Raw genomic sequence first — 52980 nt, 5'->3', positions numbered from 1 at the left:
GCAGCACTCAATTCGGCGCCCCTATGCTGTCGTGCGCACGTCCCGGCTTCTCCATCCACACCACCCTGTAAGGAGATTCCCATGACCACTGCAACGCTTCCGGCCCGCGGCACCGAGATCGAGCTGGACGACCTCTTCGACCTGGACGTCCGTATCGAGGAGACCGACACCGACGCCGAGGCCGGCTTCACCAGCTTCGGCTGCAGCCTCTCGTGCCTCGGCGTCAGCCAGTGCGTCTGCTGACGACCGGTCAGGGCTGACCTGGCCCGGACCTGAGGGGTCGGCGGCCGGTGCCGCCGGCCCCTCGCCCGTTCCCCAGCACGCCCCGCCTGCCGACCGGAGGAACACCAGCGGTGACCACCCCCACCAGCCGGACCACGACGAACCAGACCGCAACGAACCCGACCACCACGAACCCGACCACCACGAACCAGAGCGCCACAGACCCGAGCGCCACAGACCCGAGCGCCACCACCCGGATCGGGACCACCGTCGAGCGGGTGGCCGACGCGCTCGCCGCCCCACGGGAGCCGCTGCCCCAGGGGCCGGACCACCGGGTGGCGCCGGCGGTCTCGCTGGAGGGCGCCGCCGGCGCGGCCCTGTTCCTCGCCGAACTCGCCCGGCACGACCCGGATCGGCTCCCCGCCGCCCACGCCCAGCTCACGGTGGCCGCGAAGGGCTTGACGGGCACCGGATCGGTCGGGCTGATCCACGGTCCCGCCGCGGTGCTGGCCGCCGTCCAGGCCGTCGCCCGGCTCGGCGGGCACTATCCACGGCTGCGCCACAACCTGACCGCGCACGTGGCGAGCACCCAACTGGCCCGGAGCCAGGCCCGATCCGAGGCTCCCGGGGTGGGCTGGTCGTCCTACGACCTGATCAACGGGACGGCCGGGACCGCCCGGCTGCTGCTCACGGCCGTGACGGAGGGCGACGAGCAGGAGCGGGCAGCGGCCGAGCCCGCCCTGCGCGCCGCCCTCGGCCAGCTCGTCGCCGTCTGCGCACCGGCCGAGGTGGACGGCCTGCTGCTGCCCGGCTGGTGGGTCCCGCAGGACCGGCAGCCGACCGAGGCGGACCGCAGGCTCTTCCCCCGTGGGGACTTCAACCTCGGTATGGCGCACGGCATGGCGGGACCGCTCGCGCTCTTCGCCCGCTGCACGGAACTGGGCGTCACGGTGGACGGCCAGCTGGAGGCCATGCACCGGGTCGGCGACTGGCTGGCCGACCGGGCCGACCACGACGCCTTCGGTCCCTACTGGGAGCCGCGGCTGCCCTTCGACGACGAGGTCGCCCGGGGACGCGGCGAACGCACCCCACCGTCCCACTTCGCCGCCGCGGCCTCCGGCGGTGCCTGGTGCTACGGGGCCGCGGGCATCGCCAACGCCCTGCTGCGGGCCGCCGAGTTCACCGGCGAGGACGCCTGGCGCCACCTCGCCCTGGACAGCGCGCACGCGCTGCTGAGCCGGCCGGACACCGGGGCCCACCTGAAGGGCCCCACCGTCTGCCACGGCCAGGCGGGCTTCCTGCAGAGCCTGTGGCGGCTCGGCCGGCTGGCCGGCGACCAGCTGCTGCTCGACCACGCCGCCACGCTCGCCGATCAGTTGGCCGGTCAGTGGGACGCGCAGACCCCGTTCGGCTACCAGCACCTGGCCCCCGCCACCCGGGACGGCGGCTGGGACCGGTCCCAGCCGATGGCCGGTCAGGACAACATCGGCGTGCTGGAGGGCGCGGCCGGGGTGGCCGCCGCGCTGCTGTCGGTGCTGCCCCGCCCCGGCCAGGACGGGACAGAGCTGGACGAGCCCTCCTGGGACCGCGTCCTGCTGCTGTCCTGACGCCCCGCCACGTCCCCGCCGCTCACCACATCGCCGCGCCCCACCACGTCCCCACGCTCACCACATCCGCGCCCCCACCGCGTCCCCCGACCGGCCCCATTCCCCGCCCGACCGTGCACTGCCCGGACCACCGAGGAGACCACCCCCATGAGCACGCCCCCGTCCGCCGCGCGGCTCCCACTGGACCTCCCGCGCGGGCAGCTGCTGCTGGTCGGCACCGGAGCCTTCGACGTGGCGAGGATGCCGACCTGGGTGATGTGGCTGCGGGTGAACTGCGGCTGGTCGGTGCGGGTCTGCCTGACCGCCGCCGCCGACACGCTGGTGTCCCGGCGGGCGATCGCCGCGGCCGCCCAGGCCCCGGTGAGCGGGCCCGCCTGGGACACCGAGCTGGGCCGGGTCCCGCACCAGGAGCTCGCCGAATGGGCGGACCTGGTCGTGGTGCTGCCCGCCACCACCAACTTCATCGGCAAGCTGGCCGCCGGCATCGCGGACGACCTCGCGCTGAGCGCGGTGCTGAACACCATGGCCCCCGTGGTGATCGGGCCGTCCATCCCCGCCACCGCGCTGCGCCGCCCGGCGGTCCGGCGCAACCTGCGCACCCTGAAGGAGGACGGCTACCTCCTGGTACCGCGCCAAACCGGCCTCTCCGTCCACGAGGGCCAGGACACCGACGGGTGGGGCAGCGACCTGGGCCCGGCCCTGGAGTACGCGGCGAAGGCCCTGGCCCGGCTGGGTGAGAGCGGCCCCGCCGCCCCATCCGGATGATCCCCCGACGACACCGGCGAATCAGCCGGGCGAACACCGGCCGGGGTGGCAGGGTTCAGGGGCCGGAGCCGCGACGGGCCCCGGCCGGTACCGGCGAAGTGGCGCCGTGACGAGGGCTGAAGGACAGAACCGATGGCAACAGGCAAGGTGAAGTGGTTCAACGCCGAGAAGGGCTTCGGCTTCATCGAGCAGGATGACGGCGGCCCGGACGTGTTCGTCCACTTCTCCGCCATCCAGAGCCAGGGCTTCCGGTCCCTGGAGGAGAACATGAAGGTCGAGTACGAGGTGGTGCAGGGTCCCAAGGGGCCCCAGGCCGAGCGCGTCGTGCCGGTGTAGCCGGCACGGGCTCTGCGGGCGGCCTGCCCGGCAGGCCGCCCTCAACCGGCTTTGCCGGTCAAGGCGGTGGCCGCGGGATCGCCGTCGGGGCCGGCTTCGCCCGCCCCTTCGGCGTTGAGCTCGGCCAGCATCGCCCTGGTGAAGCCGAAGCAGTAGGTGGCCAGGAATCCGGTCAGATAGCCGACGAACAGCCCGCCGGCGTAGACCAGGAGGGTCCGGCCCAGGCCGTGGTTACCCTTCAGCAACGGGAACAGGGCCCACCCCGAGGGGCCGATCGCCGTCGAACCGACCTCCGTGCCCAGCATGCTGCACAGGCCGATGAAGGCACCGCCGGCCGCACCGCCGAGGCAGGCGGTGACGAAGGGCCGGCCGAGCGGCAGCGAGACCCCGTAGATCAACGGCTCGCCGACGCCCAGCAGCCCGGTCGGCAGCGCGGATCTGATGGTGGCCCGGATCGACGCGTTGTGGCGCAGCCGCAGGTACACCGCGAGGGCGCAGCCGACCTGCCCGGCACCCGCCATGGCCAGGATCGGCAACAGCACGGTGTAGCCGTGCTGTTCGATGAGCGTGGTGTGGATCGGGATCAGCGCCTGGTGCAGGCCCAGCATCACCAGCGGCAGGAAGAGCCCGCCGAGCAGCAGCCCGGCGAACGCACCGCCCCGGACCATCAGCCAGGTGGCCGCCGTCCCGACCGCGGTGGCAACGTGTCCGGCCACGAACATCAGGCCGAACAACGTGACCAGGCCGGTGACCAGCAGCGTCAGTGTCGGCGTGACGAGGACGTCCAGCGCGGCGGGCACCCGGGCCCGGCAGCAGCGCTCCACCCAGCTCGCCAGCGCCGCCGCACCCAGCGCGCCCAGCACACCGCCCTGACCGGCGGTCAGCTGCTGGCCGAACGCCGAGACGTGGGAGACGCCGGGGAAGACGATCACCGCGGCCGCGGCACCGCCCAGCACCGGTGTGCCGCCGCACACCCGGGCCGTGTGGTAGCCGACGAACACCGCGATCAGCGCCAGGAAACCGCCGCTGATCGCGTTCAGCGCCGGGACCAGCGCGGGCAGCCAGTGCAGGGTGGTGAGCAGCCCGCCCACGCCCGCGATGACGCCCGCCCCGATCAGGGCCGGGATCAGCGGGACGAAGATGTCGGCGATCCGCCGCAGCAACTCCTTGGCCGGAGTGGCGTTGCGCTGCCGCGCGGCGCCGCGCAGCGCCGCCCCGCGCGCGGCCAGTTGCTCGGCCGTCGCCATGCGCTCGGTGTTCCCCGCCCGCTCGGTACGCCCCGGCCACTCGCTACTGCCCGGCCGCTCGGCACCCGCCGGTCCCGACGCCACCGTGCCGGGCCGCGCGAGCAGTTCCTCCAGCGCCCGGGCGACCCGGGCCACGCCGGGGCCGAGCACGATCTGGTACGTCTCGCCGTCGACCACGCCCAGCACGGCCGGCAGCGCGGTGAGCGCGACCTCGTCCACCGTGGCGCGGTCCAGCAGGCCCAGGCGCAGCCGGGTCATGCAGTGGGCGACGCCGGTGATGTTGCCGGCGCCGCCGAGCAGCGGTAGCAGGGCTGCGGCGACTGCCTGTTCCTGGTCGGCGGACATGGTGCTGGCCTCCGCTGCGGTGCCGGTGGGCGGGGGCGCGGGCCCCTCGTGCTCGGCACCCGGTCGCCCGGGGCGGCGCTGCCACCGCGCGCGCCCCGCGCCGACGGTACCGGCCCGGGCCCGCGGCGGACCGCCGCCACGAGCCGGGTGGGCACGGAACGCGTCGATCGGCGCAGCGCGGGCCGTCCGGACCCGCTCAGGCTTGCGCCCTGACCACCCTGACCACCCTGACCGCCCTGACCACCCAGTGGCCGACCGCCGGCGCTACGGCTTGCGGCCGAGGCCCGCGTAGGCCATCACCTGGTCGTCCGCCAGGGCCGGGCCGTCGTCCAGCTCCGGGTGCCAGCGGTTGATCAGCACCACGCCGGGATCGTCCAGCTCCAGCCCGTCGAAGAAGCGCGCCACGCCCGCCTGGGTGCGCAGGTAGTTCTCGATGCCCGCCTCCCGGTAGCGCCGGGAGGCGACCTCGGCCCGCTGCGGGATGGAGTCCGCGGTGCCGGCGGTCAGCGCGAGGAAGCTGCCGGCGGGCAGCGCCTGCAGCAGCTCCGCGACGAGCGGGAGGGCGACCTCGTCGGAGAGGAAGTGCACGATGTTGATCAGGGTCAGCGCCACCGGCTGGGTCAGGTCCAGGGTGGCACCGAGCAGCGCCGGGTCGGCGAGCAGCTTCTCGGGATCGCGCAGGTCGCAGTCGACGTAGGCGGTGCGGCCCTCGGGCGTGCTGCTGAGCAGGGCGCGCGCGTGGGCGAGCACGATCGGGTCGTTGTCCACGTAGACGACCCGGGCGGCCGGGTCGATGGACTGGGCGACCTCGTGCAGGTTGGGCGCGGTGGGGATGCCGGTGCCGATGTCCAGGAACTGCCGGACGCCGTGCACCGTGGCCAGCCGGTGGGTCATGCGGTGCATGACGGCGCGGGCCGCGCGGGTGGAGACGCGGGAGCCGGGCCACTCGGTGAGGATCGTGTCACCGGCGGCACGGTCGGCGGCGAAGTTGGTCTTGCCGCCCAGGAGGTAGTCGTAGACCCGGGCCGGGTGGGCCCGGTCGGTCTGCAGGTCAACCTCCGGTATCCGGTCCTCCTGAGCCTGCCTCATCCAGGAGACACCCTCGAAACTCTCCACCCGTCATCCCTCCGTGCTCGTTTGTCGAGGGCAACTGAACCACAGCAGGTGAGGGGACGTCAGCCCGGCTCCCTGAAGAACTCGGATGAACTTCCGCGCTCGCCGGGCCGTGGCGGCTCGGCCGGCGAGCTCATGATGCCCGCTCGGATTCTCCGATCCCCGGGCTGGGAATCGGGCAGCCCCGTAGGCTCGGCCCGTGGTGCGAGGGGATCGGGCGGAGCTCGTGGACGCGGTGGAACCGGCGGCGTGGGAGCAGGCCTGGACCGGCGGTCGGCGGTGCGTGCACCTGGGGAACGTGGCCGACTTCAACGCCCAGTTCCTCGATCCCGGCCTCTTCGCCAGCCCACTGCTGCCGGGATCGCCGTTGCCGGGATCGCCGTTGCCGGGATCGCTGCTGTCCGGGCTGCGGACGGCGAGTGGCGCGCTGCGGCGCTGGGCCGGATCGCCGAACGGGCGACAGGTGCTGCTCGACTGGCCGGGTCAGGGCCACCAGTACGCGGCGCTCACGCCGTTCTACAGCCCGCACCCGGCCGTCGTCGTACTCCCCCGGCACCTCGAACCGGCCTGGCTCGACGTGCTGACCCGGCAGTTGGAGTGGGATCCGGTCGAGGTGCACAGCGGGATCGCGGAACAGGCCTGGTTCTGGCCGGCCCTGACCGCCCGTCCGGCACTGCTCGGTCGGCTGCGCGAGCGCGGGCTGCCGCTCGTCCCGTGGGGCAGGTCGCCGGGCGAGGCACTGTCCGAGGGCCAGGGAGGCGCCGAAGTGTCCGCGCTGGTGAGGCGGTTCGAGTCCAAGCGGGCCGCACTCGAACTCTTCCGGGCGACCGCGGCCGACGCCCACCCCGAGGTGCCGGTGCGCCGGGCCCGCTGGCTGGACACCCCGCGCGCGCTCACCCGGGCCATCGGCCGGGCGGCGGCCCGCGGCGAGACCGTGGTCCTCAAGGCGGAGTACGGCGTCGCCGGGCTCGGCACCGCGGTGGTGACCCCCGGGCAGGTGGCAGCGGCCGGGGGCGCACGAGCGCTGCTCGACGCGCTGATGGCCCAGGACCCGCTGATCCGCGACCGCGGCGGCATGCTCCTGGAGCCCTACGTCACGGGCGCCGCCCGGCTGCGGGACCTGACCTTCGACGCCGTGGTGGCCCCGGACGGCCACGTCCACCCCGTCGGCGTGGCGGTGATGCACGTGGCCGGCACCGGCTACCAGGGCGCGACCGTGGGGCCCGGCCTGGTGCCGGCCGAACTCGCCGAGCGGGCCACCAGGTTCGGACTGGACGTCGGACGGAGGCTGGCCGGCCTCGGCTACCGGGGCTGGTACGACATCGACTTCGTCGCGGGCCCGGACGGCACGCTCGCCCCGATGGAGACCAATCTGCGGCTGACCGGCCCGGCCATCGCCTTCATGATCAAGGCCCGGCTGGACCACGTCCGCGGCCCCGGCCACGTCGTGCGGATCCTCGACGAGCTTCCGCTGGGCGCACGACTGGCCCAGGAGCACCTCTTCGACCACCTGGCGCGGCTCGCCCGCCGCTGCGAGCGCCACGGCGCCCTGCTGCTGCCGACGCTGCCCGATACCGCCTTCGACCCGGTCCCCTCGGTCGGGGTGGCCATCGCGGCGCGGTCACGCGCCGTGGTGGACACCGCCGAGGCCCTGGTCCGCGCCGCCAACGCGGACCTCGGCAGGCTCTTCACCGGCCTGAGTCACTGACCTGCCCGCCGGGAACCGATTCTGCCCCTGCGTCAACTCCGCCCCGGAGATCCCGGGCGGCCGGGCGGGCGCAGGAAGCAGAGCACCACCCAGGCCGCGATCATCAGGGTGACGTTGAAGCCGTACGTCAGGCCCACCTGGGCCGGGTAGTCGGAGGCCGAGGTCACCCGGTACAGGTTGTCCTGCGGCCACCAGGCTGCCAGCAGCCAGCTGATCGACAGCCACGCGGCCGTCGTCCGGCCGGGGCCCCGGCCGAACCGGGCCAGCCGTGGGCGGCCCAGCAGCAGGAAGGCCACGCCCAGGCCGAACGCCAGGTCCTCGATGAGGTGGAGCAGGTGGAAGAACGCGGCCCAGGGCTGGGCGATCCCGCTCGTGCTGGTGGAGCCGGGCCACATCACCCGGGCCAGCACGTAGGCGAGCACGGCGAAGACCAGGGTGAGCCTCACCCAGCCGCGCTGTCTCGGCGCCGCGGCCGCGACGGACCCGGCCGCGACGGACCCGGCCGCGGCGGAGCCGGCCACCGCGGAACCGGCGACCGCAGAGCCGGCCGCGACGGCGCGCCAGCCGGCCTTGCCCGCGGCGGACCGGCCCTTGAGCGCGGATGCCCGGGTCTTGCCGAGCGGCACTCCCGCCTTGCGCCCCGGGCCCGCGGCGTCGAGCGGCCGGGCGGTCGGCAGCGGCAGGCCCGCGCGGTCCACCTTGCCGGCCCGGGTGCGGGGCAGCGCCGGCAGCGGCACCACGACGTCCGGTCCACATCCGGCGGGCAGCCGCTCCACGGCATAGGCCCGCACCTGCCCGGCGTCGAACGGCGCGCCGGGTTCGACCGGCACCACGTACCCCACGCGGACCGACGGCCGCCGCGCCGCACCGACCGCCGTCGCCGCAGCCCGGGCCCCTTCGACCGGCACCGGCTCGATGTCGGCCGCCCAGCTCTCGGCCACCAGCGGGTGGGAGCGCAACACGCCGTCGAGTTCCGCCAGTTCGACCACCGCCTCGACCCCGCCGACCGCGTCGAGCCGGCCCAGGTACTCCACCAGGCCGTCCTCGCGCAGCCGCCCCGCGTCCCCGGTCCGGTAGCACAGCGGGCTGCCGGGGCGGGCGTCGACGGGGTGGAACCGCGCCGCGGTGAGCGCCGGCTCGCCGAGGTAGCCGCGGCCGACCACCGCACCGGACAGCTGGATCTCCCCCACCACCCCGGGCCCGAGCGGCCGGCCGGCCGCGTCGACCACCAGGGCCTCCGACCCCGGGTAGGGCCGGCCGATCAGCGACACCCGCTCGGGGTGCGTCACCGGCTCCACCAGGTCACCCGGCTCGAAGTGCAGGTTGTCGATGCCGGCCTCGGCCGTCCCGTAGCTGTTGACCACCCTGACCCGCCCACCCAGGTAACGCTGCACCTCCGCCTGCTGGTCCAGGTACCACTTCTCGGCCCCCACCAGGAGCAGCCGCACCCAGCCCAGCCGCAGCCCGGACCGGCTGATGTGCGCGTAGAGCCGCTGGAACGTCCGGGCGCTGATGCCGACGACGGTGATCTGCTGGGTCATCAGGAGCTGGTAGAGCGCGCCGAGATCGGGCGTGCTGTCCAGGGTGACATTGGGCTCGAACATGATCAGCGAGCCGCCGGAGCAGAGGGCGCGCAGCCAGTCGGCAGTGAAGACGTCGAACTCGAAGGTGGTGCTCTGCAGATGGCGATCGGCCGGAGTCAGGCCCAACTCCCGCTGCCAGCCGTGGAAGGCGCTCAGCAGGTTGCGGTGTTCCAGCAGCGCGCCCTTGGGCAGGCCGGTGGAGCCCGAGGTGAAGAAGACGCAGGCCAGGTCGGCGGGTTCGACGACGGCCTCGGGGGCGGCGGCACGCGGGGCGGGGAGCGGCGCCTCGGTCTCGCGGTCCAGGCAGCGCAGCGGGCGCTCGGTGGCGTCGGCCAGCCGCACCCGGTGGGCCTCCTCGGTCAGGACGACGAACGGCTCGGCCCTGGCCAGCACGTGGCGCAGCAGACGGTCCGGCGCGGTCGGCTCCACCGGGACATAGGCGCCACCGGCCTTGAGCACCCCGAGCATCGCGACCAGGAGCAGCGGCGAGCGCCCCAGCGACACCACCACCAAGCCGCCGCGCGGCAGGCCGAGTTGGCGCAGATCTGCGGCCAATCGGTCGGCCCGGCGGTCGAGTTCGCCGTAGCCGAGCTGTTCCGTGCCGCACCGCACCGCCACGGCGTGCGGCGCCCGGCGCGCCTGCTCCTCGAAGGCGGCGTGCACGGTGGCGGGGCGCGGCGCGTCCGGCCGTCTGTGCTCGGTACCGGTGTCCTCACGCGGTTCGTCCTGCGGCATCCGCCCTGCCCCCAGATCCCTTGGATCACAGACTGCTCGGTGACTTCAACACCCAGTGTAGGGAGGAGCGTTCACCCGGTACCTGGCCTCGGCGAAAGTGAGGTGCCTGGAGGCACGTGCCCGGTCCCGTGGACGGCGCGCGCCCTGCGGTGCGCCGCACCGGCGCCGCCCTGCGGTGTGCCGGCCGGCCCGGCGCTGAGGGCGTGGACCGGGTGGACGGGCCCGGCCCGGCGCGCCGGGTGGTGGCTCGCGGGCGCCGCCACGGTGGCCGGGCTGCTGGTCGCGGCGGTGCTGGTCGCGGCGGTGCCGGCGCTGCTCGCCCCGCCCCCGCGACCACGGGCGCGACCACGGGCGCGACCAGCGCACCACGGCCCGGATCGCCCCCGCCCGGCCCGCAGGCCCCGCGGACGGCCCTCCGGCAACGGGCGGCGGTCGCGGACGGCGGCCCCGCCCGCGACCGCCCCGCCCGCGACCGCCCCACTCGCGACCGCCCTGGCCGACAGCGAGCACGGACGCGCGGCCGGCGGTGGGCTCGCGGGCAGCGGCCGGACCGGCGAGCACCGGACCGGAGAGCACCGGACCGGCGAACGTCGGACCGGCGAACGTCGGACCGGCGAGCGCCGAGCGGGAGGCCGCGCACCCCGGCCGGGCCGCCGCCGAGTGCCGCGCGTCACCTTCGGGCCTGCCGACCCGACCCGGGTTCCCGCCGGCCTCGCGCGGCGCGGCACCCCGTCGGTCGGACCGTCAACGCCCAACAGGGCGGCGCCCAGGCCACGGTGACGATTCGGCGGCGAGACGGTGACGGCTCGATGACGGGCCAGGGCCGGGCCGTCACCCGAACAGCGCCCCGGCTACCGCGCCGGTGCGCCGCTGACAGGGCAGGCTGGCACGTATCATCTCTCCGGATCCCGCCCGCCCACCTGACGAGAAGGCACCGCTTTGGCAACCGACTACGACGCCCCGCGCACCAGCAGCGACGACTCGAACGATGACAGCATCGAGGAGCTGAAGGGCCGCCGCGACAACAAGTCCAGCGGCTCGGTCGACATCGACGAGACCGATGCCGCCGAGGGCATGGAACTTCCTGGCGCCGACCTGTCCGGTGAGGAACTCACCGTCCGGGTCATCCCGCTCCAGCAGGACGAGTTCACCTGCATGACCTGCTTCCTGGTCCACCACCGCACCCAGCTCGCCGGGGAGGACAAGCACGGTCACCCCATCTGCCGTGACTGCGCTTCCGGCTCCTGAGTCACGCCAGGGCTCGCCTGACAGGCCCTAGGGCCTGCCTGATGGATCTTGCCGGGGGGCGTCGGGAGTGCGGCGCCGATTTCAGCGGTCCTGCCCGTCGCCGTCGCTACCAGCGGCGGTGACGGGCGCCAGGGGCGGACCCCGGCCCCGTAACGCCGCCTCAGGACCACCGCCCGCGGCCCGCTCGCTCCGCCGGCGGCCCGCCACCGGTGTGATTCTCATCGCGACGGGCCCGCTTTGACCCGCCGTCAGCCGAAGGCCGGCACGCGAGCAGGTGCCCGCCCCGGGCCCGCCGGATCACCACCCCCTCGGGAGCAGCCGCCGGGCCGCCGTGCGGTCGATGCCCGGATCACCGACACATCCGCCCAGGACAGGCCCTGGCGCGGCAGACGCACCGCCAGGGTGTCGCCCGGCCGCCACAGTTCACGGGGCCTCAGGGGACCTGCTAGCGCCTGCTGTAGGGCTGGGTGATGATCTCCATGTTGTGGCCGTCCGGGTCCGCGAAGTACGCCCCGCGACCGCCGAAGAGCCAATTGATCCGGCCCGGCTCGCTGTGGCCGGGATCGGCGTAGTAGGTGACCCGCAGCGACTCCAGGCGGGCGATCATGGTGTCGAACTGCGACTCGGGCACCAGGAACGCGTAGTGCTGCGGCTGGATCGGCTCATCGCTCTTCTGGTAGAAGTCGAGCGTCACGCCGTTGCCCAGGTCCACGGGCAGGAACGGCCCGAACGGGGCACCGACCGCCAGACCGAGGACGATGGCGAGGAACTCGGCCGACAGCTGCCGGTCCTTGGCGAGGACGACGGTGTGGTTGAGCTGGACGGTGTCGGTGGCTGGAGACAGTTGCTGCGAGTGCTGGTCCTGTGACATCTGTGGTCCCTCTCCGGATCGTGGTTCCACTGGAACGGAGCGCCGCGCGCGGGGCGCCGGGCAGGAATCGCGGAGAGGGTACGGCGGGGCTCTGGCCCGCCCCGGGCTCACGCCGAGGCCGGGCGCCTCACTCGTGCGTGGCCCATGGCCGACCCGGCAGCCACCGACCGACCCTAGCCACCGCCGGCTCGGCGGGGCAACCGCGATTCACCCGGCGAGGCGCACGGGGCGTGCGAGGCGGCGAGGCGGCGGGGCCTGCGAGGCGGCGGCGAGAAATTCCTGCGAAAGTCCTCGCGGAGGACGTCAAGAACCCGGCGGCGGCTCCGACCAAGCGGTAGAAGGCCCCGGACGGGGCTCGCGAACCACGAGGAGTACGAGATGAAGTTCCTGATCAGCCTGCATATCAATCCCGCCGTGCTGGCCGCGCTGACCGATGAGGAGCAGGCCGCGCTCGGCGCCGGCCACGGCAGGTTCATCGAGGCGCTGAAGGAGTCCGGCGAGCTGATCACCACCCAGGCGCTGGTCGACCCGTCGCAGGCCGCCGTGGTGACCGTGCGCAACGGCCAGCCGGTGGTGACCGACGGCCCCTTCCTGGAGGCCAAGGAGTATCTGGGCGGCTTCTACCTGATCGACTGCGAGAACAAGGAGCGGGCGATCGAGCTGGCGACGCAGATCCCGGACACCGCGATCGAGGGGCTGGGGGTCGAGGTGCGACAGGTGATGTTCAGCGACGGAAGCCTGGAGGCATGACGGCTTCGGGCTTCGAGGACCTGCTGCGTGAGCTCACGCCGCAGGTCCTCGGCACGCTGGTACGCCGGCACGGCCAGTTCGAGGGGTGCGAGGACGCCGTGCAGGAGGCCGTGCTCGCCGCGGCCCTCCAGTGGCCGGCCGAGGGGGTGCCCGACAATCCGCGTGGCTGGCTGCTGACCGTCGCCTCCCGGCGGCTGATCGACCAGCTGCGCAGCGACCACGCCCGCCGCGAGCGGGAGTCGGCGACCGCTGCCGAGGTGCTGCCCGAGGACGTACCGGACACCGACGACACCCTCGTCCTGTTGTTCCTGTGCTGCCACCCGACGCTGACCGCGGCCTCCCAGACCGCCCTGACGCTGCGGGCGGTCGGCGGCCTGACCACGGCCGAGATCGCCCGCGCCTTCCTGGTGCCGGAGGGCACCATGGCGGCCAGGATCAGCCGGGCCAAGCAGCGGATCAAGGCCGCCGGCAGCTCCTTCGGCCTGCCGGAGGGCGCGGAGCGGGAGGAGCGGCTGCGGGTCGTGCTGCACGTGCTCTACCTGATCTTCAACGAGGGCTACACCGCCTCCTCGGGCAGTTCGCTGCACCGCGCCGACCTCGCGCGCGAGGCGATCCGGCTGGCCCGGACGGTGCACGCGCAGCTGCCCGAGGACGACGAGGTGACCGGACTGCTCGCGCTGATGCTGCTCACCCACGCCCGCCGGGCGGCACGCACCACGGCGACCGGTGACCTGGTGCCGCTGGACGAGCAGGACCGGACGCGGTGGGACCGCGCACTGATCGAGGAGGGCACCGAGCTGGCCGGCGCCGCGCTGGCCGGACCTTCGCTCGGGCCCTACCAGCTGCAGGCCGCCATCGCCGCCACGCACGCCGACGCGGCCACCGCCGGGGAGACCGACTGGCCGCAGGTGCACGCCCTCTACCTGATCCTGGAACGGATCGCGCCCAACCCGATGGTCACCCTCAACCGGGCGGTCGCACTCGCCGAGACCCAGGGCCCGCCGGCCGGGCTGGCCCTGCTCGCCACCCTGGACGGTGACCAGCGGATGGCCGGGCACCACCGGCTGCTGTCCGTCCGGGCACATCTGCTGGAGAAGACCGGCGACCGGGCCGGGGCGTACGAGCACTACCGGCGCGCCGCGAAATCCACCGCCAGCATCGCCGAACAGCGCTACCTGGAGTCCCGGGCCGCCCGGCTGCGACCGTGACCAGCGGCGGACACGAGGACGCCGTGGGCGGACCGTACTCGAAGTCGGGGAGCTGGGTGCGATCTGGCAGGCGGATAACGGGCCGTCACCGCCCCGGCGCACCACGGCCCGCCGATCGTGCGCGGAACCGTCAGGACCGCGTCAGCACGCGGTCAGCGGGCCGCGGCACAGTGGACGTGTGCCCAGGGAGCGGCGAAAGCCGGCCGAGGGGCACGAGGAGAGGTGCCCGGAGCGGCTTATCGGGGACCTGGGCCGCAAGGTCCGGTCGGGTGCATGCCCACACAGGTTCGAATCCTGTCTTCTCCGCAGCGCAACACCCCCCTCCGCCGGGTCGGCCCTAGCCCAGGGCGGCGCCCGGGTAGCCGATCCCGGCGATGTCCGCGGCCAGGTCCGCGAGGGTTGCCAAGACCGGGAAGGTGGCCAAGCTCAACCGGCTCAACCCCGGCCCGTTCGTCGAACTCCACTCCGAGGACGCCGGTGCGCTCGGCATCGCCGAGGGGGACGAGGTGGAGGTGGCCTCCCGGCGCGGGCGGGCGGTGCTGCCCGCTGTGGTCACCGAGCGGGTCAGACCGGGGAACTGCTTCGCGCCGTTCCACTGGAACGACCTGTTCGGCGCGTACAGAAGCGTCAACGCGGTGACCAACGACGCCGTGGATCCGATCTCCTTCCAGCCGGAGTTCAAGGCCTGCGCGGTGGTGCTCAGCCGGGTCGGCGCGCGGGCGGTGCGGGTGGACGGCCTGCCGGCGGGCCCCTACTCGCGCACGGCGGCGGCGCCGGAGCAGGCGGGGCCCGGCCCTGACACCGGCCCTGACATCGGCCCTGACATCGGTGCGGCGGCGTCGCGGGCCCGCCAGGTCGTGGTCCTGTGGGCCTCCCAGACCGGCAACGCCGAGGAGTTCACCACCACCGTCGGCGGGCGCCTCACCGCGGCCGGGCACCCCACCACCGTCCGCGACATGGCGGACTGCGCGCCGCACACCCTGCCGTCCGGCGCCGACCTGCTGGTGATCAGCAGCACCTTCGGCGACGGCGACGCGCCCGACAACGGCACCGGCTTCTGGCAGGCCCTCAGCGCCGCCGACGCCGCCCGCTTCGCCGACCTGCGCTACGCGGTGCTCGCCTTCGGCGACTCCAGCCATGCGGCCGACCGGGCGCTGCGCGAAATCGCCTGTACGCACGGCGGGTTGAGCGAGGAGGAGGCCGCTGCCCACCTGAAGCAGCTGGCCGCCGAGCGGCGCTACAGCCGGGACGTCTGCTGAGGTCTCCCGGGCGCTATTCCCCGGGTGTGGCGAAGTAGCTGCTCGGGGCGACCCCCAGCGCCCGGCGGAACATGGCCGTGAACGCGCTCGGCGTCGCATAACCGAGCCGGGCGGCCACCGTGGTCACCGGGACCCCGCCGGCCAGCAGCGTCACGGCGTGCAGCAGGCGGGACTGCTGCACCCAGTGCGAGAGCGTCATCCCGGTCGCGGTGCCGAACCTGCGTTGCAGGGTGCGCGGGCTCAGGTGCGCGTGCGCGGCGGCCGTCGTGGTCGTCCAGGACCGGCCCGGCTCGGCGTGGATCGCGGCGCAGAGCCCGGCCAGCTGCTGGTCCCCGGCGGCGGACGGCAGGTGCAGGGCCGGCACCGGGCGCGGCTCCAGTTCGCGCAGCAGCAGGTCCATGACCGCACCGTCGCGCCCGCCGACCTCGTACTCGACGGGGATCCGGGTGGCCGCCTCGATGAGTTCGCGCAGCAGTGGGGAGACGGCCACCACGGTCGGGACCGCCGGCAGGCGCGGCGCCGCCGCGGGGCGGATGTAGAGAGTGCGCATCCGGACCGCGCCGATGCAGCTCATCGCGTGGGTGACGCCGGCCGGCACCCAGACCCCGCGGGTGGCGGGCACCACCCAGGTGCCGTGGGCCGTGTCGACGGTGATCGCCCCGGTGGTGCCGTAGATCAGCTGGGAGCGGCGGTGGTGGTGATCGGGGATGTGGTGCCGGTCGGGCAGGTCGCGGGCCATCGCCGCCAGCGGCCTCGGTACCCGCTGGTAGTCGTCCCGGTTCTCGCTCTTCTCGAACAACGCTCCCCGTCCCTCCGATGGATTGGCGCACTCTCGACAGTGGACGTCACAACCGCGAAAGCATGCCACAGCGCGCGCTCCCTAGCGTGGGACCACGTGACAACACCCTCCTCCGACCATCGCACCCACACCCGCACCACGCTGTTGGCCGCCGCCGGCGCGGTCACCGCCGCCAACGTCTACCTCAACCAGCCGCTGCTGACCGCCGCCGCCCACGACCTCCACCGCGCCCCCGCGCTGCTGGGCGCCGTGCCGACGGCCACCCAGCTCGGTTACGCGCTCGGCATCGCCCTGCTGGTCCCGGCCGGGGACAGCCAGGACCGGCGCCGGCTGATCCTGCTGCTCGGCGCGGCCGCCACCCTCGCGCTCGCCGCCTGCGCGCTGGCCCCGGGCGTGCCGTGGCTGGTCGCGGCGAGCCTGGCGCTCGGCCTGTGCTCCCCCGTCCCCCAGCTGGTGGCGCCGCTGGCCGTCGCGCTGGCGGGCGGGCAGCGGCCCGGCCGGGTGGTGGGCACGATCCAGGGCGGCCTGCTGGTGGGGGTGCTGGGCGCCCGCGCGTACTCCGGTGCGCTGGCGCAGCTGTGCGGCTGGCGCGCCGTCTACGGGTGCTCGGCGGGCCTCACCCTGCTGCTGACCGTCCTCCTGTGGCGCGCCCTCCCCGCCGCCGTGCCCACCGGCAGCACCTCCTACCGGGCCGCGGTCGCCTCGCTGCCGCGCCTGTTCACCGGGCATGCCCTGGTCCGCCGCGTGACACTCTCCGGGGGCCTGGTCGGGGTCTCCTTCGGAGCGTTCTGGACCGCGCTGACCTTCCTGCTCGCCCAGCACTACCGCTACGACTCCACCGGGATCGGCCTGTTCGGCCTGGTGGCCGCCGCCAGCGCCCTCGCCTCCCCACCCATCGGCCGCCTCGCCGACCGCCTCGGCCAACGCGGCGCGCTCACCGCCCTGATCACCGTCGTGCTCGCCGGCTGGGCACTGCTGCTGCCGGGCGCCGGCTCGCTCGGCTGGCTGCTGGCGGGGGTGGTGGTGCTCGACGTCGGGACGTGGGGCAACCAAGTCGTCTGCCAGAGCGCGCTGTTCGCCCACTTCCCGGCCGACCTGCACAGCCGGCTGAACACCTGCTACTTCACCCTGCGCTTCCTCGGCATCGCCCTCGGCTCGCTGGCGGGGTCGCTCGCTTGGCAACACGGCGGCTGGCCGGTGGTGACGGCCCTGGGTGCGGCTGCGGCGGGGGCAGCGCTCGCCGTCGCGGCGGGGCCGGCGGGCGACGTGCGAAGGCCCCGCCGGTGGCGACCGGCGGGGCCCTCAGGAGCCGCTGTGACTATGAGAAGACGACCGACCGGAGCTTGAGTCGGTCGCCGAGCTTCTTACCCGGGTCCATCACGTAGAACGTGTCGCCCTGACAGCCGAAGTCCAGGAAGACCGTGGCGGTGGACCGGGTGTCGTTTTCCGGGGCGAAGGCCGGGTCGAACTCGGTGGCCCCGGGCAGGTTGATGCACTTGCCGCTCTCGGGATCGGCCAGCCCGGTGGGAACGCCCGGCCCGAACTTGTAGCGGAAGTTCCCGGTGGCGGCGTTGGCCGAGCTGGGGACGGCGACGAGGAGCGCGAGGGCGCCGAGTGCGGCGACGGTGGTTTGACGGAATCGCATCAGGGAGTTCCTTGTTCGCATGGGTTTCACGCCCGGGATGATCAGAGCGCAGCGCACGAACGATGCCCTGATCCACTCATGATTAGGCGTCATGTCCCCCATGTGGTTCTGTCGATGGCTCCACTGGAACTGGCGAGCTATCACTGATTTATTGACGGACCACCCTTCCCGAAGGGTGCGATTCTCCCTGAGTGAGCGCCATGTACCTGATCAGGAAGCCCAGTCCAGTACTTCCGGCTCGAACCTCCGCCCCCGGACCGACGGCCGCCTGCCATACTCGGCACGGTGATCATCGGGTACTCATACGAGAAATGAGGGGCGAGAACATGTCACTAACCGAACTCCACCTGCGGCGCGCCGTCACCGGACTCATGGCCGGCGCGATGCTGATATCCCTCGCCGGATGCGGATCGTCGAGCACTGCGAAGAGCGCCGCCGCACCTGGGGCCCGGGCCTCGACGTCCGCAGGCGCGGCGACGACCGACTCGGCACAGTCCGCAGCAGGGGGCACCGTCACCAGCCCACCGGCGAAAGCCGGCAAGGGCAGCGCCGATGTGACCTTCAGCGGCTCGGAGTCCGGCTCCATCAAGGCTGCCGACAGCACCTGCACCGTCATCAAGGGCGAGCTGGAGTCCTTCCAGGCGCCGTCGGACCAGAACGCCGGCGGCCCGAGCGTCGCCGGCGTCCAGTCGGGCACCGGCTGGATGATGCCGGTCAGTACCGCCGCCCACGTCGGCGGCTACGTGAAGAACGACGCAACCGGCGTCAAGGCGACGAAGACCGGCGACACCTGGACGGTCACGCTGACTGACACCGAGATGGTCGCCACCTACGATCCCAGCCAAGCGGTCACGCTCAACGGCACGATCGTCTGCGGGGAGGTCATCAACGCCGGCTGACAGGCACGGCCGCGCTGAGCGGTGCCGTGGAGAAAGGGCCCCGCCGGTAGCGACCGACCGGGCCCTTCGTCACAGCCGGACTGCACTTCGCCCCGACACGGACTTGCGCAGGCTTTGAGAGGCCAGGGGCTCCGACCGATGAAGACCAGCGTCACCGCACATCGGCGGACAGGAAATCGACCTGGGCGTCAAGGGCGGCCAAGTCCTCGTCGTCAACCGTGTAAGCGCGCACGCTGATGGTGAACTTGGCCCTTGGGATCTCCCTGGGAAGGCTCCCGTCGAACGTCAACTCCACCTTGCCGGGCGCGACGGGTGCACCGCCACCCGAGTCGGCCGTCAGGCTCCACGGGGACCCATCTTTCTTCAGCTCCGCGAACAGGTCGTATCGCTTCTGGAGCAGCCTGACCAGGCCCAGCTTGACCGTGACCTCGGCGTAGGCGCCGTCGGTGATCTCGGCCGTGACGGTTGCCTTGATGACGCCCTTCAGGTCGGCGCCCGGCTTCGGGGGGTCGGGGGTAACGGTGATGCTCTCGATCTGGAGCCTATCCGTCTCGCTGCCTGCGTTTACGTAACTCCACTTTGCCATGGACACAGAGTATCGTCGCGACCCCTCTGTGTGAGGGAAATCCGGAACGAAGCCCCCCGCCGATGCGCCCTGGCGACACTGCCCATGGCGGGAACGTACCCGGCCGACGACGACAGCCCGGCGGCAAGTCCGATCGTCACCGCGCTACTACTCCTTGACAGACCGAGGGCAGCTCCTTGGCTGCCGACTGCCCGTCACCATCCTTGGCGTGACGTGACATTGGAACTTCGAGCGGTTCCTGATCTCCCCCGCCGGCACCGCAGTCGGCCGGTTCCGGCCCCGGACCGAGCCGTCGGACGTCGAGCTGGTCGCGGCCATCGAGTCCCGTTGCAGGCTCGCGCTCATGCACTACCGGCCCCTCGTGGGGACCCCCGGAATCACGATCCGCACCCACGGGACGACGCTCTACAACAGGCTGGCGCGGGGGCGCTCTTCGATACCTATGCTGCGAGCTTCGACGCAGTGTGGGACACCGCCCGACCGGTTGAGGAGAACTGCGAATCTCCAGCGAATCCACCGACCTCCAGTTCGTCGCCCCGGCCGAGATCGAAGATCTGCCGATGCACCACACCCAGCGGCTCCGGCTCCAGCACTTCCTGGAGCACCGGGCGACTCCCCACCTGGGATAAGTCCCCGGACGACGAAAGCCCTGCCTGACCCTCAAGGAGCCAGGCAGGGGCATGGAGCCGCTCAGCCGACTGGGCGCCGCCGCCCGGCGCGGTCCAGCAGGAACCGTCGGCCGGTCGGCCAGTCACGCGGCAGGCGTCGCAGGGTGCCGAAGGCCAGGGCGCCGGTGACCGCTGCGATGCCGAATACGGCCCAGTACAGGGAGCAAGTCTGCCGGTGGCCGGCTCCCCGTCCTGGAGAACCGGCCACCGGTGGGCCCGCCTTCACCCGCGTGGGTCACCCGTTGTGCGTCACACGTTGTGCGGCGTCCAGTTCTGGTTGGACCAGCCGTTGCAGCCCCAGAGCTGCACCTTCGCCCCGTTGTTGGGGATGGTGTTGGTGTCGCCGTCGAGACACTGGCCCCGGTCGTTGTTGGTCATCGTCACCTGGTAGATGGCGTTCGGCACGACCTTGGCGTGGTTGCTCACGGTCGGGATCTGCGAGACCGACGCCACCTTGATGATCCGCACCCCGGCCGCGCTGTCCGCGCTGCTGTGGGCACTGGCCTGGGCCACCCCCGCGGCCCCCATGCAGACCGTCACCGAGACCGCGAGCACGGCTGAACGTACACGACTGCGCATTGCTGCTCCCCCCATTTCCCGGGACATCCCGGGAAGGCAATTCGCCGCACAGCACGGCGAGTTGAGAAAACCCTAGGTCGAGCGGCACGGGGCTGTCAGGGTCTCGGGGCAAGTAGTGGGCCACGTTCCGGGGCAGTATCCGCCCGCGCCCGCCCCCGAGCGCGCCCAGGCGTGAGGGCGGTGTTGAACTCGCCTCAATGAAGGAGGGGCACTGCAACGAACGGCTGCTCGATGGCCCTGATAGAAAGGAACCCGTTGTCCGTGGCAGCACCTTCCGGAGGGAACCATCCCATGAGTCTGACCGACATCCCCCTGCAGACCCTGGCCGGCGAGCCGACCAGCCTGGCCGACTTCGCCGGCAAGGCCGTGCTCGTGGTCAACGTGGCCTCGAAGTGCGGCCTCACGCCTCAGTACACGGGGCTGGAGGAGTTGCAGCAGCGGTATGCGGAGCGCGGGTTCACCGTTCTCGGGGTGCCGTGCAACCAGTTCGGTGGGCAGGAGCCGGGGAGCGCGGCGGAGATCCAGAGCTTCTGCCAGATCAACTACAACGTCTCGTTCCCGCTGCTGTCGAAGATCGAGGTGAACGGCGAGGGCCGTCACCCGCTCTACCAGGAGCTGACCGCGCTCGCGGATGCGGCCGGGGACGCCGGGGACATTCAGTGGAACTTCGAGAAGTTTCTGATCTCCCCCGCCGGCACCGCGGTCGGCCGGTTCCGGCCCCGGACCGAGCCGTCGGACGCGGAGCTGGTCGCGGCGATCGAGGCCCAGCTGCCGGGGTGACCAGGGCATAGCCGGACGGCAGTCCGCCCCGGCGCGAACTCCGAGGGGTTCGTGCCGGGGCGGACTGGTTTGCAGAGGGGAGGTATTAGGCGCCGCCCTGGCCGTAAAGGATGGGTCGCTAGGGTGGGCGGACAGTCACCTCTGGAGGCACCGTCCGCATGGCCAAGAAATCCGCCGCAGCACGCACCCCCGCGCGCCCGGCACTGCTGAAACTGACCGGGGTGAGCCGCTCCTACGGCGATCGGGAGGTCCTGCACCCGGTGGACCTCGCGGTGGCCGCCGGCGAGTGCGTCGCACTGCTCGGCCACAACGGTTCCGGTAAGTCCACCCTGCTGCGGGTGGCGGCCGGGCGAGACCTGCCGACCAAGGGGACGGTCCGCTTCGACGGGCTCCCGATGGACGAGAACGACCCGCGGATCCGGGCCCGGGTCGCGGTGGTCGGCGACACCGTCGCGCACTACCCCGACCTCACCGTGCGCGAGCACCTGCTGCTGGTCGCGGTCGCGCACGGGGTGGCCGACGCCCGCGACTGGGTCGAGCAGGTGCTGGCGGACCGGATGCTCACCGAGCGGGCCGACGCGCTGCCCTCCGCGCTCTCCTCGGGCCAGCTCCAGGCGCTGCTGCTGGCCTGCGCACTGGTGCGGCCGCGCGATCTGCTGCTGCTCGACGAGCCGGAGCAGCGACTGGACCCGGAGGCCCGCAAGCGGCTCGCCGAGCTGCTGCGCGGCGAGCTGGCGGACGGCGTGGCCGTCCTGCTGGTCACCCATCACACGGATCTGGCGCGGGAGTTGGCGGACCGGGTGGTGGTGCTGGAGGACGGCCGGATCGTGGCCCAGGGGGCGCCGGGCAAGATCCTGGACAGCGGCGACGCGGTCGGTGCCCGGTGACGGCCGAGACAGAGGAGACGGCAGAGGCAGCGGAGGCAGCGGAGGCGGTCGAGGCGGTCGAGCCCGAGGCCTGGAGCGACGATGACGACTGGACCGACGAGACGCTCGCCCTGCTGCGCGCGCTGCGGGCACCGTACCGGCTGAACCGGGCCAAGCAGATCGGCTTCGCGTTCTACTGCGTGCTGCTCATCCTGATCATCTGGGGCGGGGTGCCGAGTCTGGGGCTCTTCCTGCAGGCCTCGATGGGCGCCGACTACACCGCGCACGGCGGCGACCTGCTCGCCGCCATGCCCAGCGGCATCGCCGCCGTCGGACTGGCCTTCGTGCTGCTCGCGGTCCGCGACGGGCTGTGGCGCGGCCCGGTGGTGCCGCCCCGGGCGGCCACCGACTGGCTGCTCGCCCATCCGGTGCGCCCGCGCCCGGTGCTGCGGCCGTGGTTCTGGCTCTCCTGCGGGCTGGCGGTCTTCCCCGGTCTGGTGACGGCCGTGGGCGCGATGGTCGCGCTCGGGCTGCTGCTGCGGGTCGGGCTGCCGGCGGCGCTCGGCTGGTGCCTGCTCGGCGGGGCCTGCCTGCCGCTGCTGGCCACCTGCGCCGGACTGCTGGTGGAGCGCAGTGACGCCGCCGCCCGCTGGGTGCGCCGGCTCACCCCGGCCGCGACGGTGCTGGTGCTGGTGTTCGCGGCGCAGAGCGCGCTGGCGGTGGCCGGGCACCGGGTGCACTGGCTGGAGCTGGTCGAGCTGTGGTCGGGGCCGTGGGGCTGGGCCGGGATCGCCGCGCTGTCGCCCACCCGCGGCGCGGTGCCCGGCGGCTGGCTCGCCGCGGCGCTGCTGCTCCTCAGCACCGCGGGCGCCCTGGTACTCGCCGACCGGGCCGCCGGGACGGTGCCGCTGGGCCGGCTGCGGGAGCGGGCCCGGACGGCGGCGGGGGTGGTGGCCGCGCTGCGCACGGTGGAGCTGCGGGCCGCGCGGCTGGCGGTGAGCGGCGCGGCCGGGAGCGCGCGGGTGCGCCGGGTGCGGCTGCCGATGCCGCGCCGGGCCTGGCTGGTGGTGCCCTGGCGGGACGCGACCGCGTTGCTGCGCTCCCCCGCCCGGCTCGGCCGCGCGGTGCTGCTGACGGTGCCGGCGCTGCTCTGCGCGATGCTGGCGCACGGGATCGGCAGCAAGCCGTCGGTGCCGACGACGGCGGTCGCGCTGGTCTTCGGCTACCTGGCGGTGGCCCAGCTCCTGGAGCCGGCCCGGATCGAGACGGACGACGTGCGGCGGGCCGCCTGGTCGCCCTATCCGTTCGCCTCGCTGATGCTGCGCCACGCGATCGTGCCCAGCGTGGCCGGGGTGCTGATCGGGCTGATCGGGGCCGGCGCGGCGGCGCTGTCCGGGGCGGGCCCGGCGGTCTGGCTGGCGCCGGCCGTGGTGCCGGCCCTGGTGGCGGCCGGGCTGGTGAACACCTGCCGGGGCGCGACCCGGCGCGACCTGATGTACAAGTCCCCGACCTCCGGGGGCCTTGGCCTGTTCCTCTTCGCCGCCTGGTACGCGGCCGGACCGGCGGCGGCCGTCCTCGCGCTGACCCTGCCGTTCGCGCAGGCGCTGCGCGCGGACACGGCGGCGAGTTGCGGCCAGGCGGCCGCGGTGGGCCTGGTGGCGGCGGCCGTGCTGCTCGGGTGGGCGCGGACCAGGGCGACGGAGCTGACCGGCCTCTCCCGGCCGGCGGCGCGGCGGGACGGGTAGGCCCGGGTCGGACCGGACCGGGTCGGACAGGACAGGACCGCTGGGACGCGGGTGGGGCGGCACGAGGGGCCGCTCCACCCACCAGGGCGCAAGGGAGTCGGATTCCCGGACCGGACACCCGGACCGGACACCCGGCCTGGTTACCCGGACCGGACACCCGGGCACCCGGACACCCCAGCGGACATTCGCAGAGTTTGCTCAACTCAGATGCACGAGTGGCATTTCGTGGCACCATGATTCCCCGCGGCCACCAGCCGTGTTCACGTCCGCACTGCACCGCACTGCACCGCCCGCACTGCACCGCACCGCACCGCACCACGGACCTGAAGGGGGCTCGGCCGCTTGCCTGACACACCGCTCCGCCCGTTGGGGATCGAGGGCATCGAGGATCTGGTCCGCGACTGCTGGGTGCGCGAGAGCGATCCAACCGGGCGGCGGCCCGACCGGGAGCTGCCGATCGTGGTGCTGCTGGGGCGGCACGGCAGCGGGAAGACCGCGGTGCTGCGCTACCTGGGTCGCCGGGCGGCCACCGCTCCGCAGGCCGGGCACGACTTCGCCGCCGGAACACTGCGGCCGCACGAGGTGGTGGCGCGCCTGGCGTTCCGGCTCGCGCTCACCTCGCGCCAGCTGCACTTTCCGCGCCTGACCCACGGGTTGATCGCCGTCGACCCGGACCTGCGGCTGGACGTGACCAGCCCGGACCGGGCCAGACGCCAGCTGGAGAGACGGATGCGCGAGGCGCGGCAGCTCAGTTCGGGGCTGCTCGCCGACGCGCTGTCGGAGGGCGTCGGGCTGCTCAACGACCTGGGGGTCATCCCGCTGCCCGGGGCCGGCCTGATGGCCGCGGTGCTCTTTCGCGGCCTGGGCCCCCGGTTGTTCAACTCGGTCTCCCGCCCCGGCCTCGAGTGGTACGGCAGCCGCAACGGGACGGCGCCGCTGGACGCCCTGATCGCGCTCAACGAGCTCGGCCGCAGCGAGGATCCGGCGCACGAGGAGCAGGTGGACCGGCGGTTGTGCACGGCCTTCCTGGCCGACCTGCGGGCCGCCTACCGACGGCACGGTGCGCTGGGGCGCAACCGCAACTGCCTGGTGGCGCTGGACAACATCGACCACGGCGGCGGCACCCGGTTCCTCGGGATGCTGCTGGAGGCGCGCCAGGAGCAGGACCGGCGGGACGGGGGCGGCGGCGAGCCGCTGCTGGTGGTGGCCAGTGCCTCCACCGCACGCGCCGTGCCGGGCCCGTTCGACCCCGGGCCGGCCGGGCTGCGGATCCGCGCGCCGCACCAGGCCTCGTACGCCGACTGGCGGGCCGGCTCCTCTCCGGTGTCCGACGACTTCTGGCAGTGGTATGCCGTCCAGTTACCGGATCTGACGGCAGGTCAGGTCTCCCGGATGGCCGAGGGGATCGCTCCGCGACTGCCGGAGGCCACGCCGCTGGTGCACCGGCTGACCTACGGGCACCCGTGGAGCGTGCTGCGGATGCAGCGGGCCGCCGCCCGGATGATCGACCACCCGGACGCGGACGTCCAGTTGCGCGGCATCCTCGACTCCGGGCCGCTCCCCCAGGACCTCACCGGCACGCTACCCGAAGCACCACGCCTGACGCTCAGTCAGGAGGCGTTGCACTACCTGCTGCAGGGGATGGAGACCGATCAACTGGCCGGCCTGGTCAGCTGCGCGGCCGCCCGGGACATGGAGTCGGCGGTCAACTCCCCGCTGCTGGGGGACTTCTCGCAGCGGATCCGGGAGACCCTGCTGGCGGAGACGGCGCAACGCCTGTGGCTGGTCGCTCCGTTGACCGAGGACGCCGGCACCCGCGGCGGGCGCGGCTCACGCTACCTGCCCACCATCGGCCGCACCGCCCACCCGCACCAACTGCCCGACTCGCTGGTGCTGCAGCCCTGGCTGCGGCTGCTGCTGCTCCGCGAGCTGGCCGCCCGCCCGGCCGACGGGCCGTACCCCGACTGGGCGGCCGCCCACCAGCGGCTGCACGCCTGGCACGCCGCGCGCCGTCCGGGCCACCTGCTGGACACCCACTACCACCAACTCGCGCTCGGCCAGGTCGAGGAGGTCGTCGAACACCTGGAGATGCGGCTGCACACCCTGCCCACCGAGGCCTGGCTGTACGAGGTGTACGCCATCACCGCCGCCCCGCAGTGCCGGCCGGTGGACGCCTCGGTACCGGCCTCCACCCGGGCCGACCGGCTGGCCCGCGACCTCGCGCCCGACGCCTTCCGGCACCAACGGGCGCTGGCGCTGCTGGTCACCTCGCTCTGGGTGGCCGTCGACCCGCGCAACCGGCTGCCGAACGCGGGCCCGGAGCTCAACTTCACCATCAGCTCCTCCTTCCGGGACCTGGCCTGGCACACCGACGACGCGAACAGCGCCGTCCTGCGCTCCGAGGCCGCCCGTTACGACATCCACTCGCTCTGAGCGGTCTGGAGGTCCACCGCGATGCACCTGTTCTCCTCCGCCGGTAACGCCGACGACGCCGGCCCCTGGGACCCGCCGCGCCCCTGGTGGCGCGGCTGGCGCGGGGTCACCGCCCTGGTGGCCGTGCTCGCCCTGCTCGGCGGCGGCCTGTACGCGCTGCTCAAGCCGCCGGGCACCGGCTGCGCCACCGGGGTGGCCCAGCGCGGCCCCGACCACAGCTGCGCGGGTCTGACCGACGGCGGCTTCGCGTTCACCGCCGACCTGGCGCCGCTGTCCACGCTGATCCGGACCGAGAACCAGCGGGTGCTGGACACGGCGGCGAAGCCGGGCGGCGCGCCCTGGGTCAGCGTGGTCTACCTGCTGCCGATGGTGCCGGGCGAGGACAGCACCAACACCGCCGACTCGATCCGGCACGAGCTGGAAGGCGCCTACACCGCGCAGTGGGAGGCCAACCACACCCACTCCCAAGGCGATTCGCCACAGATCCGGCTGCTGCTCGCCAACCCCGGCGGCTCGGACGAGCAGCGCACCTACGCGCTGACGCAGATCGAGGCGCAGCGCACCGCCCAGCACATCGTGGCGGTCGCGGGCCTGGGCACCAGCACGGCGGCCACCCGGGCCTCGATCCTGCGGCTGACCCAGGAGAACATCGCCGCCTTCGGCTCGGTGATCACCGCCGACGATCTCTCCGACATCCCGGGCCTGGTGCGGGTGGCGCCGCCGAACGCCGACGAGGCCGTGGCCGCCGCCGCCTTCCTGGCCAAGGCCACCCCGGGCGCCAAGGTCCTGCTGGTCGAGGACCGCCGGGCCGGCGACCTGTACAGCAGCACCCTGGCCGACGAGTTCAGCAAGAGCTACCCGGCCGGGCAGCTGATCCCGGAGCCGATGGACTACGACTCGTCCAAGTCGGACGTGTCGACCTACTTCACCAAGCAGATGGCCAACGTCTGCCTGGACCAGCCGGACGTGGTCTTCTTCGCCGGGCGGGGCGTGGACCTGCCACGCTTCCTGGCACCGCTGGCCCAACGGAACTGCGCGGCACAGAAGCCGTTGACCGTGATCAGCGGTGACGACGCCTCGCAGGTGGAGCAGTCGGCGGGCATCGACGAGGTCAAGGACGCGCTGCGGCTGGGCAAGATCAGGCTGCTGTACACCGCGCTGGCCCACCCCGACGCCTGGACCGAGAGCCCGCAGTCCTACTCCCCCACCGCGATCGCGCCCTTCCTCGGTGGCGGCGAGTTCGTCACCGCCTTCCCCCACGAGTCACTGGCCGACGGGCAGGCGATCATGGGCCATGACGCCGTCCTCACCGCGGTCACGGCGATCCGCGCCGCGGCCTCCGGCGGCGACCAGGTCAGCGGGTCGGACGTGATGCAGATGCTCACCGCGCTCAACGGCGCGGGGACGGTCCCCGGGGCCAGCGGACTGATCTCGCTGGACAAGCACGGCAATCCGGTGAACAAGGCGATCCCGATCGTCGAGCTGACCCCGGACGGGCAGGTGAACACGGTCGCGGTCTCCTCGCGGACCGGAACGCCGCCACACGGACAGACGTAGGACCGGCGGTGGGGCGCGGGGACTGCGGTGGGCTCAGAGTCAGGCGCGGACGCTGGAGCTGGAGCTGGAGCTGGAGCCGGCTCGGGCGCGGGGCGCGGCGGCGGGCGCTCAGCCCTGGTCCGCCGTCACCGGGCCGGCCTGGCCGAGCAGCGAGGTCACCGCGCTCACGCAGCCGACCAGCGCCTGCGCCGAGGACCAGCCGCCGGCCCGCCAGAGCAGCAGCCCGGTGCCCTCGCTGCGCCAGCTGAACGGCTCGGGCGCGGCCAGCAGCGCCCGGGCTCCCTCGGCCGACAGCACGGTCAGGGCGGCATGCGGATCGGAGGTGTAGGCCCGGTACCGGTCGTCGAAGTCCGGCACGCCGGTGCGGGACAGGCCCTCGGGCAGCGGCTCGACCACCCGCACCGAGTGGAACACCGGCTCGTGCCGCACCTCGGCCGGGGCCACCGGATAGGGCATGGTCACCAGGACGACCCCGTAGACGTGTGTCGCCCCGTTCTCGCGACAGGTGTAGCCGGCCGCGGTCACCGGCAGGGCACCGAGTGATCCGGTCACCCGGTCGACCAGCCGCCGCGCCGAGCCGTAGTGGAACGGCGCCCCGGACAGCGGCGGTTGGCCGAGGCCGCGGGCGGGGTCGGGGTCGGAGTCGGGGGTCAGGCCGTGGCGGGCGGCCAGCTCCCGGGCGGTCGCCGCCACCCGGCGCCGGTCCTGGAAGGGGCCCAGCCGTGGCGCGCCGAGCACCAGCGCGACCAGGCCGAGGAAGAACACGATCGGAACGATGTCGCCCATGACGCCTCCGAATTGACACAGCATCAGAGGCACGTGCCGGGAGGGCACATGCCACCTACCCGCCGACCAGACTTCCCGGCACACCGGTACTGACGGTACTCGTACTAAAACGAATGACAAGAGGGCCTGGACAGGCCCTCCCCCTGGTCGTGCTGCACGGGCACCGGGTCGGGCCGGCCGGGCCCGACCGGCGGAGGACCGACCGGCGGCAGGTCGAGCCCCGGATCCGACCCCGACCCCGGCTCCGGCTCCGGCTCCGGCTCCGGCTCGGCCAGCCGTGCCGCGTCGTCGAGCAGGCTCTGGAACCGGTGCACGTCCACCCGCTGGGCGTCACCGCGCAGCAGGTAGCCGTCCTCGCGGGCGAGCAGCTCCAGCCCGCCGCCGAGGCGGCTGCCCAGCTCGGCCGCCTCGGTGCGCAGCACCGCCGGCGCGTCGGGCGGCGGCGTTCCGTCCCAGACCAGCTGGGCCAGGCGGCCGAGCGGGACGACCTGGTTGATCTCCAGGGCCAGCGCCGCCAGCAGCGCCCGCTGCCGGTCACCGCCGATCGCCACCGGGCGCCCTTCGTCGGTGCGCAGTTCGATGGGGCCGAGCAGCAGGATCTGCACCGGGACGCTCCTTTCCGTGCGATGTGCGGTGTGCGATGTGCGGTGTGCGACGTGCGGTGTGCGACGTGCGGTGACGCGGCACGCCGTGAATGGGAGCGCCTCGGTCATACCTACCGATAGACGGATGGATCACCCGGTGAAGTTCGACGGGGAACCCTCCTTCAGGGCGCCGGGCCCACCGGGCGTGGGACCGACCGACCTCGCGCCACGCGCCGCCCCCAGGCAGCTCCGCACCCCAACGGTTTGATATAGCTGAGCCCATGAATGGTTCTCTTACCGCGACCACCATCCACTTCGCCGGGCACGAAGGTGATGACGTCGAGGCCTACCTGGCCCGCCCGGAGGGCGACTACCGGCGCGGCGGCGTTGTGGTGATCCACCACATGCCCGGCTACGACCGGTCCACCAAGGAGATCACCCGCCGGTTCGCCGAGCTCGGCTACGACGCGATCTGCCCCAACCTCTACACCCGCGAGGCGCCCGGCGCCTCCCCCGACGACGCCGCCGCGGTGGCCCGGGCGAACGGCGGCGCGCCGGACGCGCGCGTCGTCGGCGACCTCGCCGGGGCGGCCGCCCACCTGCGGTCGCTGCCGCAGTCCAACGGCAAGGTCGGCATCATCGGCTACTGCTCGGGCGGGCGGCAGAGCGTGCTGGCCGCCTGCAAGCTCGACCTGGACGCCGCGGTGGACTGCTACGGCGCCTTCGTCACCGGTACCCCGCCGGAGGGCTTCCCGCTGCGGGTCACCAACCTGGTCGACCAGCTCCCCCAGCTCGGCGCGCCGCTGCTGGGCCTGTTCGGCGCGGAGGACAAGTTCCCCGGCCCCGAGCAGGTCGGCGAGCTGGAGCAGATCCTCACCGCCAACGGCAAGGACTTCGAGTTCCACACCTACCCGCAGGCCGGGCACGGGTTCTTCTCGACCGACCGGCCCGCCTACAACGTGCCTGCCGCCAACGACGGTTGGGAGCGGATCGCCACCTTCTTCGCCAAGCACCTGGGGGCCTGAGCATGTGCACCTACGCGACCGTCAAGGAGAGCATCGACGGCAGCGCCAAGGGCCCGAACGGCTCCTGGTTCCATGTCTCCACCGCCACGGTGTACTTCGACCACCCGGTGCACGCGATGGCCGAGCACACCCTCAACATCGACTTCGCCGACCCGCAGCGGGACCCCGCCGCCCGGGTCGCGGTGGAGCTGACCGCGGAGTCCGCGCGGCGCCTGGTCGCCGCCATCCAGGAGGCCCTGGCGGCGGCTCCGGCCGAACTCACCGTCTGAGCGGCCGCACGCGGCGTGGGCACCGGCGCGCCATCGCACCGGTGCCCACGCCGTGACCTACCCAGCGCCGTGACCTACCCAGCGCCGTCATCTACCCAGCGCCGTTACCTGCCCGGCGCCGTGACCTACCCAGCGCCGTCAGCTACCCGGCAGGCCCTGGAACCGTCATGCCCTAGAAGGCGGACAGACCATTGGGGGTCCCCAGGCCGGTCGGGCCGTCCCAGCCGCGGCCCGCGGTGCACACGACCGTGCATCCGGCGTTCGCGGGGGCGTTCTGACCCATCGTCACATCGTTGAACGCCGAGGACTTGGCGGCGTAGAGGGTGTTGGGGCCCTCGACGTTCGTCACGTGACCGCCGCGGGCGTAGACGCCAGCGATGAACGGGCTGGACTCGCTGGTGCCGCCCACCGCGAGCCAGGACTGCTGCTGGCCGCTGAAGGGGGTGTAGTCGTCGTAGACGGCCGCGCCGGTGGTCGGGTCGGCGTCCGCGGAGATGTCCGAAGCGGCGCGGTGGCCACCGCAGTTGGCCGAGATGCTGGTGGGCTGGCCGAGCGCGGGCGGCAGTTCGGCGGCGCAGCCGCTGCCGGAGCCGTCCCAGGCGACCTCGGAGTAGCCGTTGTGGCCGGCACCGGGGGTGCGGTAGAGCGCGGTGCCGCCGACCGAGGTGACGGTGGGCAGGTTCTGCGGCCAGCCGGAGGGCGTGCCCTCGTAGCCGCCGTCACCCGAGGAGGCGGTGATCGCCATGCCGGGGTGGTAGAAGTCGCGGGCCGCCTGGCCCAGGTCGAGGGTCGCGTCCGGGCTGAACTGGTAGCTGACGCTGGCCGCCGAGGCGCCGAGGGAGGCGGCGGTGTTCATCGCGACGCCGAAGTCCTCGGCCGCCTGGTCCTCGCTGCTGGTCATGTCCCGGTTGACGGTGATCTCCAGGATGTGACAGGTCGGGCAGGCGGCGGTGGCCATGTCGACGTCCAGCGTGGTCTCGACGCCGACCTGCTCGTCGAAGTTCTTCTCGTCGTCGGTCACGCCCGGGGCCAGCGGCGCTCCGCCGTGCTCGTCGACCTGCTTGAAGCAGCCGCCGGCCGAGGTGCAGGCGGCCAGCCCGTACTGTGCGCGGTAGGCGTTGAGGTTGGCTTCCAGGGTCGGGAAGGCGCCCTCGTCCAGGATCGCGATGGTGTTGGCCGGACCGGCGTTGGTGGCCGGCAGGTGGTACGCGGCGGCGAAGTCGGCCGGCCCGTACCCGGCCGGGGTGCTGGTCGCGAGCTTCGCGGTCGAGCCGGCGGCGACGGTGACGACCTGCGCCATGCACCGGTTGTGCGCGATGCCGGCGCAGGCCTGGGCGGTGCCCCGGCCGGCCAGTTCGGGGCTGGGCAGGGTCGCGGCCGAGCCGAGGTGCGGGCTCGCGGTGCCCTGCGCCTGCGCCGCGGCGGCCGGCAGCACGGTCGGGGCGACGGCCAACGCGCCGACCGCCAGGGCCGAGACGGCGGCCTTACGGAGGTTCATCAAAGGGGGCTTCCTCTCACCGGGCGCGAGCTCGCCGTCCCGCACCATTGCATGACGTGCACACGTCAACAATGACCTCGCGAGGCTCGCGCGATCAGAACACTGCTGATACCTGGTGCGTTCATCGACGGCGCGACCGAGCGGCCGCCCACCGCCTGACGGACAGTCAGCACGGGCCCGCACCGGGTCTGCACGCGGTGCACGGACCCGAGTTGATATGTCCATGGGTAGAGTGCCGGTGCAACAGTCACATCGCGGGACCGGCTACGTCAATAGGTGCTACTGCGCCCGCAGCGCCGCGTGCGGGCGGCCGTTGACGGCCCGTCAGGCAGCGCACGACGCCGCAGCGCGGGCCAGGGTGATCCCGGCCCGCGCTGCGGCGTCGTGCGGTGTGCTGTTGTTGCCCCTGGGCCTCGGCTCAGGCGAGGCCGGCCTTGGCGGAGCAGATCGGCCAGGCACCCGGACCCTGGGCCGCGAGGACCTTCTCACCGATCGCGATCTGCTGCGCCGCGGTCGCCTGGTTCGCCTGCGCCGCGTACTGGGTCCCACCGAAGGCCGCCCAGGTCGAGGACGTGAACTGCAGACCACCGTAGAAACCGTTACCGGAATCGATCGACCAGTTCCCCGTCGCCTCACACTGCGCGACCTTGTCCCAGGTCGACGCCGGAGCAGCCGAGGAAGCCGTCGCCGTCACGAGACCGGCCACCGGCAGCACCGCCAGAGCACCACCCAGCACGGCCATCCGCCGACGGTTGCGCTTACGAACAGCAGTACTGACAGCGGTCACGGTGGTCTCGTCACGGAAAGTCATACAAATCCTCTCGAAAAGCCAAAAAGACAAGGCGGAACCAGACCCCGAAGGGCCAACTCGCCTTTACAGGAAGAAGCGCGGCCCACCCGGAACCCCCGGGCTCGCCGCGCCGACACCAACGAAACTACGGGCCCCCGACCCCACCCATCAAGAGATCACCACAAAACCCCAGCTCAACCCCCCAATACCACCGGTAACCCACCCCCACGCCCCTTGAAAACACCACCCCCACCACCACCCCCCACACCCCGATGTGGCCGCCATCACCGCCCACCACCCGTGAGCCCCACCACAAACTCGACCCACCGTCACCCCGCCCTCACACCCCGCACCCACCACCAAGATCCACAACCCCCTCCCGCATGGCCCAGCTCACACGCGTCAGCCCCGGTCGGGCCGGCGGGCGCGGTAGCAGAGCTCCGGACGGCCGACCTGCCCGTAGCGCGGCTCGCGCGCGGCGAGGCCGACGTCCACCAGGTGTTCCAGGTAGCGGCGGGCGGTGATCCGCGAGACCCCGGCCGCCGCGCCCGCCGTGGCGGCCGAGATGCTGCCGTCGGCCGCGCGCAGCACCGCCGCCACGGCCTCCAGGGTCGGGGCGCTCAGGCCCTTGGGCAGGGTGCTGCGCTCGGCGGTGCGCAGCACGGCGAAGGCCTGGTCCACCTCGTCCTGTCCGGTGGCCTCGCCGCTGCGGGCCAGGCTGTCGCGGTAGCGGGCGTAGCGGTCCAGCCGCTCGTGCAGCGCGGCGGCGCTGAACGGCTTGAGCAGGTACTGCACCACGCCGGCCGAGACCGCCTGGCGGACGGTGGCCAGCTCCCGGGCCGAGGTGACCGCGATGATGTCGGTCTCGTGCCCGGCGGCACGCAGCGCGCGGCAGAGCCGCAGGCCGTGGCCGTCGGGCAGGTGCAGGTCGAGCAGGACCAGGTCGACCGGGGTGCCGGCGGCCCGGGTCCGTTCCAGGAAGCGCAGGGCGGCGGCCAGGGTGTGCGCGGTGCCGGCCGCCCGGAAGCCGGGGGTGCGGCTGACGTAGCGGGTGTGCGCGTCGGCGGCCACCGGGTCGTCCTCGACCACCAGCACCTCGATCGGGCCTGATCGCCAGGGGCGCACGACTGGGTTCACGGCTGGGTTCACGGCTCCCCCACCCGCCCGGCCGGGCGCGCGGCGGCGGTGGCCAGCGGCAGCCGGACGGTGAGCACCGCGCCGCGCTCGCGCCCCACCTCCACCGTGCCGCCGTTGCGCCGCGCAGCTTGCGCCACCAGGGCCAGGCCCAGCCCGTGGCCGCTGCCCTCCTTGGTGGACCAGCCGCGCCGGAAGACCGCCTCGACCGCGTCGGGGTCGATCCCGGGGCCGGTGTCGGCGACCCGCAGCAGCAGCTGTCCGGCGTCGGTGCGCGCGGTGACCGTCACCTCGGGGGCCGCCGCGTGGTCGCCGGCGCCCAGGATCGCGGCGTCCAGGGCGTTGTCGATCAGGTTGCCGAGCATGGTCACCAGGTCGCGGGCGGGCAGGTCGGGCGGCAGTACGCCGTCGTCGATCCGGCTGTCCTCGCTGAGCACGAACTCGACGCCGGACTCGGCCGCCTGGGCCGCCTTGCCCAACAGGAGCGCCGCGAGCACCGGTTCGCCGACCGCGCCGACCACCCGGTCGGTGAGCCGCTGGGCGAGCGCGAGTTCGGCGGTGGCGAACTCCACCGCCTCCTGGTAGCGGCCGAGTTCGACCAGCGAGACGACCGCGTGCAGCCGGTTGGCGGCCTCGTGCGCCTGCGCGCCGAGCGCCTCGGTGAAGCCGCGCACCGAGTCCAGTTCGCCGTTCAGCGACTGGAGTTCGGTGTGGTCGCGCAGGGTGAGAACAGTCCCGAGGGCGGGGCCGGTGCCGATCGCCGAGGTGTTGAGCACCACCACCCGCTCGGCGGTCAGGTGCACCTCGTCGAGCACCGGGCCCTCGGCCAGCACCGCCCGGGTCAGCGCCTGCGGCAGGCCCAGCTCGGCGAACGGGCGGCCCTCGACGTCCACGCCCAGATCCAGCAGTTCGCGGGCCGCGTCGTTGCAGAGCACCACCCGCCCGGCCGGGTCGAGCAGCACCAGGCCCTCGCGCACCGCGTGCAGGGTCGCCTGGTGGTACTCGTAGAGGTGGCTCAGCTCGGCCGCCCCCATGCCGTGGGTGTGGCGGCGCAGCCGGGCGTTGGCCAGGTAGGTGCCCAGGCCGCCGAGGGCGAGTGCGGCCAGCGCCACGCCGATCAGGGCCAGCAGCGGACCGCGCAGCTGCTCGCTGATCGACTGCAGCGTGATGCCGGAGCTGACCAGTCCGATCACCTGCCCGCTGTCGTCCCGCACGGGGGTGATCACCCGCAGCGAGGGGCCCAGGGTGCCGGTGTAGGTCTCGGTGTAGGTCTCGCCCGCCAGCGCCTGCCCGATGTGCCCGAGGTAGGGCTTGCCGATCTGCGCCGGGTCGCGGTGCGCGAGCCGGATCCCGTGGGTGTCCAGCACGGTGACGAAGTCCACCCCGCTGTCCGCCCTGACCTGCTCGGCGTACGGCTGGAGCAGCGCCGTCGGGTCGGGGCCGACGATCGCCTCCCGCACCGACGGGGAGTCCGCCACCGCCCGGGCGGCCGCGGTCACCTGGCGGCGCGCGCTCTGCTCGGCCCGCTCGCCGGCGCCCAGGTACGCCAGCACCGCGCACCCGGCCACCACGGCGGCCACGATCACGATCTGCACGGTGAACAGCTGGCCGGCCAGGCTGCGCGGCAGCCGGCGCCGGCGAGGACCGGACGCGGCGGTACGCAGGGTCCGGCGTAGGCGGGGTGGGCGGGGCATGGCGGACAGTCTGCCCTGGTCCGGGCCGGCTCGGACAGGCAGGCCGCCGGTCGGACGCCGTCCCGGCCCCCGTGAACTCTATGAACGCAAACGTGACGGTCGTCACGCCTGCCGCCGATAGTCGGAGCGGCCCGTCCCCCGTGGGCCGTCCCCAGGCAAAGGAGCCGACAGCCATGGCAATCACCGGAGCGGACCGGACCGGCCGGACCAGACGCGCGACCGACCGCACCCAGTACCTCTATCTCGCGGTGCTGGCCGCCGTTGTCGCGGGCATCCTGGTCGGGCTGCTGGCACCGGGTTTCGCGGTCGGGCTCAAGCCGGTCGGCACCGCTTTTGTGAACCTGATCAAGATGATGATCAGCCCGGTGATCTTCTGCACGATCGTGCTGGGCGTCGGTTCGGTGAGCAAGGCCGCCAGCGTCGGCCGGGTCGGCGGCCTGGCCCTGGGCTACTTCCTGGTCACCTCCACCATCGCCCTGGGCCTGGGCCTGGTGGTCGGCAACCTGCTGGAGCCCGGCTCCGGACTGCACCTCACCGCGGCGCTCGCCAAGGCGGGCCACGCCCAGGCGGTGGCGGGCCAGGCCACCGGCGCGAGCGACTTCCTGCTCGGGATCATCCCGACCACCCTGGTCTCCGCGCTCACCGAGGGCCAGGTCCTGCAGACCCTGCTGGTCGCCCTGCTGGCCGGCTTCGCGCTGCAGTCGATGGGCGCGGCCGGCGCGCCGGTGCTGCGCGGCATCGAGCACCTGCAGCGGCTGGTCTTCCGGATCATGTCGATGATCATGTGGGTGGCCCCGATCGGCGCCTTCGGCGCGATGGCCGCCGTGGTCGGCGCCACCGGCACCGCCGCCCTGAAGAGCCTGGCCGTCATCATGATCGGCTTCTACCTGACCTGCGTGCTCTTCGTGGTGGTCGTCCTCGGGCTGCTGCTGCGCCTGGTGGCCGGCGTCAACGTGCTCGCCCTGCTGCGCTACCTGGGCCGGGAGTTCCTGCTGATCCTCTCCACCTCCTCCTCGGAGAGCGCGCTGCCGCGCCTGATCGCCAAGCTGGAGCACCTCGGGGTCAGCCGCCCGGTGGTGGGCATCACCGTGCCGACCGGCTACTCGTTCAACCTGGACGGCACCGCGATCTACCTGACCATGTCCTCGATCTTCATCTCGCAGGCGATGGACAAGCCGATGTCGCTCGGCCAGCAGCTCTCGCTGCTCGTCTTCATGGTGATCGCCAGCAAGGGCGCGGCCGGGGTCACCGGCGCGGGCCTGGCCACCCTGGCCGGCGGCCTGCAGTCGCACCGGCCCGAACTGGTCGACGGCGTCGGGCTGATCGTGGGCATCGACCGCTTCATGTCGGAGGCCCGTGCGCTGACCAACTTCGCGGGGAACGCGGTGGCGGCCGTGCTGATCGGGCACTGGACCAAGGAGCTGGACCACGACCAGCTGCACCGGGTGCTGGGCGGGCAGGCGCCGTTCGACGAGCTGGTCCTGGCCGACGCGGCCACCGCCCCGGGCGCCGCGCCCCAGGCGGGTGCGGCCGACCCGCAGCCGGCGGGGGTCTGAGGAAGACTGGGAGCCAGCAAGCCGCCAGGGCGAGAGAGCGGTGCGAGACCATGACCGTCACCGAGTATGTCCTCCTGTTCCTGCTGGTCGCGATCAGCGGATTCGGTCTCCCGGGCCCCGGAGAGGCCTCCCTGATCGCGGCCGGCACCCTGGCCGGCGAGGGCAAGCTCAACCTCTGGATCGTGCTCGGCATCGGGATGACCGCCTGGCTGGGGGGCTCGGTCGCCGGCTTCACGGTCGGCTTCCGGCAGGGACGGGCGCTTCTCGAACGGCCGGGATGGTTCGCGAAGAAGCGCCGGAAGCTGCTGGTCAAGGGGGACGAGGCCTTCGGCAGGCGCACCTTCACGGCCTCGGTGATCCTGCCGGCCTTCGTCTCCGGGGTCTTCCGCGTCCGGTTCGCGCTGTTCATGCTCGGCGCCCTGACCGCCGGGGCCGTTCTGCTGGGCATCTATGCCGGGATCGCGTACTTCCTGGGCCCCGAGATCGCCGAGCGCATCGGCTCCGCCGGCACCAAGGCCGTGTTCGGCGTCGTGCTGGTGGTCGCCATCGGCCTGGGCATCAAGGCCGCCGTGTCGAAATGGCGGGCCGGCCGCCGTGCACGATGATGACGATCATGCTGGAGCGGCCCGGCGGTCTTCGCTGCCGGAGTTCTGCCGTCACCCCCGGAGCGAGGACGAGGAGCAACCCCCATGCGCATCGTGATCAGCGAGTTTCATTGAGCCTGGACGGCGTGGTGCAGGCGCCGGGCGCGCCCGAGGAGGACACGACGGCGGCTTCGCGCACGGTGGCTGGTCGCACCGCAAGGCATAGGGCTCCGGCAACCCGGGGCCGCCCGCGCGGGCAGGCGGCCCCGGCGGCGGTGTTCAGCGCCCGTAGACCGACACGCAGTTCCGGCTCCCGGCGGTGAACGGCTCGCGCGCCCAGCCGCCCCAGCGCTCCTTGAGCCGCAGTCCGGCGATCCGGGCCATCAGGTCCAGCTCGCTGGGCCACGCGTAGCGGCAGACGACCGGGAAGACGCGGGTGCCCTGCGCCGAGAGCACCACATGGCTCTCGTCGAGCAGCTGCGCCACCGGATCGTGGCGCCCCACGTCGAGTGTGACCTCACCCAGGGCGAGGCGCTCGGCGTCGACGTACTGGTGGTCCCGCAGCCGGTGCAGATAGCCGGGCACGAAGGCCTCCACCACGAACTGTCCCTCGTCGTCCAGGTGTTCGGCGACGTTCTCGAAGCAGCGGACCTGGTCGTCCTGGGTCAGCAGGTTGAAGAGCGTGTTGTACACCAGGTAGACCAGCCGGTAGCGGCCCTCGACCGGCACCTCGGCGAAGTCGCCCAGCACGACCGTCAGTGCGTCGCCGCCGGGCTTGGCGCGCAGGCCGGCCAGCATCTCGGGCGACAGGTCCACCCCCTCGACCCGCACGCCCTGTGCGGCGAGCGGCAGGGCGATCCGGCCGGTGCCGATGGCGAGTTCCAGCGCGGTGCCGCCGGCGGCCAGTTCCGCCAGGAGGGCGACGGTCTGCGCCTCGTCCCCGCGCGGGTGGTCGTCGTAACCGTCGACGGTGTCCTGGCGAAAGCTGTCCATCGGGTCGTAGCCCTCGATGGCCATGATGTTCTCCCTTCACTTGACGGGTGATTCGGTCAGACCCGCCGCTGGACGTGCAGCAGGTACTCCTTGCGGTCCAGCGGGTTGTGGTCCGTGCGCGGCCGGGCCGGGACCGGGCCCTGGACGGGCCGGTAGCGCTCGAAGGCGTAGGCGAGGACGGCTTCGCCCCGGGTCGGCCCGGGCAGCCGCTGCTCCAGCCGGTGCACCGCGGCGGCGGGGATCTCGCCCTCCAGCAGGCAGCCGGTGCCGTGCGGCACCGGGGCGTGCGGGACGGCACCGAGCCGGGTCAGCAGCGGCAGCACCGAGCCGTACGCGTCGCTCGGAAGCTCCAGCCGGAAGCGGTGCACCGGTTCGTGCACCGTGGTGCCGGCCTGCCGCAGCGCCGCCATGAGCACCAGCGGCGTGAGGTTGCGGAAATCCCCGGCGGTGCTGGACATGCTGGCGTCGAAGGAGCCATGGGAGTGGCTCTGGCGGGCCCAGTAGCCGCTGTGCGTCATGGTCACCGTGCAGTCCAGCACCTGCCAGCCGTGCAGCCCCTGGGTCAGGGTCCGGGTGACGCCCTCCTCCACCGTCTTGATGAACGCCAGGGGCAGCGAGCCGAGTTCGACCGCCAGCCGGAACCGCACCCCGGAGCCGGGCGGGCCCGGCTCGACGCGCAGCCCGACGGTGGCCAGGAAAGGGTTCGGCGGCTTGGCGATGACCTCCACCGCCGAGCCGACGCCCGCCAGGCGCTCGACGCAGATGGTGGTGGTCTCGCGGAAGTCGACCGCCACCCCGTACTCCTCGGCGAGGGTGGCCTGGATGACCTCCTTCTGGACCTCCCCGTACAGCGAGACCGACACCTCGCCGCGCAGGTCGTCCTGCCGCAGGTTGATCAGCGGGTCCTGTTCGGCGAGTTGGGCCAGCGCGAGGTGCAGTGCGGGCCGGCCCGTGCCGTCCCGGGGGACGACGACGGTCTCCAGGGTCGGCGGCGCGAAGTGGCGCCGCTCGCCCGCCGGGTCGGGCGCAGCGCCGAGCGGATCGCCGACCCGCACCTCGCCCAGGCCCCAGAGCCGGCCGATCCGGCCCGCGGCCAGCGAGTCGGCCCGCACGCACGCGCCGTCCTCGAACAGCTCGATGGCGGTGACCTTGCCCGCACGGCGGTCCTCGCCCGCGCCGAAGCTCACCCGGTCGCGGGTGTGCAGGGTCCCCTCGAACATCCGGACATAGGCGATCTTCTCCCCCGCCGGTCCGCGTTCCACCTTGAAGACCGTGCCGCCGGGCTCACCCCCGGCGTCACCCGCCGCGGCGGGCAGCAGCGTGGCGATGCCGTCGAGCAGCGCGTCGACGCCCGCGCCGGTGATCGCCGAGCCGAACAGCACCGGGTGGAGCAGGCCCCGTCCGGTCAGCGCCGCGAGCCGCTGCCGCAGCTGCCCGCCCGCCGAGGCGCCCGCCTCGTCCGCGAGGTAGGCGGCGAGGAACTCGTCGTCCTGCTCGGCGAGTCGGTCCACCATTGCGGTGGTGAAGGCGGGGTCCGCGTCGGCGTAGGGGGCGTAGGCCGCTTCGCGCGTTCCGCTCCCGATCACCGACCCGAGCGGGACGAGGGCCGGGGTCAGTCGTTCGGCGATCTCGCGCAGCACCCGGTCGCGGTCGGCGCCCCGACGGTCGATCTTGTTCACGAAGAGCAGGGTCGGGATGCGCAGCCGCTCCAGCGTGCGCATCAGCACGCGGGTCTGCGCCTGGACGCCTTCGACGGCCGAGACGACCAGCACGGCGCCGTCGAGCACACCGAGCACCCGCTCCACCTCGGCGATGAAGTCCGGGTGGCCGGGGGTGTCGATGAGGTTGACCGTCGCTCCCCGGACGGCGAACGACACGACCGCCGCCTTGATGGTGATCCCGCGCTGCCGTTCCAGCGCCAGCGAGTCGGTCCGGGTACTGCCGTCGTCGACGCTGCCCAACTCGTCGATGACTCCGGCGGCGTGCAGCAGCCGCTCGGTCAGGCTGGTCTTACCGGCGTCGATGTGCGCCAGGATTCCCAGGTTCAACAGGTGCACTGCGTGTCACGTCCTTCGATTCGGCGATGGTTTCGGCAGCGAGGGACGTGGACGACAGCCGCATGGGTGTGCTCCTGGGTCGAAGGGGTCGATGGGTCGATGGGGCGTTGGGGCGTTGGGTCGATGGGGCGTTGGGGCGTTGGGTCGATGGGTCGATGGAACGCCGACGGGCAGTGCACCAGGTGGCCGGAAAGGGTGGCAAGCGAATTACGGCTCGCGGTCGGTGCGAAGATGGCCAGGTGGACCTGGATGAGCTGCTGGTCGGCCACTGGAGCAGTGTGCCGTTCTCCTATGGCGTGATGGAGGCCTCCGAGCTGGGGCTGCTCGGCGACGGGCGGGGGTGGAGCGCGTGGTTCAACGCGGACTCGCTCTGCGTGACCCGGCTGCGCTGGCGGTGTCCGGAGCCCGGGGTACTGGAGCTGCGGGAGCAGTGGACCGTCGCGGGGGAACTGGGCGACACCACCGGCCCGTTGGCGTTCACCACCGCCGAACCGCCGGTGCCGGCCGGCGAGGTGACGCGGCATCGGTACACCATCGGTGCCGCCGTGCCGATGCCGGACGCCGATCCGCTGCCGGCGATCACCTTCGAGGAGGCGGTGGAGTTCTGTCACACCTTCGCCCGGGGCCCGCGGGAGATCACCCCGGAGGAGGACCCGAGCCATCGGGTCCTCCCGCCGGCCTAGGCCATGCGTGATGTTGTGATCAGATGAATGATCGTATGAGGTCGTCGATCCAGATCATCGAGGCTCGTAGGTGGAGTCCTGCGAGGCGCCTTTCGGGTGTTTTGTCGCAGCGGGTGGCGATGCCGCGCCAGGCCTTCAGTAACGATCAGGGACCCCTGCGGCGCTACCCGGACAACTACGCTGTCGACGGCACCAAGAGCATGCTGGCATCCGGGGATATCAAGGCCGGTGAGATCTGGGACCGGTTCGGCGAAAGCAACGGACGCTGGCTCTCACCTGCTTCGGAGGGAGCCGGTTTCGCCCAGCGGGCGCTCCCGCCGGACAGCCTCGGACTGCCCTACCAGCGCTACAAGTGGGCCAAGGACTACGAGACCGGCGCGGGTAGCATCGAGCGGAGCAAGGTGGCGCCCTGGTTCGAGCAGGCCAGTGGCGCGACCCAGTTCAAGCTGGAGAAGATCGTCTCGGACCTCTGCCTGGCGGGATATCTGGTCTACGAGAACGGAACGAAGTGCTCATGAACCATCACGAACTGGTGGCGGCGCTGCGTGAGGCCGGGGTGAGCGACACTGTCTATGGCATCGCCACCCGGGACCTGACCACCTTCGACGCGCTGCTGGAGGCCGTGCCGATCCTGGTCGAAAGCGCTGACGGGCACTGGTCGGTCGACGTCTGGGAGCGCGGCGAGCACTGGGTCGAGGCGAGCTTCGACTCGGAGGATGACGCCTGCGCGTATATCCACCAGAAGGTGATGCGGCAGTGGACCATGCGACAGGCCAACTGAGTGGTGCCTGACTGATAGCGGCGCCCCCGCCGGACTTCCCGGCGGGGGCGCCGCACTTTCGGTGTCGACCGGTGAGGCCGTCGTCCTCTTTCCTCAGCCACGTCACGGGCAGGCCATAGGGCTGCTCACTGACAAGTACATCGAGGAGGTCAAGTGTCCGGACACCGGACGGCTCAACCCGTACCGTCACCGGCATCAACGACCAGCAGGGACTCCCGTCAACAACGGTCTACGACCTGACCGTCGCTGATCTCCACACGTTCTATGTGCTGGCTGGCAATGCACCAGTGCTGGTTCACAACTCGACCTGTTTCGAGCTGGAGAATAGCCTTGCTGCTGCAGAGTCTGCAAAACCGTTGATCGAGAGCCTTCAAAAACGGGCAGGCTTCCGTCTAATTATGTGACCAAAGCCCAGGCCCAGGCTGCTGGATGGGCCCCCGGAAAGGCGCTGGGCAACAGCATTCCTTCGAGGCGCTGTCCCATCGGCACGCATTCCCAGCTAGGTCGCTCTGACGATTCGCGGTGCCCGGGTGGGCTCAGGCCGACTCCTCCAGTTCCCAGGCCAGCTGCGCCATCTGGCCGGCGATCTGGAGCGGGTTGGGGGTCTCGGTGCTGCCGTCCAGGTACCGGTACTCGCTGCTGAGGGTGACCAGCAGGCGTTCCACCAGGCCGAGTTCCGGGTAGCGGCGCTCGGTCGCCAGTTGCCGGGCCGCCTCGTAGGCGGTGAGCCCGGCGCTGTGCAGGGCCTGGGCCCGCTCGGCGAGGTACTCCAGGTAGGAGATGTGGGCGAGCACCCCGGCGCGGTCCAGCAGCGGGCCGTGGCCGGGGACGATGGTCCGCGCCCCGGTGTCCAGGATGTCCTGGCAGGCCTTGATGATCCCGGACAGCGGGCCGGCCCAGTGCACCACGTGGTCGCCCGGCTGCTCGTCGGTGCTCGCGAAGATGACGTCGCCGGCGAAGACGACCTGCTGCTCGGGCAGGTGGACGATCAGGTCGCCGCCGGTGTGCGCGGGACCGACCGGGCGCAGTCGAACGGGTATCCGGCCGACGTTGAGCTCCAGTTCGCCGGTGAAGGTCCGGGTGGGCAGCACCGGCACGCAGTCCGACCAGTCGAACCCGCCGAAGTGCCGCAGCAGGTAGCGGGTGACCGGGTCGGTGGCGCCGCTGTGGACCAACGTGCGCATGGTGGCCGGGTCGGGGTCGAACTCGATGTGGTGGACCGTCTCCTCGGTGGCGATGATCTCCGCCTCCGGCAGCACCGAGGCGCCCCACAGGTGGTCGCCGTTGCCGTGGGTGACGAAGACGGAGTCGACGGTGCCGCCGGGCGCGAGCAGCGGGGCACTCGCGGCGAGGAACTCCTCGGCCAGGCGCCGGTCGTACGGGGCGTCGACCCAGGCGGCCGGGCCGCTGGGGCAGGCGATGAGCCCGCCGTTGGAGAGGCCCCAGCCGGCGCTGGGAGTGGTCATGCGGGCGTAGACACCGTCAGCTATCGGAAGAACGTCCTGGTTGATCATCATAGCTGCACAGTGTGTCGTCGCTCGGTGCCGCTGGGAACAGCAGCGGGCAGCAGGATTTCGCGGGCCCCGGCCCGCCGGCCGCAGCGGGCCGGCTCCGCCAGCGGTCGCCGCCAGCGGTCGCCGGTGCGCCGCGCGGCTGATATGCCTGAAATGTCCGCTCGGGCAGGTCGAACCGCACCAGGAGCCGACATGACCAATTACCCCATGCTCAACCTCTTCTGGACCATGCTGGAGTTCTTCCTCTGGGTCCTGTGGCTTTTCCTCCTCTTCAAGGTCATCTCCGACGTCTTCCGCAGCCACGACATGAGCGGCCTGGCCAAGGCCGGCTGGATCATCCTCGTCATCGTGCTGCCCTTCCTCGGCGTGCTGCTCTACGTGATCGTGCGCGGCAAGTCGATGGGCGAACGCGATCGCCAGCAGGCCCTGAAGGCGGACGAGCAGGTCAAGCAGTACATCCGCGACGCGGCCGGGACATCCGAGGGCGGTGGATCGGCCTCCCATGTCGATCAGCTGGCCAGACTCGCCGATCTCAAGGCCAGTGGCGCACTGAGCGAACAGGAGTACCAGGCGGCCAAGGACCGGGTCCTGGGCACCGGCACGAGCACGGGCGCGGGCGCGGGCGCCGGCGCCGGCGCCACGGGTACCGGCCCCGGTGGCACCGGCGCCGGTACGGGCTGAGCAGGCCCGTCCCCGCCCCCATGAACGGAGCCGGCCGGCCGGCCATACGTCGTGGCCGGCCAAGGGCCGCCCGGCCGGCCGCGGGGATTCATCGTGTCAGCTGAGATAAGTGAATCAAATATCTTTATTCACTTCAGTTGACACGCCTTCAGGCCTCACCAGAGACTGATCAACACCGGGGTGGCACGAACGCCGCCATCCCCTGCGGCGGCCCCACAAACCCTGTGAAGCCGCCGGAAGGGAAGAATGAAGCCGGTTCGGATACCGTCGGCGGCACGCCGGGGCCGGGGCGCCCTGCGTCCCGCGGCGCTCGGCACGCTCGATCGCGCACGGACGCTCACCGTCACCGAGCGGGTCAGCTCCGTCACTCACCTGATAGCGAGCCTGGAGTACCTCAGCCGTCCGCAGGACCGGGAGTTCGGCGGACTGCACCACTGGGCCGCGACCCGGCAGGCGCTGGCGGCCCCCAGCTCGCCCCGGCTGCTGCGGGCACTCGACCTGGCCGCCGGCCCACGGGCCACCCGGCTGCCGCACACGGCTGCGGCGCCATGACCGGTTCGGCGTGCTCATCCCCAACTGGCGCTTCTTCGCCCCCGAACCGGCCCAGCACGACGTCCACCTGCTGCACCGGGTGCGGCTCGCCGACGAGGCCGGCACCGCCTGGCCGCAGACCAACCCGATCGCCGAGCGCACCTGGCGGCAGAGCGTCTGGTTCCCCGAACGGCGGCGCGACAAGGCGATGTTCGACCTCTGCGCGGAGCTGATCCCGCGCCTGGGCCCGGCCGGCCTCGACCTCACGAGCGTCCCCGCCTACCGGGTGCTGCGCGACTTCGTCGAGGTCGCCGTCCGCCGCGAGTACCACGAACGCGAACTGCCGTGCGGCTACCAGTTCGTGATCGCCCGGGGCACCGGCTACGACGAGGAGGGCGAGCCGGAGTACGTGCTGGTCTCACCGTTCCACCCGTTGGACGCGGACGCCTCGCTGCAGTAGACACATGTCAAGTAAGCTGCACCCCATGCCTCCCCGCCAGCGCCTGACCCCCGCCGACCGCCGAGCCCAGTTACTGGCCGTCGGCGCGCGGCTGTTCGCCGCCCACCCCTACGACGACGTGCAGATGGAGCGGGTGGCCGAAACGGCGGGCGTCTCCCGGGCGCTGCTCTACCGTCACTTCCCGAGCAAGCACGCGCTCTTCGCGGCGGTGTACCGGCAGGCCTCGGACCGGCTGCTCGTCGAGACCCGGATCGATCCCACGGACTCCCTGGTGGAGCAGCTCGTCCAGGGCCTGGACGTCCACCTCGACTACTTCGTCGCCAACCGCAACGCCGTCCTCGCCGCCAATCGGGTGCTGGCCGGCGACCCGGTGATCCAGACCATCATGACCAACGAGCTGGACGCGCTGCGCGCCCGGCTGCTCACCGTGCTGCCACTCGCCGACGCGTCCACCCGCGAGGCGGTCTCCGGCGTGCTGAAGAGCTGGCTGGTCTTCGTCCAGATCCTCTGCGTGGACTGGCTCACCGAGCAGACCTGCACCCGCACCGAGCTGCGCGATGTCTGCGTCGGCGCCGTCCTCGGCGCGCTGCGCCCACTCCTGCCGGCCGACCCCGCCGCTCCCCTGCCGCACTGACCAGGGCGGAGGCAGGAACGCCGGTGGCCCAGCCCCCGGATGGGGGCTCTGGGCCACGGCGTGTCAGGGCGCGGTCAGCGGGCCGCGCGGGGGCGGGCGCCGGCATGCTCCTGGTGCCGTCGACGGCGTAGTTGTCCGGGTAGCGCCATCCGGCGCGGCCTGCACCGTGGGCATCTGTCCAGGCGGACGGGTTCCAGTACTTCGTCACGAACCCTTCGCGTGAGAGGTTGCCGAATGATCTGGGTGTCGGGGGCTGTTGGCTTTGTCGGGACGACAGATCCCCGCCAGGCCGGGCGTGGCCGTACGTTGCACACCGTCGGTCCGCCTCGAAGGACGGCACCCCCACTGTTCCAGCCGGTGGGGGTGCCGTCCTTGCTCACGCATGCAGCGCGCTGCTGCCGCGAGGGCAGGTCAGTTGCCGTTGTTCTGTTGCTGAGCCTTCCGGGCGGCCATCTCTCGATTCAGCTCCTCGCGGCGCTGCTGGGAGCGCTGACGGTCCGCTGCCCGCTCCTCGGGGGTGCGCTCACGAACTGCGGGGCGGGGTCGTGTCAGCAACTCGTAGACGTGTCGGCAGGCATCCTCCTCGGAGTCGAACCACTGGGCGATCTCCAGCTTTCCGCGCTCCACACCGCCGACGTACCACCGACCGTCCTCACCCTGGTCGAGTACGCCGCCCTCGCCGAACCAGCCGGGCAGGGCCTGGCCCCGGATGCAGAACGACCGGTTATCCACTCCGGCCTCCCGCAATGCGGCCAACAACTGCTGGTGATCCATCAGTGCACCTCCTTCAGGTAGAAGTGATCGAGCAGCCAGCGGACATCCTGTGTGGTCTGGAACTGGATACCGCCACCTGCCTGCTCGAACCAGGGCGCCACCTCGCTCTGCATGATCTCACCCGCCGCGGCGTCCGGGACCTTGAGCCACTGATAGACGTGGTAGCCGCCGCTCAGGTTCGAGGGAGGGATCGCCCGCTCGGAGTATGAGGTGCCCTCCGGGGAGAGGTACTTGCCGAACTCGGGGTCGCCGAAGCGGTCCCACAGGTCGCCGACCTTTGGCACCGCCGGGTGCACGGTGCCAGGGACCACGCCGTCGTCCGGCGGGTACCGCCAGTTGCCCTTGGAACTGTTCCAGTTGACCTTGTCCGGGTCCCAGTACTTCTCCACGAACTCTTCGCGGGAGAGGTTGCCGAAGGGACGGTAGCCCTGGGTCAGCTCGGTCACCTCGCCGGACAGGCTCGATGGGCCGAGCTTGCCCGCCGCCTGCAGCTGGTCCGCCAGTCCCTTGTACGCCTGGTCGGTGTCGTACTCGGCCTGCAGTCGGGCCATCACCTGCGAGCCCAGGCCCGCGCCGCGGACGGCGCTCCAGGCCTCGACCAGGCCCTGGCCGGTGCGCTCGGCCAGTCGCCAGGCCATGACGGCCTCAGCACCGGTCTTGAGTACCGTCGGGGCGGCGAGCATGCCGACGAAGAGAGTGCAGCGGGCGCTGGGCAGTCGCAGGTGGGCGCAGCTCTCGATGTCGCCGACGAGCAGGTCCTCGGCGGTCTTGAGGGCTTGGTCGAACATCTCCTTGGCGGTGATGTCGATGGTGCCGTTGATCACCGTGTCGACGGGGCGCACGTCCAGCACGTCGAGCCGTGCGGTCTGCTGGCAGTTCGCCGAGTCGGTGCAGGAGATGAGGATGTAGACGACTTTGCCGGTGATGTGGTGGTGTACCGGGATGTGGCAGGCGGCGTTGGGGTCACCGACCTTCCCGGTGAACGAGCAGGTCCAGGCCGGCACGTCGGGTGTGTCGTTGAACGCGGTGAAGGCGACCACGTCCTGGATGCCGGTCGGTCCGGAACCGCTGAGAACCTGCTGCTGGAGCTGCTGTTGCTGGACCGCCTCGTTGCGCTGGGCCGCGGCAGCTTGGGTGTTGGCGTCCTTGGCGGCGGCTGCGGCGGTGGTCGCGTCCTTGGTCGCCTGGTCGGCGGCGGTGCGGGCGGTGGCGGCCAGGTCACGCGCGTTGCCGGCGGCGATCGTGGCCTTGTCGGCGTCGGCCGCGGCCACGACCGCCGAAGCTCGCGCGTCGGTGGCCGCGCCGGTCGCGCTGGTGGCCGCCGTCTGGGCGGCCGTCGCATCGCCGGCGGCCTGGGTGTCGTAGGCGATGGTGCGTGCCTGTGAGGCCTGGGTGTCGGTCAGCGCCTGGGCGGCGGTGGCGGCGGAGGCCAGGGCGTCCTTGGCCGATGCCTGGGCCTTGGCGGCCGAGCCTGCCGCCCGGGCTGATGCCTGGTCGGCGGCCTGGGCGTCGCCGGTGGCGGCGTTGGCCAGTGAGGAGGCCTGGTCGGCGGCCTGCTGGGCCTGGTCGGCTTTGGCCTGTGCCAGGGCCTGCTGGTGGTCGGCGATCGTCTTGGCGCCCTGCCCGGCCAGCACCGCGAGGTTCGCCGAGAAGTCGCTGTCCTGGTACGGGGCGCCGAGTTGGATGGCGTCGTTGGCCGGCTGGGCGACCTGCTTGGCCGAGGAAGCCGCCGCGCTGGCCGCCTGGGCGGTGGCGTAGGCGTATCCGGCGGCTGAGGCGGCGGTGTCCTTCGCCTGGGCGGCCTGGGCCCAGGCCTGGGCAGCGTTGGTCTTGGCCGAGTCGGCCTGCGCCTGGGCGCTGGCGGCGTCCTGCTGGGCGGCGATCGCGTCACCGCTGGCTCGATCGGAGGCGGACATCGCGTCCGCGACGGCGAACTGGTCGGTGCGTACGGCCGCGTCGGCGGTGGACTTGGCGGCGGCGGCGTCAGCGGCGTCGCTCTGCGCCTGGGCGGCCGCGCCCTGGGCGCGGACCGCCTGGGCGTCCGCTGTCATCGCGTCGGTGGTTGCCTGGGCGGCTGCCTTGCCTGCTTGGCCGGCGTCGGCGGCCGCCGTGTCAGCATCCTTGTGAGCCTGGGTGGCCGCGTCCTTGGCGGCCTTCGCGTCGGGGCCGGCCGCCTGGGCCGCCGCGTAGGCGTCGGCGGCCTGGGCTTGGGCGGCCACGGCGTCGTGCCGCTGTTCGGCGTCCGCAGCCTTGGACCGAGCGTCCTGTGCGGCGTGGTCCGCCTGCTGAGCGGCCGTCTTCTGCTGGCCGGCCGTCGTCGCGGCGGACTGTGCTGCCGCAGTGGCCTTGGCTGCCGCATCCGCCTTGGACTGGGCGGTGGCCTTGTCGGTGGCCGTCTTGGTCTGCGCGGTGGCTGCCTTGTTCTTGGCGTCGGCCGCGGTGGCCTGCGCCGTCTCCGCCGCCTGGCGCTTGGCGTGCGCGGTGTCGGCCGCCTGCTTCGCGTTCTGCTCGGCGCCTTGCGCGGTGGTCAGCGCGGCCTGCGCGTCCTTGGCGTCCTGCGCCGCCTTCTGCGCCTGCGTGGCCGCACCGTTCGCCTCGGCCTGCGCCTGGTCGGCGGCCGCCTGCGCCGCAGCACTACGGAAGGCCGCCTGCGCGGCGTGCGTCTGGGTCCGGGCCAGCTGCTGCAGGGTCTGCGCGTCCGCGCCGGAGGCCAGGGTGGCGTTGTAGGTGGTCTCCGCCGCCTTCGACACCGCCGTCAGCGCGGCCGCCGTGGCCAGCGTCACCTGCGCCTGCTGCTGACCGGCCAGCAGAGCGCGCCCGCGCGGCGCACCGGCCGCATCCGCGATCGCATAGGCCTGCTGCTGCGCCTGCACGGTCGCATCAGCCGCCTGCTGCGCGATCGCCGCCTGCTGCTGGGTGATCTGCCACTGCGCCTTGGCCACCTGCTGAGTGGTGGGCAGCTCGTTGCGCACCCGGTCGAACTCGGCCTGCTTGGGGAAGTTGATGTTCTGGTCGCCGCTGCCGGTGCCGGTGTTGTCCTGCTGGACGTCGAACTGCTGCGGTCCGGTGCCGTTGCAGTCCCACACCTGGGCCGCCTGGCCCCAGTCGGAGGTGTGCAGGTCCAGGCAGAGCGTGGAGCCCACGTTGTACAGGCGCGTCAGGCCGTTGGTCGTGCTCCACTGCCAGTGCTGGGAGGCGGTGCCGTTGCAGTCGTAGATCTGCACCCGGGTGCCGTCGCGCTGCGGACCGTTGTTGCCGTCCACGTCCAGGCACTTGTTGGTCGCCGCGTTCTGCAGCCACCCCTGGTCGGTGGGCCGCCACTGCTGGGCGGGGCTGCTGTTGCATCCCCAGGCCTGGACGGTCGTCCCGTTGGCCGGGTTGCTCTGCGCCACGTCCAGACAGTTGCCCGACGCGGTGTGCAGATGAAAAGTCATCGGCCCCCGGCCGGCCGTACCCAGCCCCCCGGGAGAGAAGTACGCCTGCCACCGGCTCAACCGGTCCGCGACCCAGGACTGACCGAGCGCCGAGCCCAGCGCATCCGCACCGGTGCGCAGCGCGAGAGTCGCCTTCGCGGCCTGGGTCAGGATCGTGTCGCGCTGCGCCTGCTGGGAGGCGATCTCCGCCTGCCACTCGGTGGCCGCGCTCTGCACCTCCTGGCCGAGCACCTTGTTCGGGTCCAGCCCGTCCGGGTTCGCGCTGAAGCAGGAGGCGAACTTCGCCTTGAAGTCCTCCACCGCCACGCGGTACTCGGCCGTCCCCGGCTGCGGCGCGCTGCGCGGGTAGCCACCGTTCGCCAGGAACAGACGCACCGCGTCGGCGCCCCAGCCCTGCCCGTGACCGGAGGCATCCCAGGCGCTGTACTCGCTGGCGTCACGCAGGTAGTCCGGGTCGCTCTGCGGATCCGGGAACCTCGCGAACCATCCCCCCTGGGTGCACATGAGTGCGCCCTGGGCGCGCCAGAACATGCAAGCCCCAAGCGCGAGTTCTTAGTATTTCCTTAAGAAACCCCGAGGGCAACAGGATTCTGAGTATCGATCACATCGGACAATTAGGGTGCTATTTCCCATAACACCTGATGTGCCATTACCTGATGAACACTAGAGGGGCACAACCGAGCGTCGTCATGTCAGACCTGACCGGAAGCCAACCGCTCACCGCGCCAGACCTCGATAGCCCGCCCACGCTCGGATGGCATCCGGGCCAGCCACCCGGGGTGGGCTCCCGCCCAACATTCGCCCACTCAGGTAGGGATACCTCCGAGGCGACGGCGCCAGGCCCGCCGGGAGTAGTCGCCCCGCGTGGGCAAGTACACCTGTCAATTCGAGGGTGGCGTCCCCCTCGACGTCGCTACTCTCTGCCCACTGCCGGGCCGAGCAGGATCTGCAGGGCGGCGCCCGGTCTCTCGTCGGGGCCCGGTTTCTCGTCGGGGCTCGGGAGCAGGCGGCCGTCCGGGGCCACGGTGAAGAGCAGGTCGTGGCCGGGCGGGAGCTCGGCCGCGGCGGGCCGGGTGGTGATCCGGGCGCCGTGGGCGAACCGGCCGGCCAGCTCGGCACCCGTCAGCCCGGCGCCGAACAGCACGGTGCCGCCCGGGCCGGCCTCGGCACCGTGCTGCATCGGCTCGGCCGGGGCCAGCCGGTAGACCTCCCGGCCCTCGTCCTGCGCCAGCAGCACGGCCGCCAGGGCGTTGAACTCGTCGTCGGCGGTGAGCAGATAGACGGCGGTGATGCTCTCGCTCTCGGCGCCCTCCCCGCTCGCGCAGGCCAACAGGTCGCCCTCGGCCAGGTCGAGACCGGCCGCGGCGATCCGCTCGCGCTGCGCGGTGCGCCCGGCCCACATGAGCGCCTCCAGCCCCGCCGCGCGCAGCAGGCGTCCGAGCTCCACCACCCACGGGTCGCCGCCCACCAGCAGCGGCCGGGAACGGGCGGGGCGCACCACCTCCAGCAGCCGGGCCACCGGGGGCGCGGTGAGGCCGTAGAGGGTGACGGTCGCGACGATCACCACGAAGGTGGCGGGCAGGATCTTCTCGGCGCCGCCGATCCCGGCCGCGGCGAGTTCGGCCGAGAACGTGGCCGCGGTGGCCGCCGCGACGATGCCGCGCGGCGCCATCCAGCCCAGGAACGCCCGCTCGTCCTGGGAGAGGCCGGTGCCGACCGTGCAGAGGGCGGCGAGCAGCGGACGGGCGAGCACCACCAGCACGGCCACCAGGCCCAGCGCGGGCAGGACGACGGGCCGCAGCGAGGACCAGGTCACGGTGGCGGAGATCGCGATGAACAGCACACCGACCACCAACGAGACCAGCGCCTCGAAAAACGGGCGCCGGATGGCGAGTTCGAAGGCGGGCAGGGTCGCTACGGCCACGCCCATCACGATCGCCGCGATCAGCCCGGTGTCGTCGCGGATCGCGTCGCAGCCGGCGGCGACGCCGATCACGACCGCCAGCTGAACGGTGGTGCCCAGGATCTCGCCCAGCCGCAGGCGCACCAGCAGGCACCGGAGCAGCGCGATGCCGACCGCGCCACCGAGCAGGCCCAGGCCGGTACTGGCCAGGAACTGCCCGCTGCCGGCCCCCAGGCCGTGCCGGTGGTCGTTGAGCAGTGCGTGGAAGACCAGCGCGCCGGCGATGCCGCCGACGGCGTCGATCAGCGAGCCCTCCCAGAGCAGGATCCGCTGCAGCCGCACCTCCGGCCGGACGAAGGTCAGCAGCGGCCCGACCACGGTGGGGCCGGACACCACCAGGATCACCCCGAGCATGGCGGCCGCCTGGGCCGAGAGCCCCAGCAGCGGGGCCGCGGTGAGCCCCGCGATCGTGGTGGTCAGCAGCAGGCCGCCCCACACCAGGCGGTTCACCACCCGCCGGGTGTCGCCGCGCAGGTGGCGCAGGTCCAGCCCCAGGCCCGCGTCGTAGAGGACCACCGCGACGGCCAGCGAGACGAGCGGGGAGAACGCCGGCCCGAGGATGCGGTCCGGGTGGACGTCGTCGGTGATCGCGCCCGCGGCGAACCCCAGGGGCAGCAGCACGATGATCGCCGGGATCCGCAGCCTGGCCGCCAGCACCTGCCCGCCCACCGCGAGCACCACGATCAGGCCCGCCCCGATGAAGATCTGCTGCGACGTCATCCGCGCCGTTCCCTCGCTCTGTCGGGGGGTGTGCCCGTGGTCCGGACGCCGCCCAGGTCAGGGGCGGCGCGACGGGTCGAGCATCTCACCGGAGCGGCCGCCCGGCGGGGATCCCGGGGCGGGGGCGGCGGTGGTGGCGCGTGGTGGCGCTCCAGCCCCCGGGCGGCGGCGAGGGGGGCTGGAGCGCGCGGGTCGGCGTTAGCGGGTCGCCGTTGGCGGGTCGTGTGGGTCGGCGGGAGGCGGTCAGCGGAAGGTGTGCAGGCGGGCGGTGATGTGGGCGG

47 protein-coding genes and 4 pseudogenes are annotated in these 52980 nt (G+C 72.8%); 31 read left to right on the top strand and 20 right to left on the bottom strand.

Annotation, left to right across the window (positions count from 1 at the left end; translation table 11 throughout):
• Positions 1-81 precede the first annotated feature (81 nt).
• The 4 genes from ACFZB9_RS35575 to ACFZB9_RS35560 all read left to right on the top strand — a co-directional run bounded on the left by ACFZB9_RS35575 (position 82) and on the right by ACFZB9_RS35560 (position 2930).
• A complete protein-coding gene (locus tag ACFZB9_RS35575; RefSeq protein ID WP_391454131.1) occupies positions 82-243 on the top strand; it encodes an FDLD family class I lanthipeptide in 162 nt (53 codons plus the stop codon).
• A 110-nt stretch (positions 244-353) separates the two neighbouring features.
• A complete protein-coding gene (locus ACFZB9_RS35570; RefSeq protein WP_391454129.1) occupies positions 354-1829 on the top strand; it encodes a lanthionine synthetase C family protein in 1476 nt (491 codons plus the stop codon).
• Positions 1830-1976: 147 nt separating this feature from the next.
• Positions 1977-2594 (top strand): flavoprotein, encoded by a 618-nt coding sequence (locus tag ACFZB9_RS35565; protein WP_391454127.1) that lies wholly within the window; start codon positions 1977-1979, stop codon positions 2592-2594.
• 132 nt (positions 2595-2726) lie between these two features.
• Positions 2727-2930, top strand: coding sequence for a cold-shock protein (locus ACFZB9_RS35560; protein ID WP_391454126.1), 204 nt, complete (start codon positions 2727-2729; stop codon positions 2928-2930).
• A 41-nt stretch (positions 2931-2971) separates the two neighbouring features.
• On the opposite strand, the gene ACFZB9_RS35555 is transcribed toward ACFZB9_RS35560, so the two are convergent.
• Both ACFZB9_RS35555 and ACFZB9_RS35550 read right to left on the bottom strand, forming a co-directional pair.
• Entirely contained in the window at positions 2972-4522 is a 1551-nt protein-coding gene (locus ACFZB9_RS35555) for a PTS transporter subunit EIIC (protein ID WP_391454125.1), read from the bottom strand.
• Between the two features lie 264 nt (positions 4523-4786).
• The gene (locus ACFZB9_RS35550; RefSeq protein WP_391454123.1) at positions 4787-5611 is read right to left on the bottom strand and encodes an SAM-dependent methyltransferase; all 825 of its coding nucleotides are present in this window, start codon (positions 5609-5611) and stop codon (positions 4787-4789) included.
• A 223-nt stretch (positions 5612-5834) separates the two neighbouring features.
• On the opposite strand from ACFZB9_RS35550, the gene ACFZB9_RS35545 reads away from it, so the two are divergent.
• A complete protein-coding gene (locus tag ACFZB9_RS35545; protein WP_391454122.1) occupies positions 5835-7343 on the top strand; it encodes a hypothetical protein in 1509 nt (502 codons plus the stop codon).
• Positions 7344-7375: 32 nt separating this feature from the next.
• On the opposite strand, the gene ACFZB9_RS35540 is transcribed toward ACFZB9_RS35545, so the two are convergent.
• A complete protein-coding gene (locus tag ACFZB9_RS35540; RefSeq protein WP_391454120.1) occupies positions 7376-9661 on the bottom strand; it encodes an AMP-binding protein in 2286 nt (761 codons plus the stop codon).
• Positions 9662-10600: 939 nt separating this feature from the next.
• Between ACFZB9_RS35540 and ACFZB9_RS35535 the strand changes: the two genes are divergently transcribed.
• Positions 10601-10909, top strand: a complete 309-nt coding sequence (locus tag ACFZB9_RS35535) for a DUF4193 domain-containing protein (protein ID WP_391454118.1) — start codon at positions 10601-10603, stop codon at positions 10907-10909.
• A gap of 445 nt (positions 10910-11354) precedes the next feature.
• Here the strand turns inward: ACFZB9_RS35535 and ACFZB9_RS35530 are convergent, their stop codons facing one another.
• A complete protein-coding gene (locus ACFZB9_RS35530; RefSeq protein WP_391454116.1) occupies positions 11355-11780 on the bottom strand; it encodes a VOC family protein in 426 nt (141 codons plus the stop codon).
• A gap of 378 nt (positions 11781-12158) precedes the next feature.
• Between ACFZB9_RS35530 and ACFZB9_RS35525 the strand changes: the two genes are divergently transcribed.
• The 4 genes and pseudogenes from ACFZB9_RS35525 to ACFZB9_RS35510 form a co-directional block, all read left to right on the top strand.
• On the top strand, positions 12159-12530 hold the full coding sequence (locus ACFZB9_RS35525) for a YciI family protein (protein WP_391454114.1): 372 nt from the start codon (positions 12159-12161) through the stop codon (positions 12528-12530).
• A complete protein-coding gene (locus tag ACFZB9_RS35520) occupies positions 12527-13738 on the top strand; it encodes an RNA polymerase sigma factor (RefSeq protein WP_391454112.1) in 1212 nt (403 codons plus the stop codon). Before ACFZB9_RS35525 ends, ACFZB9_RS35520 begins: the two co-directional genes overlap by 4 nt.
• A gap of 216 nt (positions 13739-13954) precedes the next feature.
• Positions 13955-14044: pseudogene (locus ACFZB9_RS35515) on the top strand.
• Positions 14045-14136: 92 nt separating this feature from the next.
• Positions 14137-14877, top strand: a pseudogene (locus tag ACFZB9_RS35510) (molybdopterin dinucleotide binding domain-containing protein); the annotation flags it as partial.
• Positions 14878-15010: 133 nt separating this feature from the next.
• Here the strand turns inward: ACFZB9_RS35510 and ACFZB9_RS35505 are convergent.
• Positions 15011-15796: an AraC family transcriptional regulator gene (locus ACFZB9_RS35505; RefSeq protein WP_391454110.1), complete on the bottom strand. Its 786-nt coding sequence runs from the start codon at positions 15794-15796 to the stop codon at positions 15011-15013.
• Between the two features lie 96 nt (positions 15797-15892).
• Here ACFZB9_RS35505 and ACFZB9_RS35500 point away from each other — a divergent pair, with 96 nt between their 5' ends.
• Entirely contained in the window at positions 15893-17143 is a 1251-nt protein-coding gene (locus ACFZB9_RS35500; protein ID WP_391454109.1) for an MFS transporter, read from the top strand.
• Here the strand turns inward: ACFZB9_RS35500 and ACFZB9_RS35495 are convergent.
• Positions 17115-17441 carry a hypothetical protein gene (locus ACFZB9_RS35495; protein WP_391454107.1) on the bottom strand — a complete coding sequence of 109 codons (327 nt, stop codon included), beginning with the start codon at positions 17439-17441 and terminating at the stop codon, positions 17115-17117. The genes ACFZB9_RS35500 and ACFZB9_RS35495 overlap by 29 nt on opposite strands.
• A gap of 311 nt (positions 17442-17752) precedes the next feature.
• Here ACFZB9_RS35495 and ACFZB9_RS35490 point away from each other — a divergent pair, with 311 nt between their 5' ends.
• Positions 17753-18340 (top strand): hypothetical protein, encoded by a 588-nt coding sequence (locus ACFZB9_RS35490; protein WP_391454105.1) that lies wholly within the window; start codon positions 17753-17755, stop codon positions 18338-18340.
• 151 nt (positions 18341-18491) lie between these two features.
• Here ACFZB9_RS35490 and ACFZB9_RS35485 read toward each other — a convergent pair whose 3' ends face one another.
• On the bottom strand, positions 18492-18926 hold the full coding sequence (locus ACFZB9_RS35485) for an ML domain-containing protein (protein ID WP_391454103.1): 435 nt from the start codon (positions 18924-18926) through the stop codon (positions 18492-18494).
• Positions 18927-19242: 316 nt separating this feature from the next.
• Between ACFZB9_RS35485 and ACFZB9_RS35480 the strand changes: the two are divergent.
• Positions 19243-19418 (top strand): annotated as a pseudogene (locus ACFZB9_RS35480) (XRE family transcriptional regulator); the annotation flags it as partial.
• Positions 19415-19555 (top strand): annotated as a pseudogene (locus ACFZB9_RS35475) (DNA mismatch repair protein MutT); the annotation flags it as partial. The pseudogenes ACFZB9_RS35480 and ACFZB9_RS35475, both read left to right, overlap by 4 nt.
• A 288-nt stretch (positions 19556-19843) precedes the next feature.
• Here the strand turns inward: ACFZB9_RS35475 and ACFZB9_RS35470 are convergent.
• Positions 19844-20173, bottom strand: a complete 330-nt coding sequence (locus ACFZB9_RS35470; protein WP_391454101.1) for an RICIN domain-containing protein — start codon at positions 20171-20173, stop codon at positions 19844-19846.
• A gap of 291 nt (positions 20174-20464) precedes the next feature.
• Here ACFZB9_RS35470 and ACFZB9_RS35465 point away from each other — a divergent pair, with 291 nt between their 5' ends.
• The 5 genes from ACFZB9_RS35465 to ACFZB9_RS35445 all read left to right on the top strand — a co-directional run bounded on the left by ACFZB9_RS35465 (position 20465) and on the right by ACFZB9_RS35445 (position 27554).
• On the top strand, positions 20465-20953 hold the full coding sequence (locus ACFZB9_RS35465; RefSeq protein ID WP_391454100.1) for a glutathione peroxidase: 489 nt from the start codon (positions 20465-20467) through the stop codon (positions 20951-20953).
• A gap of 158 nt (positions 20954-21111) precedes the next feature.
• Positions 21112-21840, top strand: coding sequence for an ABC transporter ATP-binding protein (locus ACFZB9_RS35460; protein ID WP_391454098.1), 729 nt, complete (start codon positions 21112-21114; stop codon positions 21838-21840).
• Complete coding sequence (locus ACFZB9_RS35455) at positions 21837-23564, top strand: hypothetical protein (RefSeq protein ID WP_391454096.1); 1728 nt, start codon at positions 21837-21839, stop codon at positions 23562-23564. Before ACFZB9_RS35460 ends, ACFZB9_RS35455 begins: the two co-directional genes overlap by 4 nt.
• Positions 23565-23906: 342 nt before the next feature.
• Entirely contained in the window at positions 23907-25997 is a 2091-nt protein-coding gene (locus ACFZB9_RS35450; protein WP_391454094.1) for a hypothetical protein, read from the top strand.
• Between the two features lie 21 nt (positions 25998-26018).
• Complete coding sequence (locus ACFZB9_RS35445) at positions 26019-27554, top strand: ABC transporter substrate-binding protein (protein WP_391454092.1); 1536 nt, start codon at positions 26019-26021, stop codon at positions 27552-27554.
• Positions 27555-27662: 108 nt separating this feature from the next.
• Here ACFZB9_RS35445 and ACFZB9_RS35440 read toward each other — a convergent pair whose 3' ends face one another.
• Together ACFZB9_RS35440 and ACFZB9_RS35435 are read right to left on the bottom strand one after the other, a co-directional pair.
• Positions 27663-28340, bottom strand: a complete 678-nt coding sequence (locus ACFZB9_RS35440; RefSeq protein ID WP_391454090.1) for a hypothetical protein — start codon at positions 28338-28340, stop codon at positions 27663-27665.
• A gap of 104 nt (positions 28341-28444) precedes the next feature.
• Positions 28445-28945 (bottom strand): hypothetical protein, encoded by a 501-nt coding sequence (locus tag ACFZB9_RS35435; protein WP_391454088.1) that lies wholly within the window; start codon positions 28943-28945, stop codon positions 28445-28447.
• Positions 28946-29205: 260 nt separating this feature from the next.
• Between ACFZB9_RS35435 and ACFZB9_RS35430 the strand changes: the two genes are divergently transcribed.
• Entirely contained in the window at positions 29206-29949 is a 744-nt protein-coding gene (locus ACFZB9_RS35430; protein ID WP_391454087.1) for a dienelactone hydrolase family protein, read from the top strand.
• Between the two features lie 2 nt (positions 29950-29951).
• Positions 29952-30218 carry a DUF6295 family protein gene (locus tag ACFZB9_RS35425; protein ID WP_391454086.1) on the top strand — a complete coding sequence of 89 codons (267 nt, stop codon included), beginning with the start codon at positions 29952-29954 and terminating at the stop codon, positions 30216-30218.
• A 172-nt stretch (positions 30219-30390) separates the two neighbouring features.
• Here ACFZB9_RS35425 and ACFZB9_RS35420 read toward each other — a convergent pair whose 3' ends face one another.
• The 4 genes from ACFZB9_RS35420 to ACFZB9_RS35405 form a co-directional block, all read right to left on the bottom strand.
• Positions 30391-31716 carry a peptidase S8 gene (locus ACFZB9_RS35420; RefSeq protein WP_391454084.1) on the bottom strand — a complete coding sequence of 442 codons (1326 nt, stop codon included), beginning with the start codon at positions 31714-31716 and terminating at the stop codon, positions 30391-30393.
• 418 nt (positions 31717-32134) lie between these two features.
• Positions 32135-32458, bottom strand: coding sequence for a transglycosylase family protein (locus tag ACFZB9_RS35415; protein ID WP_391454082.1), 324 nt, complete (start codon positions 32456-32458; stop codon positions 32135-32137).
• A 450-nt stretch (positions 32459-32908) separates the two neighbouring features.
• A complete protein-coding gene (locus tag ACFZB9_RS35410; protein WP_391454081.1) occupies positions 32909-33643 on the bottom strand; it encodes a response regulator in 735 nt (244 codons plus the stop codon).
• Between the two features lie 8 nt (positions 33644-33651).
• Positions 33652-35334 carry an ATP-binding protein gene (locus ACFZB9_RS35405; RefSeq protein WP_391454080.1) on the bottom strand — a complete coding sequence of 561 codons (1683 nt, stop codon included), beginning with the start codon at positions 35332-35334 and terminating at the stop codon, positions 33652-33654.
• A 173-nt stretch (positions 35335-35507) separates the two neighbouring features.
• On the opposite strand from ACFZB9_RS35405, the gene ACFZB9_RS35400 reads away from it, so the two are divergent.
• Both ACFZB9_RS35400 and ACFZB9_RS35395 read left to right on the top strand, forming a co-directional pair.
• Positions 35508-36890 carry a cation:dicarboxylate symporter family transporter gene (locus ACFZB9_RS35400; protein WP_391454078.1) on the top strand — a complete coding sequence of 461 codons (1383 nt, stop codon included), beginning with the start codon at positions 35508-35510 and terminating at the stop codon, positions 36888-36890.
• 50 nt (positions 36891-36940) lie between these two features.
• Positions 36941-37495 (top strand): DedA family protein, encoded by a 555-nt coding sequence (locus tag ACFZB9_RS35395; protein WP_391454076.1) that lies wholly within the window; start codon positions 36941-36943, stop codon positions 37493-37495.
• 258 nt (positions 37496-37753) lie between these two features.
• On the opposite strand, the gene ACFZB9_RS35390 is transcribed toward ACFZB9_RS35395, so the two are convergent.
• Both ACFZB9_RS35390 and ACFZB9_RS35385 read right to left on the bottom strand, forming a co-directional pair.
• Positions 37754-38491 (bottom strand): class I SAM-dependent methyltransferase, encoded by a 738-nt coding sequence (locus ACFZB9_RS35390; protein ID WP_391454074.1) that lies wholly within the window; start codon positions 38489-38491, stop codon positions 37754-37756.
• A gap of 32 nt (positions 38492-38523) precedes the next feature.
• Positions 38524-40524, bottom strand: a complete 2001-nt coding sequence (locus tag ACFZB9_RS35385; RefSeq protein WP_391454072.1) for a GTP-binding protein — start codon at positions 40522-40524, stop codon at positions 38524-38526.
• A gap of 239 nt (positions 40525-40763) precedes the next feature.
• Between ACFZB9_RS35385 and ACFZB9_RS35380 the strand changes: the two genes are divergently transcribed.
• From ACFZB9_RS35380 to ACFZB9_RS35365, 4 genes are all read left to right on the top strand, one after another.
• The gene (locus ACFZB9_RS35380; RefSeq protein ID WP_391454070.1) at positions 40764-41207 is read left to right on the top strand and encodes a hypothetical protein; all 444 of its coding nucleotides are present in this window, start codon (positions 40764-40766) and stop codon (positions 41205-41207) included.
• 119 nt (positions 41208-41326) lie between these two features.
• On the top strand, positions 41327-41725 hold the full coding sequence (locus ACFZB9_RS35375) for a TNT domain-containing protein (RefSeq protein ID WP_391454135.1): 399 nt from the start codon (positions 41327-41329) through the stop codon (positions 41723-41725).
• On the top strand, positions 41722-41988 hold the full coding sequence (locus tag ACFZB9_RS35370; protein WP_391454068.1) for a hypothetical protein: 267 nt from the start codon (positions 41722-41724) through the stop codon (positions 41986-41988). Before ACFZB9_RS35375 ends, ACFZB9_RS35370 begins: the two co-directional genes overlap by 4 nt.
• A 128-nt stretch (positions 41989-42116) precedes the next feature.
• A complete protein-coding gene (locus tag ACFZB9_RS35365; protein WP_391454133.1) occupies positions 42117-42392 on the top strand; it encodes a hypothetical protein in 276 nt (91 codons plus the stop codon).
• Between the two features lie 132 nt (positions 42393-42524).
• Here the strand turns inward: ACFZB9_RS35365 and ACFZB9_RS35360 are convergent, their stop codons facing one another.
• Complete coding sequence (locus tag ACFZB9_RS35360; protein WP_391454066.1) at positions 42525-43454, bottom strand: MBL fold metallo-hydrolase; 930 nt, start codon at positions 43452-43454, stop codon at positions 42525-42527.
• Between the two features lie 240 nt (positions 43455-43694).
• On the opposite strand from ACFZB9_RS35360, the gene ACFZB9_RS35355 reads away from it, so the two are divergent.
• From ACFZB9_RS35355 to ACFZB9_RS35340, 4 genes are all read left to right on the top strand, one after another.
• On the top strand, positions 43695-44183 hold the full coding sequence (locus ACFZB9_RS35355; RefSeq protein WP_391454064.1) for an SHOCT domain-containing protein: 489 nt from the start codon (positions 43695-43697) through the stop codon (positions 44181-44183).
• A 246-nt stretch (positions 44184-44429) separates the two neighbouring features.
• Complete coding sequence (locus ACFZB9_RS35350) at positions 44430-44735, top strand: hypothetical protein (RefSeq protein ID WP_391454062.1); 306 nt, start codon at positions 44430-44432, stop codon at positions 44733-44735.
• Between the two features lie 10 nt (positions 44736-44745).
• A complete protein-coding gene (locus tag ACFZB9_RS35345) occupies positions 44746-45174 on the top strand; it encodes a hypothetical protein (protein ID WP_391454060.1) in 429 nt (142 codons plus the stop codon).
• A gap of 25 nt (positions 45175-45199) precedes the next feature.
• Complete coding sequence (locus tag ACFZB9_RS35340; RefSeq protein WP_391454058.1) at positions 45200-45808, top strand: TetR/AcrR family transcriptional regulator; 609 nt, start codon at positions 45200-45202, stop codon at positions 45806-45808.
• A gap of 411 nt (positions 45809-46219) precedes the next feature.
• Here ACFZB9_RS35340 and ACFZB9_RS35335 read toward each other — a convergent pair whose 3' ends face one another.
• The 3 genes from ACFZB9_RS35335 to ACFZB9_RS35325 all read right to left on the bottom strand — a co-directional run bounded on the left by ACFZB9_RS35335 (position 46220) and on the right by ACFZB9_RS35325 (position 52699).
• Entirely contained in the window at positions 46220-46582 is a 363-nt protein-coding gene (locus ACFZB9_RS35335; protein ID WP_391454056.1) for a hypothetical protein, read from the bottom strand.
• Positions 46582-50547: an RICIN domain-containing protein gene (locus ACFZB9_RS35330; protein WP_391454052.1), complete on the bottom strand. Its 3966-nt coding sequence runs from the start codon at positions 50545-50547 to the stop codon at positions 46582-46584. The genes ACFZB9_RS35335 and ACFZB9_RS35330 overlap by 1 nt, the downstream gene beginning before the upstream one ends.
• Positions 50548-50929: 382 nt before the next feature.
• Positions 50930-52699 (bottom strand): cation:proton antiporter, encoded by a 1770-nt coding sequence (locus tag ACFZB9_RS35325; RefSeq protein ID WP_391454050.1) that lies wholly within the window; start codon positions 52697-52699, stop codon positions 50930-50932.
• Positions 52700-52980 lie beyond the last annotated feature (281 nt).

Origin of the sequence: Kitasatospora sp. NPDC008050, assembly GCF_042957465.1 — a bacterium.
GTDB lineage: Bacteria > Actinomycetota > Actinomycetes > Streptomycetales > Streptomycetaceae > Kitasatospora.
The sequence above is the reverse complement of the archived record's forward strand: the minus strand, read 5'-3'. Positions and strand labels throughout refer to the sequence as shown.

Coding starts and splice junctions, on each gene's coding strand:
- ACFZB9_RS35575 (WP_391454131.1), top strand. CDS start 82: ATGACCACTGCAACGCTTCCGGCCCGCGGCACCGAGATCGAGCTGGAC.
- ACFZB9_RS35565 (WP_391454127.1), top strand. CDS start 1,977: ATGAGCACGCCCCCGTCCGCCGCGCGGCTCCCACTGGACCTCCCGCGC.
- ACFZB9_RS35560 (WP_391454126.1), top strand. CDS start 2,727: ATGGCAACAGGCAAGGTGAAGTGGTTCAACGCCGAGAAGGGCTTCGGC.
- ACFZB9_RS35555 (WP_391454125.1), bottom strand. CDS start 4,522: ATGTCCGCCGACCAGGAACAGGCAGTCGCCGCAGCCCTGCTACCGCTG.
- ACFZB9_RS35550 (WP_391454123.1), bottom strand. CDS start 5,611: ATGAGGCAGGCTCAGGAGGACCGGATACCGGAGGTTGACCTGCAGACC.
- ACFZB9_RS35540 (WP_391454120.1), bottom strand. CDS start 9,661: ATGCCGCAGGACGAACCGCGTGAGGACACCGGTACCGAGCACAGACGG.
- ACFZB9_RS35530 (WP_391454116.1), bottom strand. CDS start 11,780: ATGTCACAGGACCAGCACTCGCAGCAACTGTCTCCAGCCACCGACACC.
- ACFZB9_RS35525 (WP_391454114.1), top strand. CDS start 12,159: ATGAAGTTCCTGATCAGCCTGCATATCAATCCCGCCGTGCTGGCCGCG.
- ACFZB9_RS35520 (WP_391454112.1), top strand. CDS start 12,527: ATGACGGCTTCGGGCTTCGAGGACCTGCTGCGTGAGCTCACGCCGCAG.
- ACFZB9_RS35495 (WP_391454107.1), bottom strand. CDS start 17,441: ATGCGATTCCGTCAAACCACCGTCGCCGCACTCGGCGCCCTCGCGCTC.
- ACFZB9_RS35490 (WP_391454105.1), top strand. CDS start 17,753: ATGAGGGGCGAGAACATGTCACTAACCGAACTCCACCTGCGGCGCGCC.
- ACFZB9_RS35485 (WP_391454103.1), bottom strand. CDS start 18,926: ATGGCAAAGTGGAGTTACGTAAACGCAGGCAGCGAGACGGATAGGCTC.
- ACFZB9_RS35470 (WP_391454101.1), bottom strand. CDS start 20,173: ATGCGCAGTCGTGTACGTTCAGCCGTGCTCGCGGTCTCGGTGACGGTC.
- ACFZB9_RS35465 (WP_391454100.1), top strand. CDS start 20,465: ATGAGTCTGACCGACATCCCCCTGCAGACCCTGGCCGGCGAGCCGACC.
- ACFZB9_RS35460 (WP_391454098.1), top strand. CDS start 21,112: ATGGCCAAGAAATCCGCCGCAGCACGCACCCCCGCGCGCCCGGCACTG.
- ACFZB9_RS35445 (WP_391454092.1), top strand. CDS start 26,019: ATGCACCTGTTCTCCTCCGCCGGTAACGCCGACGACGCCGGCCCCTGG.
- ACFZB9_RS35440 (WP_391454090.1), bottom strand. CDS start 28,340: ATGGGCGACATCGTTCCGATCGTGTTCTTCCTCGGCCTGGTCGCGCTG.
- ACFZB9_RS35430 (WP_391454087.1), top strand. CDS start 29,206: ATGAATGGTTCTCTTACCGCGACCACCATCCACTTCGCCGGGCACGAA.
- ACFZB9_RS35425 (WP_391454086.1), top strand. CDS start 29,952: ATGTGCACCTACGCGACCGTCAAGGAGAGCATCGACGGCAGCGCCAAG.
- ACFZB9_RS35420 (WP_391454084.1), bottom strand. CDS start 31,716: ATGAACCTCCGTAAGGCCGCCGTCTCGGCCCTGGCGGTCGGCGCGTTG.
- ACFZB9_RS35415 (WP_391454082.1), bottom strand. CDS start 32,458: ATGGCCGTGCTGGGTGGTGCTCTGGCGGTGCTGCCGGTGGCCGGTCTC.
- ACFZB9_RS35405 (WP_391454080.1), bottom strand. CDS start 35,334: ATGCCCCGCCCACCCCGCCTACGCCGGACCCTGCGTACCGCCGCGTCC.
- ACFZB9_RS35400 (WP_391454078.1), top strand. CDS start 35,508: ATGGCAATCACCGGAGCGGACCGGACCGGCCGGACCAGACGCGCGACC.
- ACFZB9_RS35395 (WP_391454076.1), top strand. CDS start 36,941: ATGACCGTCACCGAGTATGTCCTCCTGTTCCTGCTGGTCGCGATCAGC.
- ACFZB9_RS35390 (WP_391454074.1), bottom strand. CDS start 38,491: ATGGCCATCGAGGGCTACGACCCGATGGACAGCTTTCGCCAGGACACC.
- ACFZB9_RS35375 (WP_391454135.1), top strand. CDS start 41,327: ATGCCGCGCCAGGCCTTCAGTAACGATCAGGGACCCCTGCGGCGCTAC.
- ACFZB9_RS35370 (WP_391454068.1), top strand. CDS start 41,722: ATGAACCATCACGAACTGGTGGCGGCGCTGCGTGAGGCCGGGGTGAGC.
- ACFZB9_RS35360 (WP_391454066.1), bottom strand. CDS start 43,454: ATGACCACTCCCAGCGCCGGCTGGGGCCTCTCCAACGGCGGGCTCATC.
- ACFZB9_RS35355 (WP_391454064.1), top strand. CDS start 43,695: ATGACCAATTACCCCATGCTCAACCTCTTCTGGACCATGCTGGAGTTC.
- ACFZB9_RS35350 (WP_391454062.1), top strand. CDS start 44,430: ATGAAGCCGGTTCGGATACCGTCGGCGGCACGCCGGGGCCGGGGCGCC.
- ACFZB9_RS35340 (WP_391454058.1), top strand. CDS start 45,200: ATGCCTCCCCGCCAGCGCCTGACCCCCGCCGACCGCCGAGCCCAGTTA.
- ACFZB9_RS35335 (WP_391454056.1), bottom strand. CDS start 46,582: ATGGATCACCAGCAGTTGTTGGCCGCATTGCGGGAGGCCGGAGTGGAT.
- ACFZB9_RS35330 (WP_391454052.1), bottom strand. CDS start 50,547: ATGTTCTGGCGCGCCCAGGGCGCACTCATGTGCACCCAGGGGGGATGG.
- ACFZB9_RS35325 (WP_391454050.1), bottom strand. CDS start 52,699: ATGACGTCGCAGCAGATCTTCATCGGGGCGGGCCTGATCGTGGTGCTC.